At 40.9% G+C, this 57,671-nt stretch carries 34 protein-coding genes and 5 pseudogenes (1 of these 39 running past the window's edge); 30 read left to right on the forward strand and 9 right to left on the reverse strand.

Annotation, left to right across the window (positions count from 1 at the left end; translation table 11 throughout):
* Window positions 1-660 precede the first annotated feature (660 nt).
* From V7137_RS07645 to V7137_RS07665, 5 genes are all read left to right on the forward strand, one after another.
* Window positions 661-1,944 (forward strand): ABC transporter substrate-binding protein, encoded by a 1,284-nt coding sequence (locus tag V7137_RS07645; RefSeq protein ID WP_335697531.1) that lies wholly within the window; start codon window positions 661-663, stop codon window positions 1,942-1,944.
* A gap of 404 nt (window positions 1,945-2,348) precedes the next feature.
* On the forward strand, window positions 2,349-2,879 hold the full coding sequence (locus V7137_RS07650) for a carbohydrate ABC transporter permease (protein WP_335697565.1): 531 nt from the start codon (window positions 2,349-2,351) through the stop codon (window positions 2,877-2,879).
* A gap of 4 nt (window positions 2,880-2,883) precedes the next feature.
* Window positions 2,884-3,762, forward strand: coding sequence for a carbohydrate ABC transporter permease (locus V7137_RS07655; RefSeq protein WP_335697532.1), 879 nt, complete (start codon window positions 2,884-2,886; stop codon window positions 3,760-3,762).
* Window positions 3,763-3,810: 48 nt separating this feature from the next.
* Complete coding sequence (gene gnpA / locus V7137_RS07660) at window positions 3,811-5,985, forward strand: 1,3-beta-galactosyl-N-acetylhexosamine phosphorylase (RefSeq protein ID WP_335697533.1); 2,175 nt, start codon at window positions 3,811-3,813, stop codon at window positions 5,983-5,985.
* A 14-nt stretch (window positions 5,986-5,999) separates the two neighbouring features.
* Complete coding sequence (locus V7137_RS07665) at window positions 6,000-8,045, forward strand: beta-galactosidase (RefSeq protein WP_335697534.1); 2,046 nt, start codon at window positions 6,000-6,002, stop codon at window positions 8,043-8,045.
* 32 nt (window positions 8,046-8,077) lie between these two features.
* On the opposite strand, the pseudogene V7137_RS07670 reads toward V7137_RS07665, so the two are convergent.
* Both V7137_RS07670 and V7137_RS30625 read right to left on the reverse strand, forming a co-directional pair.
* Window positions 8,078-8,328, reverse strand: a pseudogene (locus V7137_RS07670) (IS3 family transposase); the annotation flags it as partial.
* A 198-nt stretch (window positions 8,329-8,526) separates the two neighbouring features.
* Window positions 8,527-8,772 (reverse strand): helix-turn-helix transcriptional regulator, encoded by a 246-nt coding sequence (locus tag V7137_RS30625; RefSeq protein ID WP_420490102.1) that lies wholly within the window; start codon window positions 8,770-8,772, stop codon window positions 8,527-8,529.
* 249 nt (window positions 8,773-9,021) lie between these two features.
* On the opposite strand from V7137_RS30625, the pseudogene V7137_RS07675 reads away from it, so the two are divergent.
* Window positions 9,022-10,032: pseudogene (locus V7137_RS07675) on the forward strand (IS110 family transposase); the annotation flags it as partial.
* Window positions 10,033-10,115: 83 nt separating this feature from the next.
* On the opposite strand, the gene V7137_RS07680 reads toward V7137_RS07675, so the two are convergent.
* Window positions 10,116-10,811: a hypothetical protein gene (locus tag V7137_RS07680; RefSeq protein WP_335697535.1), complete on the reverse strand. Its 696-nt coding sequence runs from the start codon at window positions 10,809-10,811 to the stop codon at window positions 10,116-10,118.
* Between the two features lie 96 nt (window positions 10,812-10,907).
* On the reverse strand, window positions 10,908-13,883 hold the full coding sequence (locus V7137_RS07685) for a glycoside hydrolase family 2 TIM barrel-domain containing protein (protein ID WP_335697536.1): 2,976 nt from the start codon (window positions 13,881-13,883) through the stop codon (window positions 10,908-10,910).
* 370 nt (window positions 13,884-14,253) lie between these two features.
* Here V7137_RS07685 and V7137_RS30630 point away from each other — a divergent pair, with 370 nt between their 5' ends.
* Both V7137_RS30630 and V7137_RS07690 read left to right on the forward strand, forming a co-directional pair.
* Window positions 14,254-14,424 carry an AraC family transcriptional regulator gene (locus V7137_RS30630; protein WP_420490103.1) on the forward strand — a complete coding sequence of 57 codons (171 nt, stop codon included), beginning with the start codon at window positions 14,254-14,256 and terminating at the stop codon, window positions 14,422-14,424.
* Between the two features lie 525 nt (window positions 14,425-14,949).
* Entirely contained in the window at window positions 14,950-20,292 is a 5,343-nt protein-coding gene (locus tag V7137_RS07690) for a DUF7402 domain-containing protein (RefSeq protein ID WP_335697537.1), read from the forward strand.
* 261 nt (window positions 20,293-20,553) lie between these two features.
* Here V7137_RS07690 and V7137_RS30635 read toward each other — a convergent pair.
* Window positions 20,554-20,661, reverse strand: a pseudogene (locus tag V7137_RS30635) (hypothetical protein); the annotation flags it as partial.
* 705 nt (window positions 20,662-21,366) lie between these two features.
* Here V7137_RS30635 and V7137_RS07695 point away from each other — a divergent pair.
* The 8 genes from V7137_RS07695 (at window position 21,367) to V7137_RS07730 (ending at window position 33,517) form a co-directional block, all read left to right on the forward strand.
* Window positions 21,367-22,131 carry an SDR family NAD(P)-dependent oxidoreductase gene (locus V7137_RS07695; protein WP_335697538.1) on the forward strand — a complete coding sequence of 255 codons (765 nt, stop codon included), beginning with the start codon at window positions 21,367-21,369 and terminating at the stop codon, window positions 22,129-22,131.
* A gap of 324 nt (window positions 22,132-22,455) precedes the next feature.
* The gene (locus V7137_RS07700; protein WP_335697539.1) at window positions 22,456-24,390 is read left to right on the forward strand and encodes a hypothetical protein; all 1,935 of its coding nucleotides are present in this window, start codon (window positions 22,456-22,458) and stop codon (window positions 24,388-24,390) included.
* A complete protein-coding gene (locus tag V7137_RS07705) occupies window positions 24,387-25,235 on the forward strand; it encodes an amidohydrolase family protein (protein WP_335697540.1) in 849 nt (282 codons plus the stop codon). The genes V7137_RS07700 and V7137_RS07705 overlap by 4 nt, the downstream gene beginning before the upstream one ends.
* A 10-nt stretch (window positions 25,236-25,245) precedes the next feature.
* Window positions 25,246-26,019, forward strand: coding sequence for an SDR family NAD(P)-dependent oxidoreductase (locus tag V7137_RS07710; protein WP_335697541.1), 774 nt, complete (start codon window positions 25,246-25,248; stop codon window positions 26,017-26,019).
* Window positions 26,020-26,046: 27 nt separating this feature from the next.
* Entirely contained in the window at window positions 26,047-26,964 is a 918-nt protein-coding gene (locus tag V7137_RS07715; RefSeq protein ID WP_335697542.1) for a fumarylacetoacetate hydrolase family protein, read from the forward strand.
* A gap of 12 nt (window positions 26,965-26,976) precedes the next feature.
* Complete coding sequence (locus V7137_RS07720) at window positions 26,977-27,300, forward strand: L-rhamnose mutarotase (protein WP_335697543.1); 324 nt, start codon at window positions 26,977-26,979, stop codon at window positions 27,298-27,300.
* Window positions 27,297-28,940, forward strand: coding sequence for a glycoside hydrolase family 43 protein (locus V7137_RS07725; protein WP_335697544.1), 1,644 nt, complete (start codon window positions 27,297-27,299; stop codon window positions 28,938-28,940). Before V7137_RS07720 ends, V7137_RS07725 begins: the two co-directional genes overlap by 4 nt.
* A 476-nt stretch (window positions 28,941-29,416) precedes the next feature.
* Entirely contained in the window at window positions 29,417-33,517 is a 4,101-nt protein-coding gene (locus V7137_RS07730; RefSeq protein WP_335697545.1) for an Ig-like domain-containing protein, read from the forward strand.
* Between the two features lie 166 nt (window positions 33,518-33,683).
* Here the strand turns inward: V7137_RS07730 and V7137_RS07735 are convergent, their stop codons facing one another.
* Window positions 33,684-36,068, reverse strand: a complete 2,385-nt coding sequence (locus tag V7137_RS07735) for an AraC family transcriptional regulator (RefSeq protein ID WP_335697546.1) — start codon at window positions 36,066-36,068, stop codon at window positions 33,684-33,686.
* 299 nt (window positions 36,069-36,367) lie between these two features.
* Here V7137_RS07735 and V7137_RS07740 point away from each other — a divergent pair, with 299 nt between their 5' ends.
* The 10 genes and pseudogenes from V7137_RS07740 to V7137_RS07785 all read left to right on the forward strand — a co-directional run.
* Window positions 36,368-37,345 (forward strand): ABC transporter permease, encoded by a 978-nt coding sequence (locus tag V7137_RS07740; protein ID WP_335697547.1) that lies wholly within the window; start codon window positions 36,368-36,370, stop codon window positions 37,343-37,345.
* A gap of 67 nt (window positions 37,346-37,412) precedes the next feature.
* Window positions 37,413-38,300 (forward strand): carbohydrate ABC transporter permease, encoded by an 888-nt coding sequence (locus V7137_RS07745; protein ID WP_335697548.1) that lies wholly within the window; start codon window positions 37,413-37,415, stop codon window positions 38,298-38,300.
* A 265-nt stretch (window positions 38,301-38,565) separates the two neighbouring features.
* Window positions 38,566-40,134, forward strand: a complete 1,569-nt coding sequence (locus V7137_RS07750) for an ABC transporter substrate-binding protein (RefSeq protein WP_335697549.1) — start codon at window positions 38,566-38,568, stop codon at window positions 40,132-40,134.
* Window positions 40,135-40,224: 90 nt separating this feature from the next.
* A complete protein-coding gene (locus V7137_RS07755) occupies window positions 40,225-42,447 on the forward strand; it encodes a hypothetical protein (protein ID WP_335697550.1) in 2,223 nt (740 codons plus the stop codon).
* Window positions 42,448-42,462: 15 nt separating this feature from the next.
* Window positions 42,463-43,677, forward strand: a complete 1,215-nt coding sequence (locus tag V7137_RS07760) for a Gfo/Idh/MocA family protein (protein ID WP_335697551.1) — start codon at window positions 42,463-42,465, stop codon at window positions 43,675-43,677.
* A gap of 151 nt (window positions 43,678-43,828) precedes the next feature.
* Window positions 43,829-45,928: a DUF5054 domain-containing protein gene (locus tag V7137_RS07765; protein ID WP_335697552.1), complete on the forward strand. Its 2,100-nt coding sequence runs from the start codon at window positions 43,829-43,831 to the stop codon at window positions 45,926-45,928.
* A gap of 49 nt (window positions 45,929-45,977) precedes the next feature.
* Complete coding sequence (locus V7137_RS07770; protein ID WP_335697553.1) at window positions 45,978-47,777, forward strand: class I mannose-6-phosphate isomerase; 1,800 nt, start codon at window positions 45,978-45,980, stop codon at window positions 47,775-47,777.
* Window positions 47,770-48,681: an ROK family protein gene (locus V7137_RS07775; RefSeq protein ID WP_335697554.1), complete on the forward strand. Its 912-nt coding sequence runs from the start codon at window positions 47,770-47,772 to the stop codon at window positions 48,679-48,681. The genes V7137_RS07770 and V7137_RS07775 overlap by 8 nt, the downstream gene beginning before the upstream one ends.
* A 279-nt stretch (window positions 48,682-48,960) precedes the next feature.
* Window positions 48,961-49,590, forward strand: coding sequence for a YesL family protein (locus V7137_RS07780; RefSeq protein ID WP_335697555.1), 630 nt, complete (start codon window positions 48,961-48,963; stop codon window positions 49,588-49,590).
* 186 nt (window positions 49,591-49,776) lie between these two features.
* Window positions 49,777-50,043 (forward strand): annotated as a pseudogene (locus tag V7137_RS07785) (pyridoxamine 5'-phosphate oxidase family protein); the annotation flags it as partial.
* A 248-nt stretch (window positions 50,044-50,291) separates the two neighbouring features.
* Here the strand turns inward: V7137_RS07785 and V7137_RS07790 are convergent.
* A complete protein-coding gene (locus V7137_RS07790; RefSeq protein ID WP_335697556.1) occupies window positions 50,292-51,722 on the reverse strand; it encodes an FMN-binding glutamate synthase family protein in 1,431 nt (476 codons plus the stop codon).
* A 187-nt stretch (window positions 51,723-51,909) separates the two neighbouring features.
* On the opposite strand from V7137_RS07790, the gene V7137_RS07795 reads away from it, so the two are divergent.
* From V7137_RS07795 to glsA, 3 genes are all read left to right on the forward strand, one after another.
* Window positions 51,910-52,659 carry a YqjF family protein gene (locus V7137_RS07795; protein ID WP_335697557.1) on the forward strand — a complete coding sequence of 250 codons (750 nt, stop codon included), beginning with the start codon at window positions 51,910-51,912 and terminating at the stop codon, window positions 52,657-52,659.
* Between the two features lie 97 nt (window positions 52,660-52,756).
* Window positions 52,757-53,263, forward strand: coding sequence for a hypothetical protein (locus tag V7137_RS07800; RefSeq protein WP_335697558.1), 507 nt, complete (start codon window positions 52,757-52,759; stop codon window positions 53,261-53,263).
* Between the two features lie 458 nt (window positions 53,264-53,721).
* Complete coding sequence (gene glsA, locus V7137_RS07805) at window positions 53,722-54,651, forward strand: glutaminase A (RefSeq protein ID WP_335697559.1); 930 nt, start codon at window positions 53,722-53,724, stop codon at window positions 54,649-54,651.
* A 256-nt stretch (window positions 54,652-54,907) separates the two neighbouring features.
* On the opposite strand, the pseudogene V7137_RS07810 reads toward glsA, so the two are convergent.
* Window positions 54,908-55,012 (reverse strand): annotated as a pseudogene (locus V7137_RS07810) (NUDIX domain-containing protein); the annotation flags it as partial.
* 226 nt (window positions 55,013-55,238) lie between these two features.
* The gene (locus V7137_RS07815; protein ID WP_335697560.1) at window positions 55,239-55,700 is read right to left on the reverse strand and encodes a CoxG family protein; all 462 of its coding nucleotides are present in this window, start codon (window positions 55,698-55,700) and stop codon (window positions 55,239-55,241) included.
* Between the two features lie 587 nt (window positions 55,701-56,287).
* Here V7137_RS07815 and V7137_RS07820 point away from each other — a divergent pair.
* Window positions 56,288-57,671, forward strand: the 5' portion of a protein-coding gene (locus tag V7137_RS07820; RefSeq protein WP_335697562.1) for a DUF4179 domain-containing protein. The gene runs 677 nt beyond the window's last position; the window shows 1,384 of its 2,061 coding nt (coding positions 1-1,384); the start codon lies at window positions 56,288-56,290; its stop codon lies beyond the right edge, outside the window.

A 57,671-nucleotide genomic window follows, 5' to 3' on the forward strand; every position in this document is an offset into this window, starting at 1 on the left:
CACTTATATTAACTTATAAACACATAGTTATAAGTACTACCTCTGTAGCACTCCTTATAGCACTAATATTATTTACCATATATAAGCTTTCCTTTGGATTATTTTTCGTTAGCTTTTATGCGCTTGTTTCCACCTATTTTATTGAGAAGGTACTTAAAAGATATATTAAAATCTAAACCTAGTAATAAAAACACCTGTACTTTTGCAAGGGCACTGAAAAACCTCCGGTTTTAAAGGGGCTCTTTATCGTACAACTCAAAAAGACGACTTAAAAATTCACATTTGTGAATTTTGAGTCGTCTTTTTCAATCTTAGGGGGCTATTTTGCCCTAATCTGGAACGATTGTTTGTGATGGTTATTCTGGCCTAAGATAAGTTGGAAGGCGTTACCTTCGAATCAATGGTCAAAAAAGATTCAGATTGAATGTAGCAAGTAAATGAAGTAAGCCGTATATTCGATTGAAAAAATCAGAATATACTGCTATTTGTGATGCGTACAGGAAAGGTGCGCTTATTTTTATAATTCGGGCTTACCTTTAATCAATTATGCTAGTTTAAATCAAGAGGATAATATAAATCAAAAAAACATTAATATATATCATTCAATGATAATGTAAAAATAATTAAAATATAACTATAAAGTGTGAAGGGGGAAAAAAAGTGATTAAAAAGAAATTATTAAAAAATTTAAGCTTAGCTTTAGTAGCAGCAACACTACTAAGCACCTTTGCTGTAGGGTGCTCAAATACAAAGAGCGCATCAACAGCTAGCGATAAAAAGGTAACACTAAAAATGGCTCTTTGGGGAGACGACGAGTATAAGTATATGACAGAAACTAAAAAGATAGCAGATGCTTATAAAAAGGTGCATCCAAATGTAACTATAGAAGTGGAAAAAGTTGGAAAAACTGAATATGATAATACAATGAAGATAAGAAGCACAGCAAATCAGCTGCCAGATGTATTCCCAATTAGACAAGCAAATCTTTCACTTTATGGGGATATTATGGTACCTCTAAATGATTTAAAGGCAACTGAAAACAATTTATATGCTAAGGAAACTATGATTAAAGGAAATGTAATAGGGTTACCAGAAGCAGTATTTAATGAATTTGTTTTTTACAACAAGAACATTTTCAAAGAATACAATTTAGAAATACCTAAGACTTGGGATGAGTTTATAAAGGTTTGTCAAACAATAAAAGATGGTAAGAAATATACACCACTTGCATTGGGCTTAAAGGATTCTTGGGTAAATTATCCACTTAATGAATATATGCCAATGCTTGAAGCAGGAGATGGACAATACTACAACAAGATGGCTACTAAGGATGATCCTTTTACAAAAGGACAGCCATTCTACAATGCATATACAAAGATTCAAAAATTATATGATGCTAAGGTTTTTGGAGATGATCCATTAGGATATGGTTGGGATCAGCAAAGAGCAATGTTTGTAGCGGGAAAAGCTGGTATGTTAGCAGCTGGCTCCTGGTATAAGAGTGATTATAACCAAAATGGAGGTAAGGATGAGAATTTAGGAGTTTTCTTATTACCAACAAGGAATACTACTAGCGATCCATTCTACAATACTGCAATGACTGAATTCTTCTGGGGAGTTCCTAAAACTAGTAAAAATCAAAAGGAAGCAAAAGAATTCCTTGAATGGTTCTTTGGTGATTATTATACTCAGCTTGTTTCTACTCTTAGTATAAAGCCTACAATGAAGGGTGTAAGTTATAATGATCAATTCTTTGCTCAAGCCTTTGATGGTGTTGATGCTAAGTCAGTAACTGTTTTCTATGATGATAAGTATAACAAGGTAAAGAATGCCATGAAATTTGACGTTAATGGCATAGGTCAACAGATGGTGACAGGCAAAACTAGTTTAGATTCTATAATGAATGATTTAAATGCACAATGGAAAAAAGCAAGAGGTAACTAAAAAGTAAAATAATTAATTAAAAGAAGAATAAGGTGCCTTTAGCTGCTTTATTCTTCTTTTAATTAGCAGGCTAGGAGGCGGGTTATGTTTAAAAATAATGAGTTAAAGATGCAGAAGAACATAGTGCTAGTTACATTCTTATTTATTCCCACTATTTTAATAAGTTTATTTATGATATACCCAATAATAAATCTAGTAGCATTAAGCTTTACAAGCTGGGATGGACTGAATCCTACAAAAACCTTTGTAGGATTAAAAAATTTCAAGAAAATAATATTTGATTCACCGGAGGTATGGGTATCGCTAAAAAATAATGCTGTATATTTTGCGGGGCATTTGCTTTTTATACCTATTGAATTATTTTTAGCATTTTTATTAGACNNATTACATTTTTACCTTATATAATTAACACAGTTGCAGTTGCATGTATGTTTATCTTTCTTTTTAGCTCACAAGATGGAGTGTTAAATAGTATGCTGCAGTTTTTTCATATGAATAAAATAGGATGGCTTAGCGACCCGGAAATTGTTAATTATTCTCTTACTGGAGTTTCTATATGGAAATTTTCTGGTATCCATATAATACTTTTTTTAGCGGCATTTCAATCCCTTCCAACGGACATGATTGAAGCATCTATTATTGATGGAGCAAGCACCTTTAAACAGTTTTATCACATTGTATTACCAAATATAAAGCCTGTTGTTGAAATAGTATTATTTTTGAACGTGAGAGGAGCCTTGCAGATATTTGATATTCCTTATGTTATGACTAGCGGTGGTCCCAATCATGCTAGCGAAACTTTTACATTACAAACAATAAATACAGCCTTTCAATATCAAAATTTTGGATTAGCCTGTGCAATGGCAATTGTATTGATGATAATAATAATAATTTTCTCCATTATTCAAAAAAAATTATTTAACTTAAAGGGGTGAGAAAATGGAAGCTAACTTAGAAATAGAAAAGGAAACCACCGTTAATATTACAAGGAGATCTGTCAGTGGAGGAGGAGTACTAAAAATACTACTATTTATATTTATATCAGCTATAGTAATTTTGCCAATACTAATTACAGTTTTTGCATCATTTAAAAGCTTACCTCAGATTGGTTCAGAATCAGCACTTAAACCACCTACTAGTCTTAATTTTGAAAATTATAAAGAGGTTCTTAAAAGTGCAAATGTGTTTATTGGATTTAAAAATTCCATGATATTGGTTGTAGCTGCAGTTGTTATAAATTCTATACTTAGCACTATGGTTGCATATTGTTTAACTAGATTTGATTTCAAGTTAAAAAAAGCATATTTTGCTATATTCCTAGTTGGATTAATAATACCAGGTATTGTTACTGAAATATCAAGATTTGGATTAATGACTAATATTCATGTATATGACACTCTTTTAGCACCTATACTCATATATGCCGGTGCAGATTTAATGCAAATATACATTTATAATCAGTTTTTACAGCAGATACCGGTTTCAGTAGATGAAAGTGCCATGATGGATGGAGCATCATATTTTACAATTTACTGGCGAATAATTTTTCCTATGGTGATTCCTGCAACAGCTACTTTAGGCATACTTAAAGCTGTTGATGTTTTAAATGACATGTATATACCATTTTTATATATGCCAGGAGTGGAGCATAGAACTTTAAGTACTTTACTTTTAAATTGTATACAAGATCCTAGAACTTCTTCTATTCCAATGCTAAGTGCAGCAGCGGTTATAGTTATGATTCCAACTCTATTAATCTACTTTATATTCCAAAAATATATTTTTAGTGGAATAGCAGCAGGTGCTGTGAAGGAATAGTGTGTTGTAGTGAAAATCCAGTGTTCCGAGTAAAAGGAGGAAAAGGCAGTGATAGAAGATTTAAGAAAAGGTAGATTTACTTTACCGGCGGAAACAGGAATTGATAATGAGGTTAAGCGAATTATAGAAAAATGGGGAGCAGATGCCATTAGAAATAGTGATGGTACTATACTATCAAAGGAATTAATGGATATGGCAGTAAAGGTATACACAACCTATTTAACTGTTAGAAATGATCAACAGTGGGCCTATTCCCATAGAGATCAACTTCAAATGCAGTATTTAATGTCTAATCATAATACCGCTGCAAACGAGGTGTTAGAAATAGACCTTTTAGATGGATACTTTAATAAACAATTTGAAATAGATAAGGACCATGATATTAAAAGATATTGGGAGGTTATAGATAGAACTAGTGGCGAGTTGTTAGATGTGAACCACTGGGAGTTTGATTGCAACACTCAAAAGGTTGTAATCAACAATGCTAAAAAGTGGCATAGATATACTGTGAGTTTTTTAGCATATCAAGTTTGGGATACAACTCAAATGTATAATCATCTAACAAATAATTGGACTACAGCACCAGAGATGCCTTATGATGCAATCCATGAAGAAACCAGGGAGCATATCTTTAGCTATTTAGATAATTGGCTTAAAGAGAATCCCAGTGTAGATGTTGTTAGATTTACTACATTTTTTTACCACTTCACAATAGCTTATAATGACAAAGCAAAGGAAAAGTTTGTTGATTGGTTTGGATACAGTGCTAGTGTAAGTCCAAAGGCCATGGATGAATTTGAAAAGGTAAAAGGCTACAGGCTAAGAGCAGAAGCTTTCGTTGATGAAGGATATTATAATTCCCCCTTTAGAGTACCTTCTAAGGAATTTTTAGATTGGATTGATTTTGTTCAAGGCTTTGTAGCTGAAAATGCTAAAAAATGTGTTGATTTATGTCATAGCTATGGAAAAGAAGCAATGATGTTTTTAGGTGATAACTGGATTGGAACAGAACCTTATGGAGATTATTTTGGAAACATTGGACTAGATTCAGTGGTAGGCTCTGTGGGAAGCGGAGCTACTTTAAGATTGATTTCCGATATTCCTCACGTAAAATATACAGAAGGAAGATTTCTACCATATTTCTTTCCAGATACCTTTTATGAAGGTGGAAACCCAACAAAGGAAGCAGTAGAAAATTGGGTACAAGCAAGGCGTGCAATACTTAGAAAGCCAGTGGAAAGAATGGGTTATGGTGGATACTTGAGTCTTGCGCTAAAGTTTCCAGAGTTTGTAGAGAAGATAGAAGAAATCACTAATGAGTTTAGAGAAATTCATTACAAGATGGAAGGAACCAAAGCTTATACTGCCAAATTTAAAGTAGCTGTGTTAAATGCTTGGGGAAAGCTTAGAAGCTGGCAGACTAATATGGTGGCACATGCTTTATGGTATAAGAAAATATATTCTTATGTAGGGGTAATAGAATGTTTAAGCGGTATGCCAGTTGATGTGGTATTTATGAGCTTTGAAGATATAAAGAAAAAGGGCATACCGGAAGATATAGGTGTAATTATAAATGCTGGTGATGCTGGCACAGCATGGTCAGGAGATAAGTATTGGGTAGATGATGAAGTAACAGGTAAGTTAAGAGAATGGGTACATAATGGAGGCGGATTTATTGGAATAGGTGAACCAACTGCATATCAGCATCAAGGTAAGTACTTCCAGCTCTCAGATATACTAGGTGTGGATAGAGAAATGGGCTATACATTAAGTTATACTAGACATGATAAGGCTCAAGAGGAGACTCACTTTATATTACAAGATCAAAAGTCAAAGATAGATTTTGGCGAAGGAATGATGTATGTATATAGGGTTAGCGATAGCACACAGATTCTTTCAATGGATAATGGAGATATAAATCTTGCTGTGAACGAATTTGGCAAGGGTAGAGCAGTGTATATATCAGGACTTCCTTATACACCAGAAAACGTAAGAATTTTATTAAGAGCTTTATATTGGGCAGCAGCTAAAGAGGAGGAAATGTTCACTTGGTATACTTCAAACAGCAATACTGAGTGTGCAGCATACCTGCAAACAGGCAATGTGGCAATTATAAATAATTCAGATAAAGTACAGGAAACAGAAGTTTACAGAGATAAAAATAGTGCTGTTAAGCTTTCACTAAAACCTTATGAAATAAAATGGATTTGTATGGAGCTATAAGGAGCGATATTTCAATGATTAATGATAAAATTAAAGGCTTTTTTTATGGTGCGGATTATAATCCGGATCAATGGGATGAAGAAGTTTGGAGAGAAGACATAAGACAGATGAAGGTTCATGGAGTAAATGTTGTAACTCTCCCTGTATTTTCATGGGCTAAATTGCAGCCAAGTGAAGAGGAATTTGATTTTTCATGGTTAGATAAAATAGTAAATCTTCTATATGAAAATGGTATTTTCATAAACATGGCTACACCAACTGCAGCGCAGCCAGCTTGGATGAGTAAAAAATATCCGGATATTACAAGAACGGATATTTATGGTCGCAAACGTAAACATGGTGGAAGGGTGAACTTTTGTCCAAATAGTTCCAACTATAAGAGATTGTCAAGTACTATAGCTGGAAAAATGGCTGAACATTTTAAAAATAACCCAGCAATTGTGTTATGGCATGTTAACAATGAATATGGTGCCTATTGTTACTGTGAAAATTGTAGACAAGCTTTTATACAATGGTTAAAAAATAAATATATAACTTTAGAAAATTTAAATAAATGTTGGTATACAAGCTTTTGGGGTCATACAATATATGACTTTGATGAAATTGAGGTACCATCTGCTTTAACAGAGATTTTACCAGGAGCTTTAGCAGGAAGAGATGGAACTTATTTTCAGCCCATGGCTATAGATTACAATAGGTTCATGTCAAATAGTTTGTTAGAATGCTTTAATGGAGAAGTGCAGGAAATAAGAAAATATCATAAAGAAACATCTATTACTACTAATATATGGAGTATAAGCCATGAGTTAGACTTATTTAGGTGGGGAGAACAATGTGATGTTGCTTCTTGGGATAGTTATCCGTCAAATAAAGATCATCCAAGTGTAATTGCTTTTAGACATGATGTGATAAGAGGATTAAAAAAAGGAAAACCCTTTTTATTAATGGAGCAAACACCTAGTCAGCAAAATTGGCAAGCCTATAATGCTCAAAAAAGACCAGGGGTAATGAGGCTGTTAAGCTATCAATGTATAGCCCACGGTGCAGATGGAATAATGTTTTTTCAATGGAGGCAATCTCTAGGAGCCTGTGAAAAATTTCATGCTGCTATGGTGCCTCATGTTGGACATGAAAATACGCGGATTGGAAAAGAACTAAGCAAATTAGGCAAGGAATTACAATACCTTCAGGATAAAATAATTGATTCTAGAACTGAATCAAAGGTAGCAATAATTATGGATTGGGCTAATTGGTGGGGAGTTGAATATTCAAGTGGACCTAGTGTAGATTTAACATATATTGATAGAATAATGAAATATTATAAAGCCTTATATGATTTAAATATACCGTTAGACATAGTTGAACCTACCTCAGATTTATCAAAATATGAAATAGTAATAGCTCCTCTTTTATATATGGTTAGTGATGCCTCTATAGAAAATATTAATAAATTTGTAAGTAGGGGCGGTACATTCATAACAACATTCTTTAGTGGCATTGTTGATGAAAATGATATTGTAAGACTTGGTGGATATCCAGGTGCCTTTAAGGAACTGCTTGGTATATGGGTAGAAGAGGTTGATGCACTATATCCTGATATGAAGAATGGAATAAGGGTAGAAAAGCAGCTGGAGGAAAATGAGAAAACCTTTGAATGTAAATTAATATGTGAAGTAGTTCACAATGAAAATGCAATTGTACTAGGAACCTTCACAGAAGATTACTATAAAGGCTTACCTGCAATAACAGAGAATTCTTATGGAAGTGGAAAGGCCATATATGTGGCATCGGAACCAGAGGACAATTTAATAAAAGTATTAATTGAAAAATATTGCGGAGAAAAGAATATTAAACCTATATTTAAAACTGATGCAGAGGTAGAGATAACTAGAAGAGTGAAGGAAAATAATGAATATATATTTATATTAAACCACAGCAATATTTTACAAAAGGTATCACTTGGAAAAAACTCATACACTGATTTATTTAATGGAGAGATTTTAGAAAATGAAATAGAAATTGAACCAAAGGATGTATTAATTTTAAAAAACTCGGGTTAGTGTTCTGAACCCAAAAAGTTAGACTCGAATTTTTAGGCAACTTCCTGGGCATGAGTTCGGTATTCAACCGGACTCATGCCTTTTGGTTTTGCCTTTATTCGTTTGTGGTTGTAATAGTGGATGTAATCTTCTAATTCTTCTTTAAAAATCTCCATTACTGCATTATCTAAACAATTGCCTTTACGAGACATACTTTGTGTAATCCCTTGTTTTTCTAATGAGTACTGATACTGCTTCATCTGATAATGCCAGCCTTGATATCTGAGTGAAGAATGGGGGAATCGCCAACCTTAATTGTTCAAAAGCCTTGTCCAACATCTAACTTATCTTCTTCAGTAAATTTAGCCATAGAAAAATCTGCACCTCCAATTGTTAGTTGTGTCTAACAATTCGGGTGCAGTTCATAGCTACCCGAGTTTTTACTATTCAGAATTAAGTTACCTTTGGTTACTACCTGCTAGATTCCTAAGCTTCGAAGAATTTATAAATATTTATACTTATTTCTAAATTCTCCAGTTGTCAAATGTATTTGTTTCTTAAACACATAGCTAAAATAAGGTGTGTTTTCAATGCCGCATTGAACTGCTATTTCTGCAACTGATGTATCAGTTCTTATCAGCAAATCCTTTGCTTTATCAAGCCTAGTTTTTGTAACAAATTCATTTGGAGTAACTCCCATGGCTTCGATAAATATTTTGTGAAAATAGTTGGGAAAGGCCCCCCTCACCCCGGGCCAGATTTATCTCTTTTCTTGATCATTTTTATCGAAATAGCGGGCTTTACAATGTTATGCTGCAGAACAAGGATTTTCGCTAAAGAGTGTTCGATTTATTGTTAGATATCATCACTTTTTGGGCAGAAGATAGAAAAGCGAAATGGCGGTCGTTTCGGATGCCTAATGAGATAATTGCTTCCTCAACACTTGGCATCGTATCATGGTGGTTACAAGAAGGGACACCTTATAGTCCAAGTTACTTTGCACAAAAGATCTTTCCGATGTACAAATAAAACTGCCCATCATAATAAAAGGTCAACCGTTAAACATCTTATTGTTGGTGTGGATATTGCTCAACAATTACATGTAGCTCGAGCTGTTAATTTCCGTGGAATAGTGATTGGAGATCCACTCACATTTAAAAATAATGAAGAGGGATTTGCTAGTTTACTAAAATGGATTAAAAATCTACAAAGATTAAACAACCTAGACGAAGCTATAGTAGGGATGGAACCTACTGGTCATTACTGGATCAATCTTTCAAAATGGCTATCTAAACAAGATATTGAGGTCGTAACAGTAAACCCTCATTTAGTAAAAAGGAATAAAGAAAACCGTGATAATACTCAATCAAAAAGCGATAAAAAGGATGCCCTAGTTATCGCTGACATGGTGAAAAACGGTTACTACTCTGAGGTTAGATACACATCAGAATCATTCGAAAAACTTAGAGTTCTTATGTCCAACCGTGATGTAGTAGTTAAACGCCTCGTTAGTTCTATTAATCAATTAAATCGCTGGGTTGATATTGTATTTCCAGAACTTCGACAAGTATTTAAAGATATTAAAGCTAAAGGGGCCATCGCAACCCTCCGTTTATTCCCATCCCCGGTAGAATTAGAGTCACTGCAACCTAACGACGTTATTACTGGTTGGAAATCAATTATGAAGAGACAGCCTGGATTAAAAAAGGCTATATTACTCCTCCAAGTAGCTAGGAAATCCGTTGGAATAAGACAAGCACTTGATGCGTATAAATTCCACCTTGAGCAACTATTGGAGGAATATGATTTAGCTGTAGTACAACTCGAAAGAGTTGAAAAACAAGTGACAGAAGTATTAAATAAGATCCCATTCGCTCAGAAGTTACTTACTATAAAAGGAATTAGTGAAATTTCTCTAGCTGGCATATTAGGTGAGGCAGGAGATCTAAGTAACTTTTCTCACGGTAATTCTCTACTTCGCCATGCGGGATTACATGTAGCCGAAGCAGTAGACTGCCAATCCTTTGCGTAGGGGCGGTCTACTTTTTCTTTAAGTAATAATGGAGTATTTTAACTCGGTTCAATTAGCTTCTAAACGTAAGAATAGTAGCATAGAACAGGACAGCTAGCAGCCTTTGCTGATTGAAAGGCTTCAGATACGTTAAATGAATTATTTAATAGAAGAGAATAACGATATTGATGGAAGCCGCCTAAATCTACTTTAAAATTAGTTTCCCAGAAATTGTCCATCACCCATTCATAAACATCATCATCTGCAATGAAAAGCTCATTACCTATCAGAAAATGTTCTCCGTTCCATATAAGAAGCTTGTTTCCTTTTGGAGACTGCCAATAGAAAGGGGTCTGCTTTTTGAATAAAGGATGGTAGCCATGATGGGTATGAATGCATGACATTAAGTTTTTTATCCCATTCTCATATAGCGCATCAGCATATCCCCAGCTATAGCCATTAATATCAGCGGTCATGGCAGTAGTCAATTGAATTGCGTAAGGCTCCATATATTGAACACTGCTGGCAATTGTATTGTTCAGAACGGTATAATCAATCAATTCCGTCATGTTTAGGTAGTTGCCGGAAACTCCGATTTCACCCGATTTGACATATTTAATAAAATTATCGATATAAGGTTGATCTGCTGTTTCTAAAAACTTCTCTACGCACCAAAAGCTTTCGCAATTCCATTTGAAGCCTTCCCACTTGGTCTCTCCAGCATGAATGGCATTCAGAATATCAATGACTTCTTTAATAAAATAAATATGATGCAATTCAATTTTCTCTTGATAGTCTGTATAGCCTTATATATGTGACTGTGGTGGATCAAATATAAGGTGAATTTTTGTTGTGACATAGGAGAACCTCCATCATGATTTCTTCTGAGGCAAAAATGCATAGTCGAACACAAATTCTTTCTCCGTCAAACGATATTGCTCCAGTGTATAAGGACCACAGCTTCCAGAGCCGACACCGGTCATGGCATAGTCAATGTTCCATACGATGCTGCCACTTTTTTGCAGCTCGAAATGGTGTTTCTTGGCAGCAAGCTCTTCACGAGTATACTCTGAAGCGCAGAAGCTAAAAGGCGTTGTGCTGCATACCTTGATCGCCGTAGCCGCGTTTGACAATGTGCATTCTTCGGTATCGTAGTGTGAACTGTTCTCCTGCGGATAAATATAGTTTTCAAAAAGATCCGGCACTATTGCATGAAACTTGCTTTTATAACAGCCTGCATGCTTATCGGCATAGCTCTCATGCGGACCATTGCCGAAATAGGTGCAATTCTGAAAATCTTCGGTAAGAAAATAGCGCATGCCAAAACGCGGCAGATAGGCTAGATCTTTGCGCACCGATACGTGCAAATTCACTTCTACGCCTCCGCTTCCATACACTTTATAGACGGCCTTCATCGTACAGAAAGGCGCAGCACAATCTGCTACAAGTGATAGAGGGCAGATAATGGTAACACATGTATTCGATTGTTCTACAGACGTTTCGTACGTATAGGCATAAGCCGCATCCAGCCGCAGGCTTTTCCAGGAATGTTGACCGAAACTGGCAATTCCAGCCTCAATCATATCGTTATCCGTAGGGGCGCGGTAAATATCAAATTCTGCCGGTTGAGCAAAACACTCTTTGCCGTCTACCACACATGAATCAAAAGTACCGAGTGTTGTATTAAAATGATAGGAAAATGCTTCGCCACACACAAGCCATCCAGTTTCGGTCTGCTTAGCCGTTACGGCGTGATGCGATACCGGCAAGATTACGCTCGATTTTTCGGTGGAAAGATCAAATTGATCAAACCCAAGAGATGTTCCGGCAGGAATCAGTGGATGTTCGGCCTTTTGCACATATTCAAATTTCAGATACACACGAGATCCGGTAATTTGCGGCAGTGAAAGCGGCAATTGAGCTTTCGTGTGTGGAGCAAGGTTGAAATCGGCAATGCTGCCTTCGGCTATTTTTGTACCGCTTTGCTCCTGTGTCCAGACGATGGTAAGAGCATCGGAAAGGTCGGCAAAGTCTAGTTTATTTTCAGCCCAGAATGTGTTTCCTTGCCTTGTCACATGAACAGGGCGCGCACAGTTTTTCAGCTCCAGCAGACCGGTGTGCGGCGTGCGGTCAGGATATACCAGCCCATCTACACAGAAATTCCCGTCATGCAGCACTTCACCAAAGTCCCCGCCATAAAGATACTGCGCGTTGCCACTTGCATCATGTTGTACAATAGCATGATCACACCATTCCCACACAAAGCCGCCAGCAAAACCAGAATAACGATAGAACAAATCATAGTATTCGGTTAAGCTGCCAGGGCCATTACCCATGGCATGAGCGAACTCACACAGAATCAATGGCTTTTTACATTCCTGAGCCAGTTTTTCAGTGGTTTCAAGGTCTGGATACATATAGCTTTCTAAATCTAGATTATCAAAATTGAATTTCCCTTGATCTTCATGCATAAAATTCTTGGATTCATAATGAAGAAGGCGTGTACTATCCAAGTTCCGCACGGCTTCAATAGCGGCTACTGTATTGACGCCTAAGCCGCTCTCGTTGCCTAGTGACCAGATCAGCACGCACGGGCGATTGATGTCACGAGTGACAAGACGCTGCACACGATCCACAACAGCCGTTCCAAACTGCGGATCGTGATGTACAAGCGCGTACCAGTCATTATCGCGCCAACCATGGCTCGACCATGCGCCATGCGATTCCATGTCTCCCTCGTCAATCACATAAAATCCATATTCATCACACAGATGATAAAATTCCGGTGCATTCGGGTAATGCGATGTGCGAATGGCATTGATGTTATGCTGCTTCATCAACTGCAAATCCCGTACCATTTGCTCACGCGAAGCTACATAGCCTGTATCGGGATAGCTATCGTGACGGTTTACGCCTTTTAGTTTGATTGGCTGCTCGTTGACAAGTAATACATTGCCCCGTACAGATATCGTGCGAATCCCGATCGTATCTACAATCCGCTCCTGCAAGGTGTCAAGCACCATCTGATACAAATACGGCTGCTCGGCATTCCAAAGCACAGGGTGATCTATAGTCAGGCAAAGTGTGTCATCGCAAGTTTCTCCCTGCGCCACAAGCGTGCCTGCTGCGTCCAGAATTTTGATGGATTTATTAAGTGCTTGACCGAAATTGTCAAACTTGAAAGAGATAGTGGTACTTTCTTGTTGTATTGATGTTTGCACCACATAATGGCGTACATGATGTTGCGGGCGTTTCAATAGATAAACATCGCGGAAAATGCCCGACATGCGGAATTTATCCTGTGCTTCCAGATAGGTGCCATCACACCATTTCAGAACGACGACGGCGATCTTGTTCTCACCATCCCGCAAGAACGGGGTAACATCATATTCAGCAGTGGAATGTGATACCTGACTGTATCCTACAAATACTCCGTTGAGAAATACATAATGACAGGAATCCACACCTTCAAAATTCAAATAAAACTGCATTTCTTCTGTAAGCTCCACTGAAAAGGTGCGTTTATAAACACCGCACGGGTTTTCTTTTGGCACAAAAGGCGGATTGTACGGAATTGGATAATCAATGTTGACATATTGATGCTTGTCGTACCCGTATATTTGCCAGTTGGATGGAACGGGAAGGACGCTGTCTGAAACACCTTCCAGAGAAGCTTCAGCATACGAGGGATAATACGCAAACTGCCAGCTGCCGTTTAAGGGTAATACACGCTCATTGTTTTCTTTCGATGAGGTGGCTTTGCCTGGTGCACAGGGAATATAATAAGCCCGGTCAGGCATGGTGTTGACCCTAACGATCTGCAAATCCTGGTGATAGTTGTAATTCATCATATCTCTCCTTTACCGTGTGATTTATAAAATTTGTACGTCTGCTATCATTGTAGTTAGGAGGATTTTCTTGCTCAACAAACAAATATGTTGTTCTTTTGGTTTTTCAACACTAGAAATCTCTAAAAACTAACGATTTCCTCAAAGTGTTATAAATCGTTGAGGCGCAATTTATTTAACACTATAAAATAAATTGGAATTACGACCATCTGATGCAGCGAATTATCGGAATGGTGGAACAGGAATATTCCAACACCGAACTTTGCCTCAGTTCCATTGCTGAAAAATTGCGCCTATCACCGAACCATGTCGGCCATTTATTCAAAACAGCACACGGGCAGTCGATTGCGCAATACATTTTTGACTTCGCATGCAAAAGCTGGACGAATATATGCGCAACACCAAACTGTCTTTATCGACCATTATCGACAAGGTTGGTCTAGAGAGGAACAATTATTTTCACACCCGATTTAAAAAGCATTTTGGTATGTCCCCCTGTGAATATAAGCTGCAGCTTGGACAAGAAATCGATGGTAATTAACAGCTATATAACATAAAGAACAGCCCTTTTTTCCTTATAGAAATGGGCTGTTTTTTTACGTTAGCTAGAAAAAATTAGAGAATTTATTAAAAATATGAGTTACAGCACAAAATTTTAGGTTGTAGAAAAAGCAAAAAACATCAAATTCTACAGTTTTTGAGATTGTTAATTTGAGATCAGCTCGACTACAATGTGAGTGATTTAGCTGAATATTTCGATAAATAGTATATTTTATTTAATCACAAGTATGCAGCTACTTTATCAAATTACAACATCTGGGGGTGATTAATGAATATAGCAGTCCAACGTTCCGACTTCGTCGCATAGCAAATAAAACAGCCCGCCAAAAGAGCGCGACTGTTTGTGAAAGTGGCATCATACAAGGGCGAACGACTAGAAAGGAGTCTTTTCATTAGGTGATATTGCATTATCGTATTTTGAACTTGGGAGAGGATGCTTATCGGTAATAAGTGAATGGCAAGCAATCGTTTGGAAGTTAGAGAATGAAGGAGGAAAAGGGTAAAAATGGTAAAAAACAGCACTAAATTCATTTCTAGCGTATTGGCAACCGTAATGCTTTTTGCATCATTCATGATTGGCTTCCCCGGTACGAAGGCGTACGCACAGCAGACAACAGGTAACGCCCCGTTTATTAACTCGTGGCTGGTATCAGGTCCTTTCGATTCGCCTGTCGTAGACAACATTTATGAATGCCAGGTTGGCGAAGTCATCAATCTTGCTCCGCTGGCATCTGACATAACCGCTTCTTCATCAACGCTCGCCGTCAACCCTGTTTCGAATTTAGTAGATGGCAGTACCAAGAAACAGTGGGTGACCGAAAATGATTCCAGTCCGTGGGTAAATCTGAAATGGAAGGATCCTATTGCACTAAATGAAGTAAAAATTGCCCAATGGGGCGATTCGCGTCACGTCAATAATTGGTATCACCTTACATTCACGCTTGAAGACGGCAGCAAAGTCGATTCCGGTAAGATTAACAGCACGTCTTCCAGCTCTGACGAGCCAACGGTGTATACGATGCAGCCAGGGCTGAAGAAAGTCGTGGAAATGAAGGTTGAAATCGATAAAGGCCGTACACCGTATCCTTCGATCACCGGTATTTCAGAGATCGAGGTATACAACAGACCAGCCAACGAATCCAATCCTGGTTCGGGCGTGATCACGCCTAAAATCGGCGATCCATTAGCCTTGAATCAAGAAAGTAATAAGTGGGAGTATTTCGATGATCGCCTCTATAACCGGAACTATGATGATTATCAGGATTTATACGGTTATTTTACGGTCAAAAAAGGCGTCGATACGAGAAACAAATACGTATACGCTCACACATACGTATACAGTCCGGTAGAACAACAAGCATATTTTAATGTAGGCGCCAGTGGTTCATATCGACTTTATGTAAACGACAAATGTGTATCCGAACCGACCACACCTGTGGAAGTGCAGAAGGATTTGACCAAACAAGCTATCCAGTTGAAGCAAGGTTGGAACAAGCTGATGCTTCAAATCAAACATACATACACCGAAGATGTGAATGCCAACAACGTTCCGATCGCGGCTGATCAGAATGTGGCGTACCTCGGGTTCTATGGGAGAGTTGCAGATCAAAACGGCAATATGATCAATGGCATTATCAATTCGGTTGAAGGTGATTCTGGCGCTCTAAGTATCGTCACGCAAGGACTATCGACCGAGGATGCCGTTAAAACGCTGCTGCCAACCGAAAACATGCCTTTTGGCTACAAGGAATGGCCGTATGTGTGGAATAAATCGAAAACGAGTAATAAGTACGGCGTTTCTGCTTCGGCATTCCAGTTCATGGCGAGCGGAGGCGCACCAGGTTATACGTGGAGCATCGTTGAAGGTAAACTGCCAGAAGGCTTGGAACTAAAAGCGGATGGCACCATCGCGGATGGTTTAGTGAACGGCAATGCCGACCTAACCAGCAGCAAAGGCATCATTAGCATCAACAGTGAACCCGGAGACTATAACTTTACCGTGCAAGTTACGGACCGGAACGGGAATAAAGCGACCAAGAAGATGACGATTACCGTCAAGGAACGCCCGAATAAATGGTTTGAAGAGGGTAGGGTTGGTGCGTTAAGCCACACGATCGTAACTTACCCCTACTTTGTTGATCCGAATTTCTCCGCTGATTTATGGGCAGAGCGAGCTAAACGTCAGGGACATTCACTCGTCTCGATTGAAGCATTGCAACAAAATTATTATTGGCCGTCTAAGTTCGCAGACCCACAACATGAACGGCAAAAATATTATCCGAAAGATGAAAACGGCCAAGTGGTAGACGGATTAAAACAGTTTGAAGAGGCTGTCAACCGCTATGGCATGAAATTTGGTTTGTATTATGCAACCGAGGGCGGCGGCTTACAGCATTACTCTACGGATGTGTTCGTACAGAACGTGGAGGATCTGATTAAGCGTTATGATCCGGCATACCTCTATTTCGATGGCCCGCAAGCCATGAAAAATGCCAATTATGATGTGATGTACAGTAATGTTCGTAATTACAGCGCTGACATTATTATCAATTCCAATGCATGGGGCGAAGAGTATGGAGACCCGGATTTAAGAACCTCCGAAGCCAGTCACATTTATTCAAATACAGGTGCAAATCATCTCTTAAAACGTACTCCCATGGAGCCATGGAAGTCTGTTCATACCAAGAACAACTATACGCCCTACTATGAGAAACGCGATGATTATCGTCAGGTTGCCAAAGAAATGATCATGAATGCCGGCAGAGGATACGTGGACAACAATGACCAAATGCCTTTAATGAGCCGCGGAACAAACTGGGATTCTCCGGAAGATGTTGCAACAAGATATCCCAAGTCCGTTCAAGAGTTTATAGATGTTCGTGAGGGGCTTGCGAGTTGGTTTGCGCCTGAGGGCAAGCCGGAAAGACACGAGTCTACAACGGGTACGATGCCCTATTTCTTATCGGGCTATGGCTACGAAGATGATGGAAAAGGAAACTATGAAAAGTTTGCCTTTCCTAAAAGTACGACAGGCCCGCAATGGGGATACGCAACCTATAGAGACAACAATATATATCTGCATATAATGAAGGGTCCTGACGGCAAAAAAGGGTTTGACGCCATCGCAGGAAAGTCTATAACAGTTCGTCCGATTAAAGACAAAGTGACTTCCGTCACCTGGTTAAACGAGGATATTCCTGTCACATCGTTTGAACAAAATGGCGATAGTCTGACCATCAACCTTGCCAATGTTCAGGAGGATCCGATTGATTCGATCATCAAGATTGTAACGGACAACCCTGGGCGCAAATATACGCTTACGAATGTCGTTGCAACGGGTGAGCAGTTGACACCTTCATCACTCAAAATCAATGCCGAGGGATATATGACTTTTCCGGCGCTTAAAGCCAAGCTTTCCGGGCTCACTTACAGCAGCGCAAATCCTGAAATCGCGACGGTTAACGATAGCGGTATCGTGACCCCAGTAGCGAACGGAACGACTGCCATCACCATAAGCGGGACTTATGAAGGCGTATCGAATCAGGATACGTTGAAAGTAACGGCAAGAGACGGCAAAATTTATGTTGGCGAGAAAATGATCGGCGCAACTTTAAAAGTGAATGAACGAGAATCATATAGCGAGTTCGGCACATTGGAGAGACTTCGCTATGAGATCGAAGGCAGATCTTCGAAAGGCGGCGCCATCGGGCTTGACGCAGCACAAATTAAGTGGCATGGCGGTATCGTCGATCTGAAAGCGGGCGATAAATACAAGCCGGTCGTGATCAAGGAAGTAAATACGTTTACTTTCAAGGACGATGGAATCACCACGCCGTATGTAGAACAACCCACACGGGGAGTCGTTTGGGCCGATGTCATGCTGGACGGAAAGACGTTTACGACGAATAAAATATTCTTGGACCTGCTGCCGTACCAAAATCTTGCAAGGACTGCTGAAATTACATCCAGTCATAATCAGAATGCAGTCAATCATCTGGTTGATGGCAAAGCTATTGACGGCATTCGATTTGATCAATCCAAATGGTCGGTGGCGGCCGATGAAAAAGCATGGGTTCAATTTAAATTACCGACAAAGTCTCAGTTAGCCAACGTCAATATTAACTTTAATACATTAGAACAAATATATACCAACACGCCAAAAACTATCAAAATTCAAACCAGTAATGACGGCGCGGATTGGAAAGATGTCAGCACGGTCAACGGCCCAACAGGCCCCGCTTATTTCGGATTCTATAACCAATATGCGTTAAACACGGAAGCGCAGTACGTAAAGCTTATATTTGAAGGCGGTTCAAACGGATCAACGATCGATTTGCTCGAAGTGGCCATCAACGGAATGGATACGTCTGACTTGTTTGATCGCTTCGATTATACGTATAAGCCGATCGATGCGGCTACAGGCAAGTATGACATTCAGGCTCATACGGGTGCGGGCGAACCGATTGATGTTAAAGATGCTGAGATCACCGTAACAAGCGAAAATCAGGATGTGATTACGGTAGGCAATTCAAATCTGCTGACTGCAGTTTCACAAGGAATGGCGAAGATAAGCATCAGGGTAAACATAGGAGGCCGTTCTATTGAAAATGTTACGTATCTTTTCGTTGATCAGTCAGGAAAAATCTATGAGGCTCCGTATTTAAACAAAATTAAAGTTACACTGAATAAAACGACAATTACACCTAATAACCCAATCGTTGCTGAAATAGAAGGCTTGTTAAATACAGGAGAACAAGCTGATTTATCGAGAGCCAAAGTAGAATATCTGTTGAGCGATTCCAGATTGGAGGTTGTTCCCGGCAGCAACACCATTGTGTTGAAAGATGCTGCCTATAAAACATTCCAATCTACTGTAAAAGTCAATGTAACGCTGGATGGAGTAACCGTGGCGTCTAATCAGGAAACCATTACTGCCAAGGACGGGAATATCGCCAACATTGCAATTGTAACGGTATCTTCCGTAAGGGATAAAAACGGCGTCCCTAATGGAGATAATCAGGACGATCGATATTCAGGCGTCAAAGCGATCGATAGAGATAAAGCGACTTCATGGGCGGCGAAACAAGCGGACAGAACCCCCTGGATCAAACTTCAATTTCCCGAGCCCGTGGAAATAAGTCATGTTAATTTGGTAGATCGAGGACATGAAATAAACCAAATTGTTGAAGGGCTGCTGGAATGGGAAGGCGGCAGTAAAAAGGTAACGGGAATCAAATGGCAAGGGCAGCCGGATAACATCTTGACGTTTGAAACTCCAATAACGACCAGTTGGATTAAGTTTACCGTTGATCCGGAGAACAAATACAACAATCCGAGCGGCGCGGAATGTGGATTGGCAGAATTCGAGGTATTTGAAGCGCCGGAGCAGGTTGTAAAAACCATCGTGGACTACAAATCGGTTGCTGTGGATACGAACATTGGCAAAATCCCATCACTGCCTGAGCAGATGGAGGCCGTATACAACGATGGAACTACGGGTATGGTTGACGTTGTTTGGGACCCCATCACACCGGACATGGTGGCGAAAGCGGGCACGTTCATCGTTTTTGGGACCGCTGAAGGAACATCAGTAAGACCAAAAGCGATCTACAGAGTCATAGCGGTTGATACAGTGGTCAGCATCGATTCCTTGAAGGCATTGGTGAAGCGCTTTACAGAAACCAAGGAGATCGATAATGCCGGAATTGCCAATAGCCTGCAGGCAAAGTTGGCGAAAGGCAATTTGAAGAGCTTTGTCAACGAGGTGGAGGCGCAGAGCGGCAAGCATATTACAGCCGAAGCAGCGCAATATTTGCTCCGGGATGCAAGGGCTTTGTTAGCCGACTAGTTCTGTGTTTTGCAATATGGACGAATAAGGCAGAGGGGAGCGGAACTTCCGCTCCTCGTTTTTTCTCTCTGAGGTCGGAATTTTAAAGAAAAGAATATTTAATGAGAAGCTTAATGGCGGTTTAATTGGGAGAGCGATTTCACCGGAGCTGGTCGAGGCCCCAGTAGAAACGTGACAAGACCCAACCGATCTTGCAGTTTCATTGAAAGATACATAAATTAAGCGGCGACCGCTTCCCTCATTCAACAGGAGAGAAGTCGCCTAATTTTTTCTGGAACCGCTCATAGTTATGTATTCAGTGATCAGGCGTTCAGCTTCAGATGCATTGTTTAGCTTTGCCAAATGAAGCTTTTCTGTTTTTAGATGCGAGAAGAACGACTCGACGAATGAATTATCAAAGCAATTCCTACTACCAACTTACTTCTGGTCATCAAGGAGTTTCGTAAACGACTTCGTCATGTATTGAAACCCTGTTAAGTGTAAAACAAAAAGAGGGGTTCTCCGCTCCTCTTTTCTATTTCCTCCAATAGATCATCGTCAGTCATAAAGTACGGTGAAGCACGGAAATTTTAGAGAAAAGAATATTTTTTGATGAGCATTACGACGGTTTATTGAAGATATTATTACTTTTTTTAGATGTCGACCTTCATTTGCTTTTGTATAGTGAAACTATGAATCTTGTAAGGAGGAATAAATAGAAGAAGAAGAAACGGATAATGATTTCCTGAAACAAAATCATAGAAGTGTAAACATTATTTTGACTCCAAATAGCGGCAGCAATCCTGTCAGATCGATTAAGAGCAACTTATTGGAGACAAATGCCGACAAGTAATATTTAGTCCTGCAGGAACAGGAAACAACACATTAATTGGAGTGTCTCGATGGGCTCCAAACCATCAACATTAGAAAAAATAAGGTGTGATGCTAGACTTTGGACTCTATGTGCTCAAAATCTGAACCTATTGTTGTGTTTTCTGCATTTATCGACCTATGTATTGTGAAAGGGTAAAGGTGCCCCATTAACTGCATGTAGGGGGAATCGTACGACATGATGCTAAGAAGGAGATGGGGAAGTTGAATAAATTTCAGGATAAGGTTGCGATTGTCACCGGGTCCAGCAGCGGGATCGGCAAAGCGATCGCCGAGACGTTGGCCGGATACGGCGCCCGCGTCCTCGTTTGCGGGCGGAATGCGGAGAAGGGCCGTGAAGTTGCGGAAGGAATCGAAAAGGACGGCGGATCGGCGCTCTTCGTTCAAGTAGACCAGTTCCATCCCTCCGCGCCGAATACGCTCGTAGAGCAAGCGGTGAAAACGTGGGGCAGAATCGATTTTGTCGTCAACAATGCTGCCCTGGTGTGCAACAAGCCGATCGAAGCGGTAACGCATGAAGATTGGGACCGGCTCTTTGCCGTCAATGTAAAGTCGGGATTTTTTCTGATTCAGAAAGCTTTGCCGTATTTGAAAGAGACGCGCGGCGCGATCGTGAACATCAGCTCGCTCAACAGCCAGAAAAATATTGCCGGAAATTTCGTGTACGACTCGCTCAAGGCCGCGCTGAACCATCTGACGACAGGGCTGGCGCTCGATCTGAAGGATACGGGTATTCGCTGCAACGCGTTGCTCCCGGCGGGCATCGCGACGCCGCTTCTGAACGATTGGTTCAAACAGCTGTTCGAAGATCCTGCTGAAGCGGAAAGGATCGCCGAATCCGAGAAGCTGAGGGCGGACGTGGGGTCGTCCCAACAGGTGGCGGACGTAGTTGCGTTTTTGTGCAGTTCTCAGTCGTCATGGGTCAATGGGGCGCTGATTCCGTTACACGGCGGGTACCAACTAGGGTAAAAGTAATTTAGACAATCCCAGGGGGAGAAGATCAATGAAATCGTTAACGCGCAAGTGGAAAATCTATGCTATTCACCATTCCCATTCCGATGTCGGCTATACCGAAAGGCAAGAGAAAATCGAGTAATATCATGTCGATTTTATTCGCCAGGCCGTACGCATCTCGGAAGGATACGGGTCTGCGTCCGGAGTAAAAAGGATTCCAATGGACGTGCGAAACGTTCTGGCCGGTCCGGAAGAACTGCGTCAGGTATATAGCTTATTCCAAGGACAACCTTTATTTAGTTAATAAATAATAAGCAATACAAAGGGAGGGTGAGCACAATGTCTTCATCGCTTATGAACGGAATTATCGCGAGTATTCAGGCCTCAGAACGGGTCGTTCCACCGACGTGGGCGCTGCAGGAGCAGCAGCTTTTTGAAACATTAAACAAGGCAGCCAAAGAGTTCGTCGAGCGTTACACGCAGCCGGACGGTACGCTCATTTGGTTCGAGCATTGGCCAGGCATGGATGGATCGGATGATCCTTATGAAGGGTTTATGAATTTGGCGCTCTTGTATGTGCTCGGAGGAAGCAGCGAACTGCATGAAGTATCTCGTAAAATATGGGAAGGTATTACTTGGCAGTGGACTGAATACGGACAAATCCACCGCGAGTTCGATGCCTATTACGATTGGATGCACCATGGCGAAGGCTATTTGTATTTATATTTTCTTGGTCTGGCGGGACCTTCGACGCTTAAGGATCGGCAGCGCGCCAGCAAATTTGCAGCGATGTATACGGGCGACGACCCGGAAGCGCCGAACTACGATAAGGAGCGGAAGCTTATCCGATCGCCACTGACAGGCAGCCGCGGTCCTCGCTTTGAAGTAAACGAGGAGGATTGGAGCACGCATCGCGGCATTCTGGACGATTATTTAGCGCCTTACGAAGATATTCCGGGCGTCGATTTTGTAAGCGGCAAGTGCCCGTGGTCGAACGATGAGGTCTATAAACAGCTTCTCTCAATGATGAATCAGCGGATGAATCGCGGCGATGTGCCGCTGAATTTGAATGCAACGGGATTGATCACGCATGCGTTTCTTCATAGCAGAGATGAGAAGCTGCGGAGCTGGGTCGTCGAATACGTAAATGCCTGGCAGGAGCGGACCCGATCAAACGGTGGCATTATCCCTGACAATATTGGACTTACAGGTCAAATCGGGGAGTACAACGACGGCAAATGGTGGGGCGGCTACTATGGCTGGCGATGGCCTCACGGCTTCATGACGATTATCGAGCCGCTTACGAATGCCTGCATGAATAAGGTATTGCTTACTGGCGATATGAATGGACTGCAGCTGGCAAGGGAACAGTTGGATCGCAACTGGGAGCTGCGTCAAGAGAAGGATGGCAAATGGCTGGTGCCATTCAAGCATTTCGACAGCGGCTGGACCGATTATAGGGAGGCGCTGCCAAAGTATCCGATCTATCTGTGGTCGATGTCGATGGCGGATGAGGATGTGGAACGCATAGAGCGCATCCCGAAAGAACAAGACTGGAATGCGGTCATAGTGCCGAGGTTCTCTGGCAGGGATCCGGAAACCGGACGGGAGACAAAGCATTATATCGGTAATACGCAGCCTTGGTATCAATATATTCGCGGGCTCAACCCCGATTATCCGCAGAAGATTCTTAGCGCCAATTACGAAATGATTGGCAACCAGCTCGCGAAGATGCGCTCTCCGGAAGGCGATCCGTATCAATGGACCGAGCATTACAGCGAAGGGATTTATTCGGCCATTCACATTTGGCAGGAAATGTGCCCGCTATATTTCGAAGGCCTTGTGCAGCTGACGCTGGGCGGACCGATGCACATTTCGCATGGGGGTCTGCAGCATGGGCGCGTACGCTATTTTGACGCAGCGGCGAAACGGCCGGGACTGCCGCCGGGCGTGTCTGCCTTGGTGGAGAAGCTGACACCGGATTCCGTAACGGTTCATTTGGTGAACACGAGTCTGTTCGATGATCGAGAGGTTATTATTCAAGCTGGCGTATTTGGCGAACATCGATTCTCAAATGGAGAAATCATCAATTCTTCGGACGAGGTGACTGGCACGATTGCGGCCCAAGGGAGATGGCTGAACGTATCGCTGCCTGCGGGAACAGGCATCACTTTGAGACTGTCAATGGAGCGGTTTGTCCATTCGCCATCTTATGATATGCCGTGGCCTAGTGTAGATAAGCAGACTATGATTCATGGGAGGACCGAACAATGAGGATTGATGCCCACCAACATTATTGGCAACTTCAGCGCGGCGATTACGGCTGGCTGACACCGGACGCCGGAGCGGTATTGTATCAAGATTATATGCCGAAACAGTTAAAATCGGAGCTGCAGCGATGCGACGTATCGGGAACGATTGTCGTGCAAGCGGCGCCGACGATGGAAGAGACGAATTTTTTGCTCGATTTGTGTGAACAAGAAGAGACATTGCTTGGGGTTGTGGGATGGCTCGATGTGACCGGTGCGGATTTTGAACAACATTACTTACGCTTTCGTACCAAACCGCGTTTTGTCGGGATTCGCCCGACCTTCCCTGCTACATCTGACGGGGGGTGGAGCCGTTATCCGCAATTGTTTCGCAATCTTGCATTGCTCGCTGAAGACGGCTTTCCGGTCGATCTGCTCATTCGACCGGCTGATCTTCCTGCAATGGTGAAGCTATTGGAAGGTGTGCCGAAGCTGAAGGCCGTCATTAATCATTTGGCGGTTCCGGATATCGAGAGTAATAGAACGGAACCTTGGGCAAATGGATTGGAAGCGTTGGCAAGGTTTGAGCATGTCACCTGCAAGTTATCAGGATTAGCAACGGGATCTGGAGGAAAAGGCTGGACGGCATCCGAAGTTGCCCCATACGTCAAGCATGCGATCGATGTATTCGGGACGGAGCGCCTGATGTTTGGAAGCGATTGGCCGGTCTGCTTACAGGCAGGAAGCTTTACGGACATGCTCGAAATGGTTGGCGCAACGTTACCGACTGGATTGACTGAGGATCAAATCGAGGCTATTTTTGGCGGGAATGCAGTTCGGACGTATCGGTTGAAAGTGAAAGAGGTATAGGAGTGAGGATATGCGATTACAAGATAAAGTAACACTGATCACAGGTGCTGGCTCAGGCATCGGAAGAAGCACGGCATTGCTGTTCGCTCGAGAAGGCGCAGCCGTCATTGTTAATGACGTGGACGAGGTCAAAGGCCTTGAAACGGTACGCGAAATTATAGAAAAAGGCGGTGAGGCACTCTTCATTAAGGCTGATGTGACCCAGCCAGAAGCGGTCAAAACGATGGTAGATACAGCGATTGCTGAATTCGGCCGCATCGACGTGTTGTTCAACAATGCGGGCATCAGCGGCGTTGGCGCACTGCACGAAATCGAACCGGAGACGTGGGACCGGATTATGAGCATTAATGTCAAAGGCGTATTCCTGCCTTCGAAATATGTGCTGCCCTATATGATGGAGCGCAGAACGGGCTCGATTATCAATATGTCATCGTGTGTTGCTGAAATGGGCCTCGCGCGTAGAGCTTCTTATGGTGCAACGAAAGGCGCGGTGCTCGCCTTGACCAAATCGATGCAGGTCGATTATGCAGCCTATAACATCCGGGTGAATGCACTGCTTCCGGGGACAATTTATACACCGTTCATGGAGAACTATTTGAAAACGTCGTATGATGATCCGACAGCTGCGATCGAATCATTGAAACAGCGCCAGCTCAGTGGAGAGCTTGGCAAGCCGGAGGATGTCGCTAACGCGGCCCTTTTCCTCGCTTCGGATGAATCCAAGTTCATGATGGGGTCACCGCTGTACATCGACGGCGGCGTTGTATTCGGCAAGAACGCTTAACAATAATAGACGGGAGTGCAGGAACAAATGAAACTGTTGAATTATGAAGATAACGGGCAATTAAAACTAGCGATAAAAACGGAGCAAGGCATTCTGGATGTCGCAGCAGCGCTGAAAAGCATGGCTTCCATGCCAGAAGGAACACTGCCGGTGACCATTCATGAAGTCATCGAAGGCGGAAGGTACGCTGTTGCTGCACTGCAGCGCTTGGCAGACCAAGTGTTAGCTGGCGGTGCGGAGGGCAAAGCTTATTTGCTCGATGAATCGACGATCCAATACGCGCCCTGCGTGACGCATCCGAGTAAAATCATTTGCGTAGGACTCAATTACCGCAAGCATGCGGAAGAGACAAACGCGCCGATCCCGGAATACCCAATCCTGTTCAACAAATTTGCCAATACGCTAACAGGACATGGATGCGAAGTTCCGCTGCCGGAGAAGGTATCGGCGCAGGTCGACTATGAAGCTGAGCTTGTGATTGTCATCGGCAAAAAAGCCAAATACGTAGACAAGGAACATGCACTTGATCACGTGTTCGGCTATTGCAACGTGAATGATCTGTCCGCGCGCGATTTGCAAATGCGAACCCATCAATGGCTGCTCGGCAAATCCTGCGACGGCTTTAGTCCTTTAGGACCGTATCTGGTTACGGCGGACGAAGTCGGCGATCCGAACAATCTGGACATTCGCTGCATCGTGAACGGCGAAGTTCGGCAGCATTCCAATACGTCGGATATGATATTCCATTGCGATGAAATCGTCAGTTATATTTCACAACATATGACGCTGCTGCCAGGCGATATTATCCTGACCGGAACGCCGGCCGGTGTCGTATTTGGTTATCCGAAGGAGAAGCAGGTGTATTTGAAGCCGGGAGATGTCGTAACAATCGAGATTGAAAAGCTGGGTGCTCTGACAAATCGCATGGTGAGCGAACGATTGTAGAGGAGTGGGAATATGGCAGCAAACAGGGTAACAGAAATCAAAGTGGCTCATCTTCATCCAGATCAAGTCGAGCGGTATGAACAGCTTCACCGCGATATTCCTGCCGGAAATGAACAGCACATGCGGGAAGCAGGCATTATATCTTTGCGGATTTTTCGCGAGGGACTGACGCTGTTTATGGTTGTCGAGTCGGATCCATCATTGGCGCTTCCAGATCGAGTCATCAATCACGAGCTGGAAGAAGAGTGGCATCGGCTGACAGGCGAGTGCTTTTCGAGCATTTGGTGGGATGCTAGCGAGATTTATAAGTTGCATAGGGAAGATTCGAAGGCATGAGCGAACGGCAAGCGGCAGTCGAGCAGTGGACGGCTCTAGATGGAGGAAATAAAATGAACATTAAAAACCCTATTTTGCCGGGATTTCATCCCGATCCTTCTATTATTAGGGTAGAGGATGATTATTATATTGCCACATCTACATTTGAATGGTTTCCAGGCATACAATTGCGCCATTCGGAAGATTTGAAAAATTGGAAAAATATCGGCTATGCATTGACAAGGACTTCACAAATTGATTTGAAAGGCTGCGATATTTCGGGGGGCGTATTTGCGCCTTGCCTAACTTATCATAATGGCACATATTATCTGATGTACACCAATGTGAGGACCCATTGGTACGCATATATGGATTGCCATAATTATCTTATCACTACTAAGGATATATATGGGGAATGGTCTGACCCTATCTATATTCACAGTGCAGGATTCGATCCCTCCTTGTTCCATGATGATGGAAGAAAGTGGGTGACAAGTGTTTTAAGGCGTTATAGAGCAGATGAGAATGGCGGAACAATGGCCGGCATTGTAATACAAGAATTTGATGAGAAGACGGGCTCCCTTGTTGGAGAATTACATCATATTTATAATGGAAGCGGAAAAATTACGACTCCTGAAGGGCCTCACATTTATAAAAAGGACGGCTGGTACTACCTTCTTGCTGCAGAAGGAGGAACGGAGTACGGTCACGCTGCTACGTTAGCACGGTCCAAAAATATTTTGGGGCCCTATGAACTTTGCCCACATAATCCGATACTGACATCCAGAGATGATCTTTCTTTAGAGCTCCAAAAGGCAGGACATGGCGATTTAGTAGAGACCCCATCCGGCGAATGGTATATGGTTCATTTATGCAGCAGGCCATTGCCGCCATTCAGAAGATGTATCTTGGGAAGAGAAACCGCCATTCAGAAGGTGGTTTGGGATAGCGAAGGCTGGCTTCAGCTTGAGGATGGTAGTCATAGTCCTAAAGTAGAAGTTGAAATTCCTAATATGGTAGAAGGACAAGCGACCCCCAAATCCAAAAAATATTTATTTGACAGTGATAAGCTTGATTTTGACTTTCAATCATTAAGAATCCCGCTTGACGAAAGTATGATGTCCCTCACTGAAAGAAGAGGGTACCTGAGACTTATTGGTAAGGATTCGCCAAACTCAAGATTTGAGCAAAGCATGGTTGTCAGACGGCAAGAAAGTTTCCATTTTACGGCTGAGACCTGCGTAGAATTTGATCCAACGAGTGAAAGACAAATGGCCGGTTTGATCTATATTTACGATACAGACGATTTTTGTTATTTGAGAGTCACCTGCAATTATCACGGAAAAAGAATATTGGATGTACTTACTCTTGAACACGGAAACCCGACTTATTCTCCAGTTAAGGGGATCGAAATTGGTGACCACAGGCAAATCTATTTGAAATTGACTGTGAAGAAGGATGTAGGAGTGTTTAGTTATTCCTTTGATGCAGTTGATTGGAATGAGATCGGACATAAGGTCGATGCGTCCAAACTTTCAGATGAACACTGCAAAGAAGGCGCTTATACAGGCGCAATGGTGGGAATGTGTTGCAGTGATATGCTATATAGAAAGGCGTATGCGGACTTCGGATATTTTGAATATGTAGCAGAGGATGAGTAGCAGGTATTCATAAGCCGCTTTTAAATCTTGGTTAAGCCCCGCGTACATTCGCGCCGAAAACTTTGTTAGCGGATCTAGGAGTTTAATCGGACGTCTACTTTTACGTTGGTATGTTGAATATTCCAAATAGACAGAAATTGGTGAATGTATTAAAAATATGAGTTACCGTGTAATTTTTAATTGTAGAAAATCATCAAATACTACAGTTTTTGAGATTGCTGATCTGTGACCAACCCAGCTATAATGCAAGTAAATTTACTACATATTTTGACAAATGGTCAAAATAATGCGGTCTTAGCTAGGGGGTGATTAATGAGTAAGAATAAAAGCCGACGTGTCTGCATTGAGTTCAAAAAATTCAGTCTCCGGTATGAAAACGTTTTATTATCAGTAGGAGATTCATCAGGCGTATACATACATAAATACCGAAAAACAAATGAAAACTTTAAGAGTTGATAGAAAGGAAAGGTATGATGATGAATAAGAAGAAATTCTTTACGATCATGATTGCGTTATGTATCGTTTGGGCCCCACTGTTTGGTTCTTTACAGACTGCTCAAGCAGCACAAGGGGAAGGTAGTTCTCAAAATAAAATCCAAGCCCAATTCTTTGTTTCACCAGATGGAAAGGATAAAAATGATGGCTCCTATAAAAAGCCATTTGCCACTCTACAAGCTGCAAGAGAGGCGGTTCGAAAGATCAATAAGAATATGACAGGTGATATTTACGTATTTATTTCAGAAGGTAAATATTATCTTGATGAAACGATTACATTTGACGAAAGAGACTCAGGTACAAATGGCTATAATATCATCTATCGAAATTTAGATGAATTAGCCAGTGCCGAGATAATCGGTGGTAAGGTTGTCGATTCATCATGGAAATTAGTGAAAAGAACAGGTGCTGAAGCTGACTTACCAGCTGCCGCAGAAGGAAAGGTGTACAAAACTCATGTGGGTACAGATGTGATTTTTGATACTCTTTATGTAAACGATCGACGGGCAACATTAGCACGAACTCAGAACTTAAATAAATATAAAAATTTTCAATCGGCTTTAACTCCATACATGAAAAGTAAAGCAGGCGGAATTCGTGACTTGATTTATAGAGATGGTGATCTTGATCAAGAGTCACTAAACGGTATGGTAAACGCCCAACAACGCGGAGACCTGGATGCTTCCGTATATATGTGGGATGGTGGATACTGGGATTGGATGACGGATACGATTCCGATTTCTGCGATTGATACTGCAACCAGTAAGCTTGTCTACAAGACCGTTCCAGGCAAACCAGAGATGTACAGACCTAAATATAATACAGGTACAAATGCAAGGTATTTCGTTCAAGGAAATTTAGGCTTTTTGGACGTTCCTGGTGAATACTATTTTAATAAAACAACAGGCGATCTGTATTATTACCCTGAAGGAAAAATAAAAGATAATGAATTTATTATTCCTACTGTTAAAGAAGTGATCCGTGTAGCAGGATCAGATCGCACGCACATGGTTTCGAATATTGAATTTAGCGGCCTGCAATTCAAGGACACCAATACAACGGATTGGTACGCATATGGTTGGAACTGGGGAGATGCGGGAGCTGGTTTAGGTTTCTATCCTCCTGAAGCTAAAAATAGTACACAACCATCCTATGCCGAGCAATCAGAAAGAATTGAGTTCCAATACGGTGTGATTACGCTGACAAACACGAAGAACATCACGATTTCAAAATCACATATCAAAAATTCAGGTATGTTCGGAATCAATCTTTATTTGGCTAACCAAAATGCTGTGCTCAAGGATAACCTGATTGAAAACACCGGTCATGGAGGAATAAGCATCGATGGCGGTTACCCTGGTGTGGCTGGAGATAAAAACGGTGATGGCTATAGTAGAGACAATACGATCACGAACACGATTGTTCATGATATTGGCGAGCTCATCGGCCAGGCCTCAGGTATCACAATTCAGCAGTCAAGCTATAATACGGTATCACATGTAGAGGTCTATAATTCACCAAGAAGAGGTATTTTCCTAACTGCCGGATATAGCCGTAATCCGAATGTAGCTTTCCCGAATGGCGATAAAGATTTCAATATTATGACAGATATGTACACGCACCATAATAAGTTTGAGTATGTATATTTGCATGATGCCCAACAAGATGGTGGAGACGACGGAGCTTTCTTTGCATGTTATCTATATAAGGGTAAGAATTATAAACCGAATTATTTAAGCCAAGCGGTTATTGACAGCACAGGTCCAAATCCTACCATGGTCGATTTTGCCCCTAACGATATCAACTTAGATATGGGTGCCTCTGGCATGGAGTTAAGCAATGTTAAAGCCACTAATCCAATGAACTTTAACATCGAAGTGAATACCATTACCCAATATGGGGATGTAATTAAGTTTGATAATACCAATGTAAATTATGGAACACACACCAATTACATTAAGGACTTTGACGACTCCAAGATGGAGTATGACAAAATTGGCGTAACATCCGCTTATCCTAAGGAATACCTAACAGATAGAGATCTCCTTTCAGAACCAGAAGATATCTATTTCAAAGAAAACTTTGAAAATGGTCTAGATGATTCGGTTTGGACAACTCAAAACGATCAAGCGAAAATTTCAACAGAATTCATGTCTGAGGGTCCATTAAACGGAAAACTTAGTTTGGAACTGCTTGATAAAACTCGCATATTCAAGAATTTCCCTGAAACACTGAACAAGGTCGTTACAGTCAAGATGTTTGATCGACAAAATAATAATCTCGCTTCATACGATTCAGGGCGTCAGAATTCGGCTAGGGTTACCTCCATTGCACGAGTAGATGATGGTGAAAACATTATCGGCATGGGCTTGGATTATAATACGGCTGGAAAGTATATCGTCCAGGTTGGTGACCAAAAGGAAGTTACGGATATCGAACGGACTTTTGGGTGGCATGAACTGAAGTTTGATTATACATCAGGTACAGAGGCTAAGCTCTATATTGATAATCAATTCGTTAAAACGTTACCTTCTTCCGGATTTGATTATATCTCACTTGGTTCTGACCAAGGCAGAGGGCAAGCCTTTTATGATGAGCTTTATGTTTTTGGCGGGAATCCAGCAACAATGCCAATCCCTCCAACAACCATGCCTGTACCTCCAGCCTATGATGCATCAGGGGATAATAAGCAACAGCTTAAACTTGATTTTGAAGATGGAAAAGTCCCTAATTTCGAAAAAATCGGGGGTATGCCATCAATCACAAGTGTTGTCACCGATGGCGGAAATCAAGTGCTAAAGGATGAGATTAGAGATGGGAATGATTTCTATGAGTTGAATGCTCCTTGGGATAATTACCTAGTCAACATGAAATGGAAATTTGATGGATGGGGTAATACAAATGTTCTTGGTGGAGCCTACGATAACTTTACGATTTATGTCATGACATCGAATGTGGGTTTGGCTCCAGGAAAAGCACCATTATCTTACCAAATCGTTTATCGAAGAAATAAAAATGGGACGACTGGTTTTCCTGCCAACGCGCCGTATTTCGAAATATCAAAACATACTGCTACGTCAGATACATCACTAGGAAAAGTAGGTGTGCCGGCTGGGTTTAATCTGAAGGAATGGCATAATTTACAGATTCAAACGTTTGATGGTAAAGTGGGATTTGTTTTAGATGGACAAAAATTATTATCTGTTAATGACGGTCAATATAAATCAGGTGGGGTTGGCTTTGGTGGGATTAACGCCAATGTTTACTTGGATGATATCGAGATCATTTCTAATCCTAAATACGTAGATTACGATAATCACCTTGGATTAGATAATGTCGTATTAAACGGTAATTTCAATCCTAATTATTATACGTATTATGGCGTGATTACCGATACTAGGAAGCCAATTACGATCAAGAAACCGACGATCGTCCTTGATGGTGTAGAAATGAAACTACAGGTTAATGGTGAAACCATTCCATTTGATGGTGACCATGCATCGATTTCGCCAGATCAATTGATTAATGGAAAGAATACGATAACCCTTTCCGAGATCACTACAGCAGGAAATAAAGACTACACCATCTATATTGATAAGGCGTATGAGATTAGTTCCATCAAAGGTATAGAAGATACTCTATCAACTACCATTGATCATGCTCCGAATCTACCAAAAGAAGTGACCGTTACCTTTAAGGATGGTCGTTCACAATCTGCTAAAGTAAACTGGAGCTCAGTAAATCCATCATTGTATAAAAAGCCAGGTACATTTACTGTAAAAGGACAACTTGCAGATCTCAAAGGAACCCTAAGCACATTTAGTGTCACTGTAACCGTTGATGGCATCAAATCATTAGATAAGCTTGGCAGTGTGACTACTTTGTCCGGTTTGCAACCAGAATTAGCCAAGTCCATTCGAGCTCACTATCTACATGATACGAGAGAGTTGCCATTGACTTTTGCAGAATTGGATCCTTCCTTATATGCCCAAAAAGGGACCATTATAGGTGTCGGGTCTGCCGAAGGATATGAAGGTGATATCTTGCAGATCATAGAGGTAAAGGCTAAAAAAGGATACTAACCCCCTTTCATGAGAAAATAAAAAGTGAAATCTATACGATCTTGTATAGATTTCACTTCTTTCACTAGATATGTTTATGCGGTATAAGCAGCAATCCGTTTTCTTTCCATGTATTCCTACAAAATCTTCGAGCAACTCCTCTGCCTTCCCATTCCGTTTCATACATCTATTCCTTTGTCACTAAATCGGCATCTTTTTCTTTTCCAAGTTGCAACTTGTACTCACTGAGTGACATACCAAAATGTTTTTTAAATCGTGTGTAGAAGTAATTGTTTTTTTCAAGACCAACCTTTTCAAGAATCGTCGACAAAGGCAATTTGCTAGTGCGCATGTATTGATCCAGTTTTTGAATACGGAAGTCAAATATGTACTGTGCAATCGACTGACCGTGTGACATTTTGAACAACTGACCGACATAGTTCGGAGATAATCTAATTTTGTCAGCAATGGAGCTGAGACATAGCTCCGTGTTGGAATATTCCTTTTCCACGATTTCGATAATACGCTGCACTAAAAGGTCGTTGCTATTGGATGTGTTTTTTATTTCTGTCACCTTTTTGCTAATCTTTTGTAAAAATTCATTCATCAAACTATCAATATCTGCGCTCACTTCTGCATGTTGTATATCTTGCAAAAAAACCTGCAAAGTGAAATCTTGATTGTTCTTTATTGCGGGTACTTTACTTAATACACCAAAATAAATTCTGTAAATTAAATGGATTACGCAGAACAAAATCTCATCGTACGTATATTGATAAAGTAGTTTACTGATAGACTGATAGATCGCACTGGCTTCTTCATCATGACCCTCCAGTACTCTTTCGATCAGCTGGTCCTCTTTTTTTACTGAAAAGTGAAATTCATCGGCATTGATTTCATCCAGCATGTAGGGACTGATGATACAACCATGTCCATAGCGCATTTTTAAAAGAATCGAATCCTTCATACTGTTATACATAGTTGGCAAATGTTCCAGACCCTGAAACAACGTGCTGTACGCCATAGACAGGGAAATATGTATATACTTTTCTGTATTCCTTTGTATGTCACGTAACACACTTTCTACGTTATCTTGTAATACCTTATATTGCGATACTGTGTCACAATCTATCAGCATCACAAATTTATCAGAGTCACAGCTAAACACTTCACATTTACCGTAATTTTCAGCAATTTCTCCCGCGATATTGACTATCGCATAGCGCAAGGCCCAACGCTCCTTCTGGCTATTTTCAGTTATAAACTGATTGTAATTGTCAATTTTAAACAGGCACATACACAGCTGATTTGTGGCGAGATAATCCAAATGCAAATCATGCAATTTTCCACGTACAGTTTGTATTGAATAAGTTGTACTTTCGCTTAAAAGAGCATTTAGAAATTCTTGTTTGGCGGCATAGCCTGTTTCTTTCATGATTTTATCGAGCTGTATATTTTGCTCCTTCATGGATTCAAATACAGACAGAATAACTTGGAATTCTTCCGTTTCAGATACAAGTGCATCGCTTCTTTCAGGAGCTTCCCCGTTTATAATTTTCGTCATTGCTTGAATAGGACTGTTCAGCCTGCGTGCCAAATACAGACAAATTCCCGCACTTAGAATGAATACGGCTACTACTATACCTGTAGCAACGATCGATGCCGTAATTACATCTTCGAAAATCTTATTAAAGGGTGTAACGCCAATGATGTACCAGTTGTTTGCATTACTTTTGCTGCTCGAAACAAGGTAACGGGTCCCGTCAATTTTTTGCACCCGATTGTTGCTGCCATCCAGTTCCTGTGCTTTTTGGGCTAATGAGCGCACTTCACTCATGTTATGAACAAACTCCGGTGAGAGTGCCATACTTAATATAGAACCATTCGTGTCAACCACTAAAAAAGACGTCTCCTGTACAGGATCATGACCATTGATTGCTTGAATGGAATCCGTAAGCGCTTTCGTTCGAATGTTGACAACAACAGCATTTTTCAAACCAGCTGCAGTGGCGCCAGGTTCAAATAATATATATGAGCATACTTTTGCCGATTGTGTTGCTTTATCTACCGATGCCACAATGGGACGACCACGATACTCAGCTACAAAATCTTTGTTGGTTAACAGCTTGGCAATCGCCTGATCTGAAAATGTGGATGTTGATCGACGTTCACCGCTCCGTGAGGAGTAAAACAAGTCCAATCCCGCATTGTAAAGATATACACTGTCGATATCTTTAAGTGTCAAAAAGTGCTTGTCAATGACCTTACTTGCTGAAAAAGCTATGTGCTCATCGCTTTCCTTCATATTTAAAAAATTGATAATATCTTTGTCGCTGTACAAAGCATTTCCTAATTTTTTTGCGGTCTCATCAAGATAGGCAATGCTATAATTCGACTGGGCAATCAATTTCTCGTTATAGTGGCTGATCAATGTATTCGTCGTACGCAAATACGTAATCGTTAAAAAGGATGTTAGTAAAACTATAATGATGATCGTCATAATAAAAAAGGAAAAAAAGGCTTTACGTAAAAAACTCGTTCTATATTTTTTTGTTTTTATTGAGAGTTTCATAGCGATCTCCTAATCGTTCGACTTGTATGATCCTCCATTTCGAACTGTGAATAAATGGAGGAGAGAGGGGGACCTTCCCTATCCCCGTAAAGTAATTAGAGTCAGAATATTATTTTTTATTATAATCTTTAGCAAATTATGTCGCAATGATTTCCAACACTTTGTAGAAATTGTTAGTTTTTAGAGAAAACTAGTGTTCAAAAACTTGGATAATAATACTTTTTATCGTTGAGTTATCAGCACTCGATTCGTAGAATGAGTTCAGAAATAAAAAATTCACACAGAAAGGAGTCAAATAAATGAAGGCGATTACAAATACAAATACAAATACATCTCGTCAGTATAAATCCAATAGAACCATGCGCAGTGTGCGCCGGCAGTTGCCTTTCTATATCATGATGGCACCTGGAATAATTTTTATCGCCATCTTATTTTATATCCCGATGGTCGGCGTTCTCATTGCCTTCAAAGATTATAATGCACGCGATGGTATTTTCGGAAGTCAATGGATGGATCCTTTATTCAAAAACTTCGAGTTTTTCTTTAAATCAGACGTAGCGAGAACGGTTACATTCAATACGCTTTTCTACAATCTACTAGAAGCAGTTGCCGTTACGATCTGCGCATTGACAATCGCTATTCTATTAAATGAAGTAAAAAACAAATTTTTATCTGCTACCTATAAGGGGTCCATTTTGCTACCAACCTTTCTCTCGTGGATTGTCATCCAGTACATTCTATTCAGTCTGTTGAGTGTTGACCGTGGGATTGCCAACAGTGCGATTACAGGAAACGGTGGAGAAGCTATTAACTGGTACAGCGAACCGTCTTACTGGCGCATCATCCTGCCCATTGCTTATCTATGGAAAAATGTTGGTTACTTTTCTGTTCTATACGTAGCCGCGATTGCCGGGATTAACCCAGATTACTATGAAGCTGCGGAACTGGACGGTGCTTCTAAGTGGCAAAAAATTAGGTATATTACACTGCCTCTTTTAAAACCAACCATCATTGTCTTATCACTACTATGGGTAGGAAAACTATTTAATGGTGGCTTGGGCGACTGGAACGGATTCTACACGCTTCCTAATGATGCAGGTGCTCTTTATCAAACAACAGACGTGATTGACACACTTGTATTTCGCTCGCTGAAAAAGATCAATGATTACGGCATGGCATCGGCAATTGGTTTATACCAAGCGGTAGTTGGTCTCTTCCTTGTGTTAATCTCTAACTACATTATCAAAAAGAAAGATCCTGATAACGCACTATTTTAATTGATCTGCAGAAACGGATGCTATCTTTGTTAGAAGACTTAGACCTGTTTCTATTGGGGGGAATTACATGATTCTGAGGAAACTGAATCTTTCAAAAATCACGCTACATCTTATGTTCATTACCATGAGTCTAGCCTTTATCCTTCCGTTGATATTGGTTGTATCCATATCGTTTACGAATGAAAAATGGTTGATGCTTGACGGATACCGCTTTTGGCCCAAAGAGTTCAGTTCGGCAGCATATCAGTATGTATTCAGCGGAGCGGGCTCCATTCTAAATGCCTATGCTGTTACGATTTTTGTGACTGTTGTTGGTACCCTTTTACATCTGCTGATTACTGCCATGCTGTCATATTCGCTGACACGACCTGAAGTAAAACATCGGAGAGCTCTCACTTTCTTTGTGTATCTTCCCGTTTTATTTAACGGCGGTCTTGTACCGCAGTATATTTTACTAACACAAATTCTGCATTTAAAAGATACCATCTGGGTACTGATTATCGTCTACCTCGTATCGACGGTTAACGTGCTAATTATGAAAAACTTCTTCCGCACGATACCGGATTCATTAATTGAGTCGGCGCGTATGGATGGGTCGGGTGAAATTCGGACCTTTTTCCAGATTGTCCTACCGCTTTCCAAACCAGCATTGGCGACCATTGGATTGTTTGTAACGATTGCATACTGGAATGACTGGATGACAGCCTCATTGTACATCGAATCACCAAATCTGCGCCCCTTGCAATATCTGCTTCAATCTTTAATGAACAATATTGGCTATTTGCAGTCGAACGCACAAGCTTCAAAGTCGATGGAAGCCGCTATTGGTATGCTGCCGAGTGAAGGTGCGCGCATGGCAACTTGCGTCCTCGCCATCGGTCCGATTATATTGCTGTATCCTTTATTGCAGAAGTATTTTGAAAAAGGTTTGACAATAGGTGCTGTAAAAGAGTGATTGTTCTTAGGGAATACACCACGAAGCGTTTGTAAAGTTCGAATTATTTGATTTTGGCACTTAATCAATTCGAGTAATACGTTAATGATTAAGGGAACAACTTATCACTTCTTATTCTAGGATGTGGGTGGTCTTGTAACCTTAATAATCCTTAGATTTTAGGGGGTAACACGTAATTTGTCTATAAACCTTCTAAAATCAAGGATTCATTAACTTTTTACTATAGATGTTTTGACAATACAAATATATGTAAGGGGGAACCACAATGAAGAAATTTGCTTCACTTCTGTTGTCCGTAACACTGCTATTATCGATTTTTCTAGCCGGCTGTACACCAAAAGACAAAAGCTCCACCGGCGAATCTGCATCTGGTGATGATAAGCTACCTGAGCTTACCTTCTATATGATGAACAGTCCGGTCAATGATTTTGATCGAATCATGAAGAAAGCTAACCAAATTATTTCTAAAGAAATTGGAGCAAAATTGAATCTGATCATGGTAGACAGCAGTACTTACGCTGACAAAATGAATCTGATGATCAATTCTGGTGACAAATGGGATCTCGCTTTCACCGCAAGCTGGGGAGGTATTAACTTCTTTGAGAACGCTGCCAAAGGAGCTTATGCTGACCTGACTGATCTACTTCCTAAATATGCACCTGAAACATACTCTCGTATCCCTGAGGGCATATGGGATGGCGTGAAAGTTGACAACAAAATCTATGCAATGGTTAATTATCAGCAATGGGGCTCTGCCAAGCGAATCGGATTTGGATTCCGCAAAGACCTTGTGGAAGAAACAGGCTTTGACTGGCAAGCTGTAAAAGGCAAGTCAACCATTGAGGCACTTGAAATGATCGGTCCTTTCCTCGGCGATGCCCTCAAGAAGCATCCTGAAAAGATCGGATTTGAAACTAGCTCCACTTACAGCTTGTTTGCAAATGACCCGCTCTACTGGAATATGGAAGCGGTTGGCGATATGAGCATCCCTGGTTGGATTAACCTGGATAATCCAGACAAAGTCATCAACCAGTATGAAACAGAAGATTTCGCAAAGTTCACTAAAATTATGCGCGACTGGTATAACAAAGGCTATGTGCGCAAAGATGGCGCAACAGTAAAAGATACTTCCCCTGACCGTAAAGCAGGTAAATTTGTCGCTGAGAAAATCTACGGTTGGCCTGACAGCATTGACTTTCCTGACCAAAATCTTGCTATGTCTATGAATAACAAGGATGGGAAAGCTACTGCTTTAACCGTATCGACCACTCGGACGATGATTCCTGCAGGTGCTGGCTCTACCGCAGCTATTGCCGTTAATTCAGACTCTAAAAACATTAAAAAAGCTGTGCAATTAGTAGAACTGCTTAACACGAATGATGACCTGTACAAGTTGATTACGCTCGGTGAAGAGGGTGTTGATTACAAATACGACGAAAATGGTACGTACACTCCGATTGAAGGAAAATATAATTTCAACTTTAACGAATGGCAGATCGGTCAATCTTACAGCCCTACTTTCAACCGTTCTGCATATGACAAGAACAAAGGTGGGGAAACTGCAAAGGAAACCCAAAAATTCGTCTATGAAACAGACAAAACAGCAGAAACCTCACCAGTGACAGGCTTCGTATTTGATCCGTCTAAGGTGAAGACTCAAGTCGCCAACTGCTCTGCGGTTGCTACCGAGATGATTCCGGCACTTAGCGCCGGATCGGTAGATCCTGATAAAGTATTACCAGAGTTCCTCAAACGCTTGAAAACTGCAGGCGTGGACGACATTATAAAAGAAAAACAAGCTCAATATGACGCTTGGAAAAAAGCAAAAAAATAATCTCACATCTCTTTGTGAAATCCGGTGTATGATCGTTTATCGTACACCGGGTTTCTGTTTTAACCAGCCTACTATAGAAAGGAATCCGTCATGCGCTATTCTCTTATGTGTAAATCATTTACAGATAGTGAAGTATTAAACTATGAAAAAATCAATATAAATCTGGAAAACTATCAAGTTAATTTTTCATACTATCCTTACCATGCATTAGTAGAAACGCAACCACTTCCACATGGACAACGGTTGTCTCTTACATTGTCTTTTCAGGAAGATACAAGTTATCCAATGAATTTTACATTTGCTATGGAAGCGGAGCATTGGCTAAAAGACAACTATGTATTGATGCCCGGAGCGGTTTATAATGGCAATCGCTTTAAAAGTGTACCTCTTCCATACCCGCCATATTATGAACCTTCCCGGAACAGCCGATTTACAGATACCGAAGTCATTACAAGTATTCCACATCTAGATGTGGAGAAGAGGCAATCAAGCATCTCTTTACTTTCTGGGGATATGACATCGCCTTTATGCGGATTTTATGATTTTAACAGCCAATCCGGTTCTATTCTATTGGGTGAGCACCAATCCGGGAGTTATTATACAGGGTTTACCGTTAACGAAAATCAAACGGAGGGGCACGCTTCTTTTGAGATTTCTGTCCCGGGCGTACGAGAAAATACACAATACTTTTTTGGAGATCAAAACGATGGGCACGGCTTTCGTCCTGATGCTTCCGCACATTCGCATGATACTGGCGCCATGTTCAAACAAGGTGAATCACTCACGCTAACTGTTTGTGTCTTTCATTGGCAGCAAATATCTCTGCAAGACTTTTTCAAGCTGGTAAATAGAGCAAAAACTACTTTGGAAAACCCAAACGTCTTTTATAATGTGCCGTTCTATAAAGGTTATATCAGTATCAAAGAGAAATACCAAAAGGAAAACTTTACAGAGGAAGGATATTACTCTGTGGGAACTGATTGGAGCAAACCCCAACAGTGTTGGCAAGCAGGGTGGATTGGAGGAGGAATCAATAGCTATCCGTTTTTGCTGGAAGATTCATCCGAACCACAGCAACGGTCCCTGTCAACGCTCCGCTTTATTTTTTCGCAGTTGCAACATCCAAACGGATGGGTGTTCGGCATGTATGGAAACGGAAGATACTATGGCGATGGTGGCGAAAGTAACCCTGACACGATTTTGTTGGTTCGAAAAAATGCCGATTTGCTTTATTTCGTGCTCAAACAACTATACTGGCTTTCGGACAACCACCATTCCACAATAGAGTTTGATCAGCCCACAAAGGCCCTTTGTGATGCATTTGTACGGCTGTTCCAAACATACGGAAAGATTGGACAGTTTATTGATATTGATACAGAAGAAATCGTTGTAGGCAACTCAGCTGGAGCCTGTATGGCTGTGGGCGCACTGTCACTGGCAAGCGACTATTTTCAGTGTGAGGAATACCGCACTACTGCCGAGCGGCTCGGTGAGTATTATTACAACCATTATGTCAAAAAAGGTATGCTGAACGGCTGCCCTGGTGAAATTTGCCAAGCACCGGATAGCGAGGCGGCTTTCGCCATGCTGGAGAGCTATGTGCAGCTGTTTGAAACGACTAAGGATAGCATTTGGTTGACTTACGCAGAAGAAACCTGTGAAATTGCCATGACATGGGTGATGAGCTATGACTTTCATTTCCCTGAGGTTAGTACCGCAGCTACACGTGGTGTTCATAGCGCCGGCACAGTATTCGCAAATGCACAGAATAAGCACTCTGCACCGGGTATCTGCACGCTTTCGGGCAACAGTTTGCTCAAACTATATCGCTTTACGGGTAAAGTAGACTATCTGTATTACCTTCATGCCATTTCACACAGTTTGCCGCAGTTTGTATCTCTGGCTGAAAATCCGGAATATACGCTCGAAGGAAAATATTTACCTGCGGGTTACATGAATGAGCGTGTACAAACAAGCGACTGGGAGGGTAAAGACACCGTCGGAGAGTTTCTCTATGGCTCCAATTGGCCTGAAGTTTCCATGTTGCTTACCTTCGTGGAAGTACCAGGGATATATGTAGATTTTACCAGTCGCCTCTTACAAGTGTTTGACCATGTAGAATGCTCTATTACACAGTGGAATGCGGAATCTGTTGTGCTGAAAATATATAATCCTACAACATACGACACAACGGTTACAATTCTTGCAGATGAACGCACAAACACAAACCATGTGACGCACAATTACTTTAATAAAATGAGGACTATCCCACTTTCAGCCGGACAAGAGATACAAATTGAACTAACAATATAATAGGAGGAGTTTCTAATGTTGAATATTGGTATTATTGGATATGGCGTGCGGATCGACATGCTGATGGATGATTTATTCGCACTGCCATATGATGTCCGCATTAAGGCTATAACAGATACCAACCACGAACGTGTGCGGGCTCTAATGAAGAAAGATGGCTCTAAAGAAACGATGCATCAGATGGAAATTGATAAAATCGACGGACTTATGCGTAAATGCGAGATGAATCCAGACGCCATTACCTTTTATACTGATGCTGACGAAATGCTGGACAAAGAGCAATTGGACGGTGTGATCGTTGGAACGAACTGCACCACACATGCTAATTTCGCTAAAAAAGTGCTCAATCGCAACCTCCCGCTCTTTTTGGAAAAGCCGGTGGCTACTTCTATGGAAGATCTAAGAATACTAGCCGAGTGTGAAGCAACTGCAACGGCTCCCACGGTGGTATCTTTTCCACTGCGAGTCTCACCGCTTGTGCAAGAGGTAAAGCGCATTTTGGATACCGACATTATTGGAAAAGTTGAGCATGTACAGGCGTTCAACGACGTAACCTATGGTTTTGTATATTTCCATGACTGGTACCGTAATGAATCCGTTTCTAATGGACTTTTCCTGCAAAAAGCAACCCATGATATTGATATCATCAACTACCTGTTGGGAGAACAACCAATAAAAGTTTGCGCCATGAAATCCAAGCAGATTTTCAAAGGCGATATGCCGGCCGGCTTGCGCTGCAGTCAGTGCGAACGATGGGAAACCTGCATGGAAAGCACCTACAATATCATTAATGTGCGCAATGATACTCCGCGTAGCGATTATTGCAGTTTTGCGGTAGACACCGGAAACGAAGACTCTGGAAGCATGATAGTAAAATACGAAAGTGGCATGCACGTCATGTATTCGCAGAACTTCTTTGCCCGGAAAGGCGCTGGTCGGCGTGGGGCAAGGCTGTACGGCTACAAAGGCACCGTGGAATTTGATTTTCTTACAAGCGAAATCAAAGTATTTGACCATATGAGTGACAAAGTAACCACTGTCTGTCTTAATGATCAAAATTCACATCATGGTGGCGGTGATCGTGTGCTTATGCGCAATTTTGTACACTTGATGCAAGGAAGAACAACCGAATCTGTAGCTTCATTGAAGGACGGGATCCGCAGTACTCTTGTGTGTATGCAGGCAAAAGCTTCTTCTGAAAGCGAGCAATTTTATCCTGTCACTTTATAGAGAACCGGTAATGGGAAACTGAAAGTAAAGGGACGCTCGTATTACAATCCTTTTTTGATCATCCCAATAAAATCATATAAGAATGAGTAACCAATTTGTTCATTTTTTATTATCTAATCTATTATCTTAACTTGTTAACCATGGGAATGGAGTGATACTTGTGACAAAGACAATTAAAAAAGTGCATGTTATTTTCAAAACCCATTTGGATATTGGATATACGGATTTAGGAAAAAATGTAATCAAATGTTATATGGAGGATTTTATTCCCAAGGCGATGGAGTTATCCGAACAGTTAGCATGCGAGGAGGGAAATGTAAATTTCGTATGGACGACTGGTTCTTGGTTGATTAACGAATTTTTACAGACAGCTTCAGAGGAAAATCGAGTACGCATGGAGAAAGCGATCCGTGAAGGGCGAATGGTTTGGCATGGATTGCCGTTCACAACCCATACAGAAATTATGGATCCATTATTGTTTGAATTCGGCCTTTCTCTTTCCAAAAATTTAGATCGGCAGTTTGGAAAAACAACGATTGCTGCCAAAATGACCGATGTTCCTGGACATACGATAGCAATTGTCCCAATGCTGGCAAAACACGATATTCAATATTTGCATTTAGGTATCAATATGGTGTCGGAAAATCCGAAAGTACCAAAGGTATTCGTGTGGCGTGCAGCAGATGGATCGGAGATTATCGTCAATTATGCCGATAGCTATGGCAAACCTTTTCATATGGATGGACTCGAAGACGCATTATATTTTGCTCATACAGGAGACAATCATGGGCCTTCCACTTTGGAGGAAATTCGCGCATTGTTCGCACAATTGCAGCAGGAGTATCCCGGGGCGGAGATTGCGGCTTCAACACTTGATGCGTTTGCCGAAAAACTTCTTACAGTCAAGCATTTGCTGCCTGTCATAAATGAAGAAATCGGTGATTCGTGGATTCATGGCGTTGCTTCCGATCCATGGAAAGTGGCACGCTACCGGGAATTGCTTCGATTAAGAGACAAATGGAATGCAACTGGTCAATTGGATCCCGAAAGTGAGCAGTACGTACAATTTTGCAATCGTCTTATGCTGATACCAGAGCATACATGGGGAATGAATACATCGGTTTATCTCGTTGACTTTGCTTATTACTCTGCTGCCGATTTTGCAGCAGCAAGAGCTCGCGATGTTGTAGATGATACGAAGCTGAGAAAATACGATTACCTTCGCCAGGCTGCAAATGAGAGTAGAACATACGGTGACTACGAAAGCTCGTGGCAAGAACAGCGGGATTATATTGAGGAAGCAATTCGGGCGTTGCCGGAAGTGTTGGTGAACGAAGCAAGACAAACGTTGGAAGAATTGAGCCCACGGCATTCCATTGAAACTACTGCGTGCGCACAGCTTGTTCAGGACTCGACGGAAATCGAGATGAACGAGTGCTACGAATTGGGACAGTTTCAAGTAAGCTTCGCTGCTGACGGATCGATTGTTAGGCTTGTTGACCAATCGGGCAAGGAATGGGCAGATGACAATAAGCGACTGGGAATATTCCAATACGAAACATTCAGCAAAGAATGTTACGACAGGTTCTTCAAAGAATACGTGACCAATCTAGAAATCCATCACAGCTGGGCGGACAACGATTTTGGCAAACCAGGTATCGAATATGTAAAACCAAGGCCAAAACATCAACGATATCCGGCGGTATTACAATCGCTACATCTGAAGAGAAACACCGATTGTGACATCGTTCGAGCGAAACTGAAGTTGCCGAAGGAGGTTTGCGAACAATACGGAGCGCCTAAAAAGCTAGCTGTGATTTACACGTTCAATAAGGATGAGCCAATTGTTGATATTGAATTACATTGGAACGATAAGCAAGCGTGTCGCCTTCCGGAAGCAAGCTGGTTTTCCTTTGTACCGCTTGTCGACAATCCGAACGCCTGGTTCATGGATAAACTGGGAGAACGGATCTCCCCGTTGTCTGTTGTGAAGGACGGCAATCGGAATATGCATGGTGTTAACTCCGGTCTTTACTACGAAGGTGCGGACGGAAGGGCCGTTATTGAAACATTGGATTCTCCTCTTGTTTGTCCGGGTGAACCGCGTTTGCTGCAATTCGACAACACCTATGCTCCGTTAACCGGTGGATTCCATTTCAATTTGCACAACAACGTATGGGGTACGAATTTTATGATGTGGTTCGAGGATGATATGAAATTTCGTTTCAGACTGAAGTTGCGATCAAATTAACTTTTTAGAACAAAAGAAAAATGTATTGAGGAGAAAGGAAGAAAAAGTCATGTTTGAAAAAAGACCATTAAATCCGATTCGTCAAGCTGTTCTTGAAAACGGCATTGAAGAAGGTTATAGTGCTCTCCTGCAGCGAGTGATATCACGGGCTGATAGTAAAGGCGGCAACGTCTTCACACTTGTAATAGACGGTACACATGGTGCAGATTTTCATGCCCTACTGAAGGGCTTAATCCCTTATGCTGAAGACCACGGATTTCGCTTTGCTGCTGTAGACACGTATAGCTATTTAAAATCCGGAACAGAGCTGAGGAACCATTTCCGTCAGAACATTACGGATAATCGCGCTTTCGGCTATGTTGCAGAGCAGAAGATTGACGAATATTTCCAAAGCAGAGCGCAGCACAATTTTGCAGAGTATGCAGCAAGGTTAACGGAGACAACAAGTGAGAGGTTATTGTTGGTTGTTTTTGGCCCTGGCGCCTTATGGCTTTCCGATGGTCGTTGCGATGCTTCGCTGTTTCTCGATGTTTCACGGGAATACCAGGAAATAGCTCATAAAGGCAGCTTACTGAACTTTGGGTTTAGTTGGAATATCGACGCTTTAGAAAAATACAAAATAGCCTATTTTGTAGAGTGGCCGCTGCTGGAGGGATACCGTAAGGAGCGACTGAAAGCTTTTGATTGGTATGTCGACATGAACGACCCGAGTTGTCCTGTCCTATTGACCATTAGTGATTTGCTGGCCGTTATCCGCGACATCGCAAGTTATCCGATGCGTGTTAAGCCGTTTCTAATGCCAGGTGTCTGGGGTGGACAATATTTAAAGCGAATCGCTGATTTGCCTGCAGACATGATCAACTGTGCATGGAACTTTGAGCCAATCGCCCCAGAAAATTCGGTGCTTGTATCGAAGGGAGAGCATGTTGTTGAAATTCCATTTCTACTCATAATGGCGTTTTCTCACTTGGAAATAATCGGACAGCGCAATGTTAAGTTGTTTGGTGATTATTTTCCTGTCCGATTCGACTTTTTAGATACGATGGATGGTGATAATCTATCCTGTCAGGTCCATCCAAAGCAGGCCTACCTCCGTGAAAACTTCAATGGATTCATGGAACAGCAGGAGTCTTATTACATTATGGAGAAACAAGGCGACGCCAAGGTATACCTCGGATTAACGGAAACATGCACGGAGGAGTCGTTCCGAGAAGCGGTAGAAACATCCCAAGAGACAGGAGACCCGATTCCTTTTACGGAATACGTGCAAGAATGGCCGAGTGAGAAGGGTGGCTTGTATCTCATTCCGACAGGTACCGTCCACTGTTCAGGAAAGGACAATTTCGTACTAGAAATATCTGCGACGACGTGGTGGTTTACATTCAAAATATACGATTACGTGCGTAAAGATTTGGATGGAAAATTGCGTCCAATCAACCTCGAGTATGCATTCGACAATATCGATTTCTCGCGGAAAACCGATTGGGTGCAAAATAACTTGATTCATCAGCCGAAACTCCTTAAGCAACAAGGCAGCAATGAGGAGTATGTGCTTGGAGAACGTGACGATTTGCTCTTCTATGTAAACCGCATCCATCTAGAAGACCGATGGGAGGACGAAACAGAGGACGAGTTTGTTCTACTAAATCTGGTTGAGGGCGATCGCGTTCGTATTATGTCATTGGATGATGAAGATATTTATGTCGAATTTGGTTATGCTGAGTCTTATATCATACCAGCCTCTTTTGGTGCGTATGCCATTGTGAATTTGAGCAGCACGCCGTGTAAACTGATCAAAGCAGGCGTATCAAGGAAATGGAACGTTAGCTTGGTTGATGCAGATGCATGATAACGTATTGGCCTTTGATGTAGGTGGTACGTATGTGAAGGCTGGTATCATACGTAGCGACGGTACCCTTGCGGAACCTATTGTGGTGTATCCATCCCGGTCGGAGGAGACGAGGGAGGAGTTACTGCAGCATTTTTCTTTGCTTGTTAAGGATCAAGGGAAGAGGGTTAAAGCGGGGGAGGCGATCCGGGGTATAGGATTTGCGTTCCCAGGTCCATTCGAATACGAAACCGGCATATGCCGAATACGAGGTCTAAATAAGTTTGAATCGTTGTACGGTGTTAATCTCAAAGAGGAATTGACGAACAGAATTGCCGTATTACCAGAGCTGCATGGAAGATGGAGTGATTCTCCGGTTATCGCCATCGAAAATGACGCTGCTCTGTTCGCGTTAGGTGAATGCGCTTACGGCGTGGGCAGGCCCTATCCGAGAACTATTTGTTTAACGATTGGCACGGGATTCGGCTCCGCTTTTGTGAGCAGCAACCGGTTGGTCAAACAGGGCGAAGGGGTTCCTCCTGAAGGTTGGTTATACCGACTGCCTTACCGGGACGGAATAATTGATGATTACATCTCTCGGAGGGGAATCATTCAGCTTGCTCATGAGATGGGGATCAAGAACATAGTAGTTGGGGATAACGATGTGAAATGTTTGGCGGAACGAGCCTACTTAGGAGAAGTGCTGCCGGTACAATTGTTCTGTGAGTCCGGTGAAAGGATAAAAGAGATTCTGAAGCCTTTTATCCAATCGTTTCAACCTGATGCCATACTTATCGGTGGGCAAATTGCCAAAAGCGCAGATTTGTTCAATTTATGTCAGATTGCGAGCGTTCCCGTTCGTATGACAACCGATCTGTCGGTTAGCGCATTAAAAGGTGTTTATCAGCTCTTTCAAAAATCATGATAACACTATGAAAATCAACTTCTGTAATTCAGAGAAAAAACGCTATACTAAAGAGGACGCAGCTCATTTGTTTTAAAAAAATAGTGGAGAGCGCCGAATTCATCGATCTATGGTAAATAAGTGAACTGGATTAAGAGGCTTTAGGTTCTTCGAGCGTAACGGTGTATCCTAAACTTTCGAGTCGTCTCAGAGAATACCGGACAATTGATTGTTGTCTCTGCTTATCAAAGTAGTCTTCACCTAAGTCTACATACATTTCTTTTAACAAGGAGGTTCATTATGAACAGGTTGTTCGATCAGTTTAATGTAATTGGGGAATGGTTATTTAGAATCATGCTTTTAAACCTGTTATGGCTTGGGTTTACCTTGTTAGGCGGAGTCATCCTAGGATTTTTTCCGGCTACTGTTTCACTTTTTGCCGTAATGAGAAAATGGATAAGAAGGGAACATGAAATTAATACCTTTAAATTCTTTATTAGAAACTTTAAGAATTCTTTTGTACAAGCAAATATTCTAGGACTTGTGATTGTGGTGATAGGAATTCTTTTAGCGGTGGATTTACATGTTTCACAAAAGTATATCGGTATTCCTTTTATACACTTCGTTTTATTGTTGATCATCTTACTTTATAGCATTAGTGTCCTATTCTTTTTTTCAACGTTTGTCCATTATGAACTGAAAACGTTCTTCTATCTAATCCAATCATTTTTCATGAGTATTATTAAGCCGTTATATAGTTTACTTGCTCTTTTCATTTTCTTGGCAACAATAACTGTCTTCTATCTCCTTCCTGTTCCAACGGTGCTTTTTGCGGGACCGATGCTGGCCTATCCGATCATGTGGATTGGAAATAGAGTTTTTACATCATTTGATAATCAAAAGTCACATAAGAAAACCTTTTTTGCATAAACATCAAGGTTCGCGGAGCATATTCAATACCGAAATTCAGTAATAGACATTGGAAACGATATTGTATAATGAAACAAAAGAAAAATACGAACCATACAAGCCGGATGATAGTAATATTCTTCCCCCTTTCAGGAACAGTAGGCGGCGCCACCTCTGTATTTAACCTAGTATATTGCTGGAATCATTCTATCCCGCTCTCTTTTTCTAGTAATCTCTACTTCTGGTGCTTCTGGATATTGCGATGTTTCACCTCGTGGAGACATGCCTGGGTTTGCTCTTGTACTTGATGAAAAACATATCATTATTCCAGAACGGCCAGGGAATAAAAGAATAGATACAATGCGGAATATTTTATCCAATCCAAAGGCAGGTCTTCTTTTTCTGATTCCTCGACTGGGGGAAACATTAAGAGTGAATGGAAAAGCATACTTGGTGAAAGATGACATTCTCCTTTAACAAATGGCTCATCATGGAAAGACAAAAATTCCCGACATGACCGAAAAAGACTTGAACAAAGCACTCCAAGAAGATTATTTGACCGAACTCTACTAATGGAAGGTAGAGACGATTCCTTTTGTGCCAGACCCGTCCCGTAATGCTTAAGGGTCCATTGGAGGTATAATAATTTACTCTCTTGAGTAACGAATCGATAGTAAATTTAAAAGAAGAAGCAGGAAAAATGAAGGATTTCCTGCTTCCATTCAAATTTCGGAGCAGGAAACCGATTGTGAATCTTTTTCTTCCCATGGTTCAAAGGAAAACGGAATTCCAATCATTTTAGCGGTCAATTCATCATAGGACACTAAATCCTTTCTTGACAACTCTTTTAAAGAACGTTTTCCCATTGCTCTTAATGCCATTTTTATTTCTTCTGTACTTGCTGTTAAGAATTTCTCTGCTGTTTTTACCCCTTCTTCAACCTTAAATTGATCCTTGAACTTCCCGTCATACCAAATAGCCTGTGTAGGCGGTTCAAATGGAAGTGCATTCAACACTTGATCATGTGCAAGAGCAAACAACATGGAAGAGCCTAAATAGACAGCGTCGGCTCCGAGTGCAAGCACTTTTAAAAAATGACCGGGGACTAAAAGCCCTCCTGAAACGATTAAACTAATCTTTCCCTTCATCTTTCTTTTTTCTAGATGATTAGCAGCTCTAACTACCGCATGCAATGTCGGGATCCCAAAGTCATCAAATAATATAGGCGGTGCACCATGCATGGCTGCTTGTCCGCCGTCAATGGCAATAAAATCAACCCCCATAAAGATTAAATGATCAATATCTTCCTCAATTTTTCCGCCTGCGCCAATTTTGACGCCGATTGGAACTCCACCTGATACGACGCGAAGTTCCTCCAGAAGCAGCTTTAAATCTATTAGTGTTTGATTTTCACAAAAATGTTCATATATAATAGCTTCCTGATTTTCCTTAAGTCCCATCACTTCACGGGCACGACCTGTTAAATTTTTAGGAGAAATTTTCCCGCCCGTCCCAAATAATGCGCCTTGTCCTAACTTAATTTCTATCATATCTGCCCGCTTAATTAATTCTTCTTCCTTTGCCCATTCTGTTTTGGAGAACTGTAAAATATACTTTCCGGCCTTATTTAGTTCCTCAGGTAAGACTCCCCCTTCACCAGAATTAATTGCGGTTCCTGCATTATTAGCTGCTTCTGCTAAAGAGAGTCTCACTTCTTCACTGAGGGCAATCCCATAGGCCATCCCGCTGATCATTAACGGGATTTTTATTTGCATTGGTTTTTTTGCATTTGGCCCAATGCTAACCTGCACATCGACATCTTCTTCTCCGTCTATAGGAAAGGGTGTTGTTTGGGCAGGGATAAAAGTAATGGGATCTAAATGCGGCCATTTTTTTGAAGAGCCCATCGGGCGGTGGAGAACGTCGCCTGTTTCAGCACGCAAGCTATTTTCAAGCATATTTTGAATGCCCATATGCCGGAGTCCCGGCATCAACTCCATTACATTTTCTTGATAACTGTCGGTTAAAATAATTTTTCCCATTTGCTTTACCATTCGTTTCATTAACCAACGCCACCCGAAAAGCATGAATACAAAAACTATAAAAATAAATGTCACCATTGCAAAAGTAAAATAATAAAAAATGTTCGACATGTTTATTGCTCCATACTCAGCATATTTTCAATAAGGATTTCCCTCATTCTTATTATATCCAAAAACAGGAAAATCATATAAATATCAAGTTAATGCTTTAAAAATAGTTGAGCTTTTTGTATCCCTATCGTATTAAATTTTTATTTTCCACCAAACTATGGACATATAAAAACAGGGGGATCATTTCATGAATATAATGAATGATATTGTTCATCGTCCTTGGCCATTACCTTCGAAATATTGGATTATGCGACAAACATGGAGAAATCTATTGTTCTTGCATTGGCCTATTCCACTTGAAAAACTACGGCCGCATATTCCTTCTTCTTTACAAATTGACACCTTTAATGGCTCCGCATGGTTAGGTGTCATTTTATTCGTGTTAGAGGGAATCTATCCCCGCGGAATATCAGCTGTTTCCGTTACCCCTAAATTTCCTGAAATCAATGTAAGAACATATGTTAAATGCGATGGCAAACCCGGTATTTATTTTATGTCTATTGATGTTCAGAACTGGGCTTCCTTAATTATTGCAAAGAGATGGTATCGTTTACCCTATCATTCGGCGCAGATTTCTTTTCGAAAAGAAGGACAATCCTTTCATTTCCAGAGCATTCGTAAAGGAAATTCGAATACTCCTATTTCATTTAAGGGCAAATACGTTCCCGTATCGGAAGTGTATTTTCCAAAAGAAGGAACGGTGGATCATTGGCTTACTGAGCGATATTGTCTCTATAGTTCAAATAACGGGGGCAACATCTATTGCGGTGAGATACACCATCAGCCTTGGCCATTACAAAAAGCAGAATTAGAAATAGTCAGGAATACCCTTTTTACACCTTTTCATTTTGACCTTTCTGAAGTAAAACCGATTGCTCATTTTTCCACAGGTGTGGATTCGCTAATCTGGAATATTAAGAAAAGACGGATCAAGTAAAAATTAATCAATCGGAATTTTTGTATAAATAAAAAACATAATATTTGATACTTTAAAGAATAATGAAAAAGATACTATCAATTAAAGGAGGAGCGTAATGGGTAAGAATAATATAAAAATTGCATTCTCTTTAGCAACATTAATTCTTCCTTGGCTAACCGTCCCTTTTATGGGGAAACGAAATTTTTTTAGATTTTTGCCTGTTGCAAGTTTTACCAATTTGTTTTTAAGTGTATTTAGTCTTATCTGTTATAGGAAAAAATGGTGGATAACTAAAAATCCTCTATCACCTGGGCCAATAGATTTTACATATATATTAGGGCCTTATTTTGTAGCAACGCTTTGGATATTTAAATTAACATTTGGGAATTTCCCAAAATACTTAATGACAAATATGGTATTGGATCTTATTAACGCTTTTCCTATGCCTTACATTGGGAATAAGGTTGGAGTTGTCAAATTTATAAAGATGAAAAACATTGCTTGGTATTTTATATGTGTATTTTTGGCGATTATTATCTATGGCTTTCAGTACGTTGTGGAAAAATCAATTAAGAAAGCAGCTAGTTTTAAAAACACAGAGTTATCAAGTAATAAAAATTAAGATGAGGTTTAAAGAAATATAATAAATGAATGGAATGCATTATTTCATACGTTTGATAATGCTGAAAGTTGTTGAACAGCACTAAATCTTAGATTTTAGAAATCTAATGTTTAGTGCCGTTCAACAGTTTCGGTATGCCGATCTGGACTAGCCTTTTCAGCTTTACTAACCCTTATTCTTATTTTTTACAATTTTTAGAAAAATATCAGATGTTATGTAGTTGTAAATGTTCCTAAATAATTGGAGTGACCGTAGTTGTAAATTCGAGATTTATTTGTCCTTGAAAATGATACAACCTTCCAGCAACTTAATCATTGTAAAAATACATTTATGAACATTTAATAGTTTAATTTGTAACTAATTTTTGGGACTAAATACCTTAAAAATTAATTTCTTTAACCATCATATTGGTGAATGGCCATCTTATCATTCGCCAATACTACCATGGGTGATGTATAATGCCGTGTCAAAAAAGCGATGAATTACAGCAATTTGTGGAAGAAGCAAAAGGATATACACATTTGGGCAAGGTTGCAGACTATATTCCCGAGCTGGGTAAAGCAAATCTTGGTGATTTATCAATAGCGATTCATTATCCTGACGGAAGATGCATCTCAGCGGGAGATATTGATAAAAAGTTTACACTGCAAAGTATCTCAAAGGTGATCAGCTTGGCTCTGGTTTTAATGGAAAGAGGCTATCACTATGTTTTTGAACGAGTTGGAATGGAGCCAACAGGAGACCCGTTTAATTCGATTGCCAAGCTGGAAACAATGGCTCCGGCCAAACCGTTAAACCCGATGATTAATGCCGGGGCGCTTGTCGTTACACATATGATAAAAGGGGATTCAGTAGAGGATCGGTTTAAACGGTTATTAGGCTTTATCAGGGAATTGGCCGACGACTCTTCAATTGGCTTTTGTGAAAGGGTAGCACGTTCTGAATTTGAATCGGCTGATTTAAACCGGGCATTATGTTATTTTCTCAAGCAGCATAACATCATCATGGAGGATGTTGAAGCATTATTGGATTTGTACACAAAACAGTGTGCCGTCGAAATGAATTGTTTGGATTTAGCGAGGATCGGTATGATTTTTGCGATGGATGGTATTGATCCTCTTAACGGGAAACGGATTATGCCCGACGATGTAGCAAGAATTTGCAAAACTTTTATGGTTACGTGCGGAATGTATAATGCATCAGGTGAATTCGCCATCAAAATAGGGATTCCGGCTAAAAGTGGTGTATCAGGCGGAATCCTGGGGGCGGTTCCTGGTAAATTTGGAATTGGAATTTTTGGCCCTTCATTGGATGAAAAAGGGAACAGTGTTGCCGGTCTTAAACTTTTGGAACTTTTATCAAAAAATTATCGGCTGAGTATGTTTTAAATGAAATCCCATCGGTTTAACTGATGGGATTATTTTATGCACACCTAGATAAATAATTTTCCATATATCAAGATTTTGATTTTATCTGTGATAAATTAGCATTATAGTTTCATATTATAGGGAAATTATCCAATGAGAGGGGACAGCCAACGGATTATATTGAAGATTTGCGTAAAATAATTGGAACCCGGCTGCTGAATCTAGTAGGCGCAGTTGTGGGGGCAATAGATGATGAAGGAAAAATTTTGTTGCAAAAAAGACTTAAAGGGATAATTTCAACTCCTGTTTCTTCAACCACTTCCCGTCTTGCTGCTTCTTCTGCTGATTCTCCTAATTCTAAAAGTCCTCCAGGAAGCACCCAGTGATAAAGTGTTCTTGAGGATTCTTTTTAGGTTGAGGGATACAATTACAACCAATTCAAAGGCGGTAGTTCTTTGAATAACTTTATATATCATTATTAAGATTCATGAATGAAGAACGTATCACTGGCTTTAGTGAAGAGTTATATCCTTCTTACATACCATTTGGGACAGCACCCTCAATCCTTTAATGCTTAATGGAAGTGGGGGACTTCCCCTTTTTTGGTGCTAAACATTAGATACAATGTTATTAAGCTCCTCCAATTTAGTGGAAATCGCGATCACCATATCCTTCGTTCCTTTAGGAAGCTGCGATTTTAAGACAGCATTCACCACAGGCCCCAATGCGCCACCGGCCGTGAGTTCAAGAAAACCTGTTATCCTCGTTTTGTTTTTATCGACCGCCTCTGCCAGGAAGTATCCATCACCTGAAAGTCCCTCATTTACCCCCTTCAAATGAAAAGTAACCTTTGTCGGTTCAATCCATTCTTTTATGGTGACCATCAGACTAATCTTTTTCTTTATGAATCCAATGTTACTATAAAACTCCCAAGTAGACTGACGGTTCGTAAACTTTCGATGTTGAATATATCCAGGAATAAGAGGAGCCCAATTATCCATATCCTTAACAAAATTCCAAACCTTACTAATCGGTAAATCTACCTCAACTTGATGCATTCCAGTTGGCATTCATTTACCCTCTTTCCAGTTCAATAATAAGACCTTCCTTTATTTATATGTTCCCTCCATTAAAGGGAGATTTGTCCCCCATGTTCCGGGTGAAGGATATCTTAATGGTTTCGAATGTAACGTGACTTGAATTCTATAAGAAATGCAGTGTCATTTTATATGGACTTCCTTCAAAGTCAGTAACATCTACACCGTAAGCTTAAATGTCCAATCTATTTTTTATGACACGATAAATAGCTAATTTCAAGAAAAGGAGATATAGTCCAATTATTAGTTTGTTGTATTATAATAAAAGTATTGGTTGGGATTTTCTTGAAAATGTGTGAGGGTTTTGGAAGAGGCACTATTACATGGGGATGTCATAAACATAGAATCGAAAAGCTAGAGCTTGAATCGGAAAGTATTAGTAGAGACGATATTTATTAATCAGTTTAATAAACGATACCGGGCACTCTCCAAGAAAAAAGTATTTACTTGCCGTTGTTGTGATGAGCCCGTTTTTTTGAAAATATGAACAGAATGATAGAGAATTCAATATGCAAATACAATTGGTTTAAAGAGAATTTTAAAGAGGGGGGAACACATTTATGATCCCAGCAAAGATAGATTCCATTTCAATCACTATGTTAGAAGAAAAAGGCGAGGAATCCATCGTCGATTGGTTCGATCAGCATAAACAATCATTCTATCCTCTGGGTTGGTCCTATCTTAGGACTCAGCAGCAAATGGAAGAGCTTTTTTACCGGTCCATTATAAAAGTCCACAAGGAGTTGCCTCGATTTAAAAGAGAAACAGCATTCGAAACGAGGGTTACATCCATTTTCATAGATACCTGCCGGGAGCTTTCTGATAATAGAAGTTTACAAGCTTCAGTGGAAAGTGAACCACGTCAGGATTTATTTAAAGCACTTGATCAATTGAAAGAGTACGAGAAAGAAGCGATTGTTCTTACATATGTAAAAGGACTCTCTAAGGAGGAAGCAGCACATCTTCTCCAAGTATCAGTGGAAAAGATGAAAGAGCATTTGTTTTCCGGTATCCAGTCGCTTAAAAAAGAAATGGGGTACGGATCAGCCATGAATGGCTGTAAGGAGTATCATAAGGATTACACCGATTACTTAGAAAGAGCCATGGATCGGTCGAAAAAGGTTGGATTCGAGGTACATATTTATCATTGTCAAGAATGTCAGGAGGATTTGGCTTCCTTTCAGGATGTCATGTTAACTATGTTAAATCTTACTGAAAGGATTGAGGATTTCCATGTGCCATCAGATTTTATGGAAAACGTCAAAGCTAGACTGGCAGAAAAGGAAAAGCAAAGAAAACAGAAGAACAAGAAACGTATAAGAATGGGGATTATTTTTGCAAGTGTTTCCGCATTATTAATGGCAATAGAAGTTTTTACAGGGTCGTTTACCAACCTCTACTATACATGGACAGAAGAAAATCAGCAATTGCGTGCCTTTCTGCAACAGGACCTGGGTGAAAGGCTTAACCTAGAAGCGGAAAGTAATGGGGTTAAAATTAAAATCAATAGTGCGATTGCTGATGATGTTCAGACGCTTGTTTTTTATGAAATAGAAGATACAGATGAAGACAATCAATATGTGATGAACTATGATGATGGGGTTTTGGTGGAGAACGAATATGAAATCATGAGCCATGAAGCAAATCCAAGGTACTATCCTCCTGACCTTCAATCGGATGTAAATAACGAAGAAAAGAACGTGTATCAGGGGAAGATTAGTCTGCTGCCACTCTCCAAGGATAACGGGACAATCAAACTAAAGATTACAAAGCTTCAGAAATTGATTCATGATTCCTCTGACCGGAATAGTATTATGGCTTACGAGAACGAAACAGGGGAGTGGAACTTCGAGATCCCTGTAACAAAACAGCCCTCTATCGAATATGCATTAGATGAAGAAACAAAAGTCGAGGGAATCCCGGTTCGATTTGATAAACTAACCA

The organism is Neobacillus drentensis, assembly GCF_036962765.1.
Classification (GTDB): domain Bacteria; phylum Bacillota; class Bacilli; order Bacillales; family Cytobacillaceae; genus Neobacillus; species Neobacillus drentensis_C.

Coding starts and splice junctions, on each gene's coding strand:
- V7137_RS07685 (WP_335697536.1), bottom strand. CDS start 13,883: ATGAATTACAACTATCACCAGGATTTGCAGATCGTTAGGGTCAACACC.
- glsA (WP_335697559.1), top strand. CDS start 53,722: ATGCCGTGTCAAAAAAGCGATGAATTACAGCAATTTGTGGAAGAAGCA.
- V7137_RS07770 (WP_335697553.1), top strand. CDS start 45,978: ATGTTTGAAAAAAGACCATTAAATCCGATTCGTCAAGCTGTTCTTGAA.
- V7137_RS07800 (WP_335697558.1), top strand. CDS start 52,757: ATGGGTAAGAATAATATAAAAATTGCATTCTCTTTAGCAACATTAATT.
- V7137_RS07700 (WP_335697539.1), top strand. CDS start 22,456: ATGTCTTCATCGCTTATGAACGGAATTATCGCGAGTATTCAGGCCTCA.
- V7137_RS07780 (WP_335697555.1), top strand. CDS start 48,961: ATGAACAGGTTGTTCGATCAGTTTAATGTAATTGGGGAATGGTTATTT.
- V7137_RS07755 (WP_335697550.1), top strand. CDS start 40,225: ATGCGCTATTCTCTTATGTGTAAATCATTTACAGATAGTGAAGTATTA.
- V7137_RS07725 (WP_335697544.1), top strand. CDS start 27,297: ATGAGCGAACGGCAAGCGGCAGTCGAGCAGTGGACGGCTCTAGATGGA.
- V7137_RS07690 (WP_335697537.1), top strand. CDS start 14,950: ATGGTAAAAAACAGCACTAAATTCATTTCTAGCGTATTGGCAACCGTA.
- V7137_RS07735 (WP_335697546.1), bottom strand. CDS start 36,068: ATGAAACTCTCAATAAAAACAAAAAAATATAGAACGAGTTTTTTACGT.
- V7137_RS07665 (WP_335697534.1), top strand. CDS start 6,000: ATGATTAATGATAAAATTAAAGGCTTTTTTTATGGTGCGGATTATAAT.
- V7137_RS07760 (WP_335697551.1), top strand. CDS start 42,463: ATGTTGAATATTGGTATTATTGGATATGGCGTGCGGATCGACATGCTG.
- V7137_RS07730 (WP_335697545.1), top strand. CDS start 29,417: ATGAATAAGAAGAAATTCTTTACGATCATGATTGCGTTATGTATCGTT.
- V7137_RS07775 (WP_335697554.1), top strand. CDS start 47,770: ATGCATGATAACGTATTGGCCTTTGATGTAGGTGGTACGTATGTGAAG.
- V7137_RS07745 (WP_335697548.1), top strand. CDS start 37,413: ATGATTCTGAGGAAACTGAATCTTTCAAAAATCACGCTACATCTTATG.
- V7137_RS07790 (WP_335697556.1), bottom strand. CDS start 51,722: ATGTCGAACATTTTTTATTATTTTACTTTTGCAATGGTGACATTTATT.
- V7137_RS07740 (WP_335697547.1), top strand. CDS start 36,368: ATGAAGGCGATTACAAATACAAATACAAATACATCTCGTCAGTATAAA.
- V7137_RS07750 (WP_335697549.1), top strand. CDS start 38,566: ATGAAGAAATTTGCTTCACTTCTGTTGTCCGTAACACTGCTATTATCG.
- V7137_RS07795 (WP_335697557.1), top strand. CDS start 51,910: ATGAATATAATGAATGATATTGTTCATCGTCCTTGGCCATTACCTTCG.
- V7137_RS07655 (WP_335697532.1), top strand. CDS start 2,884: ATGGAAGCTAACTTAGAAATAGAAAAGGAAACCACCGTTAATATTACA.
- V7137_RS07705 (WP_335697540.1), top strand. CDS start 24,387: ATGAGGATTGATGCCCACCAACATTATTGGCAACTTCAGCGCGGCGAT.
- V7137_RS07710 (WP_335697541.1), top strand. CDS start 25,246: ATGCGATTACAAGATAAAGTAACACTGATCACAGGTGCTGGCTCAGGC.
- V7137_RS07715 (WP_335697542.1), top strand. CDS start 26,047: ATGAAACTGTTGAATTATGAAGATAACGGGCAATTAAAACTAGCGATA.
- V7137_RS07720 (WP_335697543.1), top strand. CDS start 26,977: ATGGCAGCAAACAGGGTAACAGAAATCAAAGTGGCTCATCTTCATCCA.
- V7137_RS07815 (WP_335697560.1), bottom strand. CDS start 55,700: ATGCCAACTGGAATGCATCAAGTTGAGGTAGATTTACCGATTAGTAAG.
- V7137_RS30630 (WP_420490103.1), top strand. CDS start 14,254: ATGCAAAAGCTGGACGAATATATGCGCAACACCAAACTGTCTTTATCG.